General features: G+C 71.2%; 39 protein-coding genes. 18 read left to right on the top strand and 21 right to left on the bottom strand.

The annotated features are described in order from the left end of the window. Positions 1 to 90: 90 nt before the first annotated feature. From AAW14_RS32590 to AAW14_RS32570, 5 genes are read right to left on the bottom strand one after another with little or no spacing between them, the layout of a single operon-like run. A complete protein-coding gene (locus tag AAW14_RS32590; RefSeq protein WP_265568030.1) occupies positions 91 to 1,401 on the bottom strand; it encodes a DUF58 domain-containing protein in 1,311 nt (436 codons plus the stop codon). Further along, positions 1,401 to 2,390 (bottom strand): AAA family ATPase, encoded by a 990-nt coding sequence (locus AAW14_RS32585; protein WP_265568035.1) that lies wholly within the window; start codon positions 2,388 to 2,390, stop codon positions 1,401 to 1,403. Before AAW14_RS32585 ends, AAW14_RS32590 begins: the two co-directional genes overlap by 1 nt. Then, a complete protein-coding gene (locus tag AAW14_RS32580; protein WP_265568029.1) occupies positions 2,390 to 3,580 on the bottom strand; it encodes a DUF4350 domain-containing protein in 1,191 nt (396 codons plus the stop codon). Before AAW14_RS32580 ends, AAW14_RS32585 begins: the two co-directional genes overlap by 1 nt. Beyond that, entirely contained in the window at positions 3,577 to 4,293 is a 717-nt protein-coding gene (locus AAW14_RS32575) for a DUF4129 domain-containing protein (RefSeq protein ID WP_265568028.1), read from the bottom strand. Before AAW14_RS32575 ends, AAW14_RS32580 begins: the two co-directional genes overlap by 4 nt. 4 nt (positions 4,294 to 4,297) lie before the next feature. Further along, positions 4,298 to 5,626, bottom strand: a complete 1,329-nt coding sequence (locus AAW14_RS32570; RefSeq protein ID WP_265568027.1) for a glycerophosphoryl diester phosphodiesterase membrane domain-containing protein — start codon at positions 5,624 to 5,626, stop codon at positions 4,298 to 4,300. Positions 5,627 to 5,767: 141 nt separating this feature from the next. Between AAW14_RS32570 and mtnA the strand changes: the two genes are divergently transcribed. The 7 genes from mtnA to AAW14_RS32535 all read left to right on the top strand — a co-directional run bounded on the left by mtnA (position 5,768) and on the right by AAW14_RS32535 (position 14,491). Beyond that, a complete protein-coding gene (mtnA, locus tag AAW14_RS32565) occupies positions 5,768 to 6,913 on the top strand; it encodes an S-methyl-5-thioribose-1-phosphate isomerase (RefSeq protein ID WP_265568026.1) in 1,146 nt (381 codons plus the stop codon). Positions 6,914 to 6,921: 8 nt separating this feature from the next. After that, positions 6,922 to 7,611 (top strand): two-component system response regulator MtrA, encoded by a 690-nt coding sequence (gene mtrA / locus AAW14_RS32560; protein WP_322741142.1) that lies wholly within the window; start codon positions 6,922 to 6,924, stop codon positions 7,609 to 7,611. Position 7,612: 1 nt separating this feature from the next. Then, positions 7,613 to 9,667 (top strand): MtrAB system histidine kinase MtrB, encoded by a 2,055-nt coding sequence (mtrB, locus tag AAW14_RS32555; protein WP_265568024.1) that lies wholly within the window; start codon positions 7,613 to 7,615, stop codon positions 9,665 to 9,667. Further along, positions 9,657 to 11,495 carry an LpqB family beta-propeller domain-containing protein gene (locus tag AAW14_RS32550; protein ID WP_416223409.1) on the top strand — a complete coding sequence of 613 codons (1,839 nt, stop codon included), beginning with the start codon at positions 9,657 to 9,659 and terminating at the stop codon, positions 11,493 to 11,495. Before mtrB ends, AAW14_RS32550 begins: the two co-directional genes overlap by 11 nt. A gap of 174 nt (positions 11,496 to 11,669) precedes the next feature. Further along, positions 11,670 to 12,530, top strand: coding sequence for a ComF family protein (locus AAW14_RS32545; protein WP_265568023.1), 861 nt, complete (start codon positions 11,670 to 11,672; stop codon positions 12,528 to 12,530). Between the two features lie 314 nt (positions 12,531 to 12,844). Beyond that, the gene (gene hpf / locus AAW14_RS32540) at positions 12,845 to 13,537 is read left to right on the top strand and encodes a ribosome hibernation-promoting factor, HPF/YfiA family (protein WP_265568022.1); all 693 of its coding nucleotides are present in this window, start codon (positions 12,845 to 12,847) and stop codon (positions 13,535 to 13,537) included. A gap of 207 nt (positions 13,538 to 13,744) precedes the next feature. Beyond that, positions 13,745 to 14,491 carry a response regulator gene (locus AAW14_RS32535; protein WP_265568021.1) on the top strand — a complete coding sequence of 249 codons (747 nt, stop codon included), beginning with the start codon at positions 13,745 to 13,747 and terminating at the stop codon, positions 14,489 to 14,491. 33 nt (positions 14,492 to 14,524) lie between these two features. Here the strand turns inward: AAW14_RS32535 and AAW14_RS32530 are convergent, their stop codons facing one another. Both AAW14_RS32530 and AAW14_RS32525 read right to left on the bottom strand, forming a co-directional pair. Beyond that, entirely contained in the window at positions 14,525 to 15,730 is a 1,206-nt protein-coding gene (locus AAW14_RS32530) for a winged helix-turn-helix domain-containing protein (RefSeq protein ID WP_265568020.1), read from the bottom strand. A 162-nt stretch (positions 15,731 to 15,892) separates the two neighbouring features. Further along, the gene (locus AAW14_RS32525; protein ID WP_265568019.1) at positions 15,893 to 16,462 is read right to left on the bottom strand and encodes a GNAT family N-acetyltransferase; all 570 of its coding nucleotides are present in this window, start codon (positions 16,460 to 16,462) and stop codon (positions 15,893 to 15,895) included. Between the two features lie 288 nt (positions 16,463 to 16,750). Between AAW14_RS32525 and secA the strand changes: the two genes are divergently transcribed. Then, entirely contained in the window at positions 16,751 to 19,561 is a 2,811-nt protein-coding gene (gene secA / locus AAW14_RS32520; RefSeq protein ID WP_265568018.1) for a preprotein translocase subunit SecA, read from the top strand. 250 nt (positions 19,562 to 19,811) lie between these two features. Here the strand turns inward: secA and AAW14_RS32515 are convergent, their stop codons facing one another. Further along, complete coding sequence (locus AAW14_RS32515) at positions 19,812 to 20,333, bottom strand: Rv3235 family protein (protein ID WP_265568017.1); 522 nt, start codon at positions 20,331 to 20,333, stop codon at positions 19,812 to 19,814. Between the two features lie 366 nt (positions 20,334 to 20,699). On the opposite strand from AAW14_RS32515, the gene AAW14_RS32510 reads away from it, so the two are divergent. Both AAW14_RS32510 and AAW14_RS32505 read left to right on the top strand, forming a co-directional pair. Next, positions 20,700 to 21,215, top strand: coding sequence for a DUF6912 family protein (locus AAW14_RS32510; protein WP_265568016.1), 516 nt, complete (start codon positions 20,700 to 20,702; stop codon positions 21,213 to 21,215). 68 nt (positions 21,216 to 21,283) lie between these two features. Then, entirely contained in the window at positions 21,284 to 21,949 is a 666-nt protein-coding gene (locus AAW14_RS32505; protein WP_265568015.1) for an HAD family hydrolase, read from the top strand. A 74-nt stretch (positions 21,950 to 22,023) separates the two neighbouring features. On the opposite strand, the gene AAW14_RS32500 is transcribed toward AAW14_RS32505, so the two are convergent. Beyond that, a complete protein-coding gene (locus AAW14_RS32500) occupies positions 22,024 to 22,590 on the bottom strand; it encodes a DJ-1/PfpI family protein (RefSeq protein ID WP_265568014.1) in 567 nt (188 codons plus the stop codon). Positions 22,591 to 23,114: 524 nt separating this feature from the next. On the opposite strand from AAW14_RS32500, the gene AAW14_RS32495 reads away from it, so the two are divergent. The 3 genes from AAW14_RS32495 to AAW14_RS32485 all read left to right on the top strand — a co-directional run bounded on the left by AAW14_RS32495 (position 23,115) and on the right by AAW14_RS32485 (position 30,379). Then, entirely contained in the window at positions 23,115 to 28,055 is a 4,941-nt protein-coding gene (locus AAW14_RS32495) for an NAD-glutamate dehydrogenase (RefSeq protein WP_265568013.1), read from the top strand. 255 nt (positions 28,056 to 28,310) lie between these two features. Further along, a complete protein-coding gene (locus tag AAW14_RS32490; RefSeq protein WP_265568012.1) occupies positions 28,311 to 28,817 on the top strand; it encodes a GtrA family protein in 507 nt (168 codons plus the stop codon). Positions 28,818 to 28,966: 149 nt separating this feature from the next. Then, positions 28,967 to 30,379 carry a hypothetical protein gene (locus tag AAW14_RS32485; protein ID WP_265568033.1) on the top strand — a complete coding sequence of 471 codons (1,413 nt, stop codon included), beginning with the start codon at positions 28,967 to 28,969 and terminating at the stop codon, positions 30,377 to 30,379. 198 nt (positions 30,380 to 30,577) lie between these two features. Here the strand turns inward: AAW14_RS32485 and AAW14_RS32480 are convergent, their stop codons facing one another. Both AAW14_RS32480 and AAW14_RS32475 read right to left on the bottom strand, forming a co-directional pair. Then, positions 30,578 to 31,393 (bottom strand): ABC transporter ATP-binding protein, encoded by an 816-nt coding sequence (locus tag AAW14_RS32480; RefSeq protein ID WP_416223411.1) that lies wholly within the window; start codon positions 31,391 to 31,393, stop codon positions 30,578 to 30,580. 4 nt (positions 31,394 to 31,397) lie between these two features. Next, complete coding sequence (locus AAW14_RS32475; RefSeq protein WP_265568010.1) at positions 31,398 to 32,312, bottom strand: ABC transporter permease; 915 nt, start codon at positions 32,310 to 32,312, stop codon at positions 31,398 to 31,400. A 258-nt stretch (positions 32,313 to 32,570) separates the two neighbouring features. Between AAW14_RS32475 and AAW14_RS32470 the strand changes: the two genes are divergently transcribed. Then, positions 32,571 to 33,197, top strand: coding sequence for a TetR/AcrR family transcriptional regulator (locus AAW14_RS32470; RefSeq protein ID WP_265568009.1), 627 nt, complete (start codon positions 32,571 to 32,573; stop codon positions 33,195 to 33,197). A gap of 171 nt (positions 33,198 to 33,368) precedes the next feature. On the opposite strand, the gene AAW14_RS32465 is transcribed toward AAW14_RS32470, so the two are convergent. Next, positions 33,369 to 33,974, bottom strand: coding sequence for a TetR/AcrR family transcriptional regulator (locus tag AAW14_RS32465; RefSeq protein ID WP_265568008.1), 606 nt, complete (start codon positions 33,972 to 33,974; stop codon positions 33,369 to 33,371). A 99-nt stretch (positions 33,975 to 34,073) separates the two neighbouring features. On the opposite strand from AAW14_RS32465, the gene AAW14_RS32460 reads away from it, so the two are divergent. After that, on the top strand, positions 34,074 to 35,003 hold the full coding sequence (locus AAW14_RS32460) for an oxidoreductase (protein WP_265568007.1): 930 nt from the start codon (positions 34,074 to 34,076) through the stop codon (positions 35,001 to 35,003). A 60-nt stretch (positions 35,004 to 35,063) separates the two neighbouring features. Here AAW14_RS32460 and galE read toward each other — a convergent pair whose 3' ends face one another. The 4 genes from galE to AAW14_RS32435 all read right to left on the bottom strand — a co-directional run bounded on the left by galE (position 35,064) and on the right by AAW14_RS32435 (position 39,981). Next, positions 35,064 to 36,044: a UDP-glucose 4-epimerase GalE gene (gene galE / locus AAW14_RS32455; RefSeq protein WP_265568006.1), complete on the bottom strand. Its 981-nt coding sequence runs from the start codon at positions 36,042 to 36,044 to the stop codon at positions 35,064 to 35,066. Between the two features lie 57 nt (positions 36,045 to 36,101). Beyond that, positions 36,102 to 37,697, bottom strand: coding sequence for a glycosyltransferase family 2 protein (locus AAW14_RS32450; protein ID WP_265568005.1), 1,596 nt, complete (start codon positions 37,695 to 37,697; stop codon positions 36,102 to 36,104). A 55-nt stretch (positions 37,698 to 37,752) separates the two neighbouring features. Continuing rightward, entirely contained in the window at positions 37,753 to 38,949 is a 1,197-nt protein-coding gene (locus tag AAW14_RS32445; RefSeq protein WP_416223410.1) for a glycosyltransferase 87 family protein, read from the bottom strand. Between the two features lie 498 nt (positions 38,950 to 39,447). Beyond that, on the bottom strand, positions 39,448 to 39,981 hold the full coding sequence (locus tag AAW14_RS32435) for a MarR family winged helix-turn-helix transcriptional regulator (protein ID WP_265568004.1): 534 nt from the start codon (positions 39,979 to 39,981) through the stop codon (positions 39,448 to 39,450). Between the two features lie 132 nt (positions 39,982 to 40,113). Between AAW14_RS32435 and AAW14_RS32430 the strand changes: the two genes are divergently transcribed. Continuing rightward, the gene (locus AAW14_RS32430; RefSeq protein ID WP_265568003.1) at positions 40,114 to 40,527 is read left to right on the top strand and encodes an organic hydroperoxide resistance protein; all 414 of its coding nucleotides are present in this window, start codon (positions 40,114 to 40,116) and stop codon (positions 40,525 to 40,527) included. Positions 40,528 to 40,750: 223 nt separating this feature from the next. Here the strand turns inward: AAW14_RS32430 and AAW14_RS32425 are convergent, their stop codons facing one another. The 5 genes from AAW14_RS32425 to AAW14_RS32405 all read right to left on the bottom strand — a co-directional run bounded on the left by AAW14_RS32425 (position 40,751) and on the right by AAW14_RS32405 (position 50,738). Further along, complete coding sequence (locus AAW14_RS32425; protein ID WP_265568002.1) at positions 40,751 to 43,006, bottom strand: bifunctional glycosyltransferase/CDP-glycerol:glycerophosphate glycerophosphotransferase; 2,256 nt, start codon at positions 43,004 to 43,006, stop codon at positions 40,751 to 40,753. A gap of 214 nt (positions 43,007 to 43,220) precedes the next feature. Beyond that, the gene (locus AAW14_RS32420; RefSeq protein WP_265568001.1) at positions 43,221 to 44,129 is read right to left on the bottom strand and encodes a carbohydrate ABC transporter permease; all 909 of its coding nucleotides are present in this window, start codon (positions 44,127 to 44,129) and stop codon (positions 43,221 to 43,223) included. Further along, on the bottom strand, positions 44,126 to 45,466 hold the full coding sequence (locus tag AAW14_RS32415; protein ID WP_265568000.1) for a carbohydrate ABC transporter permease: 1,341 nt from the start codon (positions 45,464 to 45,466) through the stop codon (positions 44,126 to 44,128). Before AAW14_RS32415 ends, AAW14_RS32420 begins: the two co-directional genes overlap by 4 nt. 33 nt (positions 45,467 to 45,499) lie before the next feature. Further along, positions 45,500 to 46,915, bottom strand: coding sequence for an ABC transporter substrate-binding protein (locus AAW14_RS32410; RefSeq protein WP_265567999.1), 1,416 nt, complete (start codon positions 46,913 to 46,915; stop codon positions 45,500 to 45,502). A 190-nt stretch (positions 46,916 to 47,105) separates the two neighbouring features. Next, a complete protein-coding gene (locus AAW14_RS32405) occupies positions 47,106 to 50,738 on the bottom strand; it encodes an FHA domain-containing protein (RefSeq protein WP_265568031.1) in 3,633 nt (1,210 codons plus the stop codon). Between the two features lie 538 nt (positions 50,739 to 51,276). Here AAW14_RS32405 and AAW14_RS32400 point away from each other — a divergent pair. After that, entirely contained in the window at positions 51,277 to 52,899 is a 1,623-nt protein-coding gene (locus tag AAW14_RS32400; protein WP_265567998.1) for a serine/threonine-protein kinase, read from the top strand. Between the two features lie 204 nt (positions 52,900 to 53,103). Beyond that, positions 53,104 to 54,193 (top strand): serine/threonine-protein kinase (locus AAW14_RS32395; RefSeq protein WP_265567997.1); only part of this gene is annotated, 1,090 nt, incomplete at its 3' end.

Below are 54,193 nucleotides of genomic sequence, written 5' to 3'. Positions count from 1 at the left end.
TCTTGGGAAAACCCCGCACCTCACGGTGCGGGGTTTTCTGCGTTGTACAGGAATGAATTCTGAGTCCTGAGAAGACGGACCCCTCAGGACTCAGAGACGGCCCGCGGCCTTCAACACCAGGTAGGCGTCCGCCAACGCCGGCGCCAGATCCTCCGGTGTCGCATCCACGACTGTCACGCCATGGCGACGCAGCTGTTCGGCCGTCCGTGTGCGTTCCGCCTGGGCCTGTGCCGCCGCCGCGGCCTCGTACACCGCATCCGTGCTTCCCCGGGCCGTCGCCATACGGGCGATGTACGGGTCGGCCACCGATGCGAGCAGAACCGTGTGCCGCTGGGTGAGGCGGGACAGTACCGGAAGGAGCCCCTCCTCGATGGGGGCCGCTTCGAGTGCGGTCAGCAGGACGATCAGGGATCGGCGCGATGCCGTGCGCAGTGCGGTGGCCGTGAGGCCGCGGGCATCCGTCTCGACGAGCTCCGGCTCCAGCGGGGCCATGGCGTTCACCAGCGAGGGGAGAACCTCGCGGGCGGCCCGGCCCTGGACCAGGGCGCGTACCCGGCGGTCGTAGGCGAGCAGGTCCACGCGGTCGCCGGCCCGGGAGGCCAGGGCAGCCAGCAGAAGGGCCGCATCCATGGAGGAGTCCAGGCGGGGGGCGTCGCCGACCCGTCCGGCGGAGGTACGGCCGGTATCCAGGACAAGAAGGATGTGGCGGTCGCGTTCGGGGCGCCAGGTTCGTACTGCGACCGAGTTCTGGCGTGCAGTCGCGCGCCAGTCGATGGATCGGGTGTCGTCCCCGGGGACATAGTCGCGCAGGCTGTCGAACTCGGTGCCCTCGCCGCGCGTCAACACGCTGGTGCGACCGTCCAGTTCACGGAGACGGGCCAGCTTGGAAGGAAGGTGCTTGCGGCTGGTGAAGGGAGGCAGGACCCGTACCGTCCACGGGACCTTGTGCGTGCCCTGACGGTAGAGGAGACCGAGAGGCCCGTAGGAGCGGATCGTGACCCGGTCCGCGTGACGGTCGCCTCGCCGGGTGGGAAGCAGACGGGTTGTCAGTCGGCGGCGCTCTCCCGGAGGGACCGTCAGACGGTGGCGGGAGGCGGCCACTTCGGTGCCTGGCTGCCAGCTGCTGGGCGGCCAGGCGTCGCGCAGCTGTGCGCGAAGGGTACGGCCGGAGGGGTTGGTGACGGTGAGCGTCACATCGGCCGATTCGCCCAGGCGCACCGAAGCGTCGCCGGAACGGGTCAGGCCCAGTCTGCGTACGGGTGCGGCCAGCGCGAAGTCGCAGGCGCAGGCCAGGGCGAGGGGACCGTTGACGGCGAGGATGCCCGTCCAGCCGGGTTCCCAGATGCCGACCGGGAGGGTGCCGAGTGCCGCGAGGAGGGCGGCGCGTCCGGTGAGTGCCATCAGCGGGGGACGGGAACGTGGGCGAGGATCGCGTTGATGACCGAGTCGGCGGTCACCCCTTCCATCTCTGCCTCCGGGCGGAGTTGCACACGGTGACGGAGTGTCGGAAGAGCCAGTGCCTTCACGTCGTCGGGGATGACGTAGTCACGGCCCGTCAGCCAGGCCCAGGCGCGGGACGTGGCGAGGAGCGCCGTCGCGCCACGGGGCGACACACCCAGGGTGAGGGACGGGGATTCACGGGTGGCTCGGCAGATGTCCACCACATACGCGGCGATCTCCGGGGACACCGTGGTCTTGGCGACTGCGGCGCGGGCCGCCTCGAGGTCGGCCGCGTTCGCGACGGGGCGTACGCCGGCGGCGCGCAGGTCGCGCGGGTTGAAGCCCGCGGCATGGCGGGTGAGGACGTCGATCTCGTCCTGACGGCTGGGCAGAGGGATCGTCAGTTTGAGGAGGAATCGGTCGAGTTGGGCTTCGGGGAGGGGGTAGGTGCCCTCGTACTCGACGGGGTTCTGTGTCGCGGCCACCAGGAACGGGTCGGGGAGCCGGCGCGGGGTGCCGTCGACCGTCACCTGGCGTTCCTCCATGGCTTCGAGGAGGGACGACTGGGTCTTGGGCGGGGTGCGGTTGATCTCGTCCGCGAGGAGAAGGTTGGTGAAGACCGGGCCCGGCTGGAAGGAGAACTCGGCGGTCCGGGCGTCGTACACGAGTGAGCCCGTGACGTCGCTGGGCATCAGGTCGGGTGTGAACTGGACGCGCTTGGTGTCGAGTGCGAGTGCGGACGCGAGGGCGCGGACGAGCAGTGTCTTGGCGACCCCGGGTACTCCTTCGAGGAGTACGTGTCCACGGCACAGGAGGGCGACGACGAGGCCGGTCACTGCGGGGTCCTGGCCGACCACGGCTTTGGCGATCTCGGCGCGCAGGTCCTCCAGAGAGGCGCGGGCGGTGCCCGGGTCCCCGGTGTTCCCGGCGTTGTCAGTGGTCGGGTCCATCATGGACGGCGTACCTCTCTTTCGAGGGCGTCGAGTTGGTCGGCGAGGGCGATCAGGGCCGCGTCGTCGCCGGGCGGCGGGCCGAAGAGGAGGGAGTGCAGGGCTTGTCCGTCGCCGTGGAGGTGCGCGGACAGGGCGGGCAGCAGGGCCTCGGGCGCATGCGCCTGGCCGAGGGGGATGCCGACGAGGGGGGCGAGGCGGCTGCGGGTGGTGGAGCGCAGGGCGGAGGCGGCGCGGTCGCGGGCGCTCGCCTTGCGGTAGAGGCGGGCGCGGCCTTCCACGGTTTCGGAGGCGCGGATCGCGACGGGGAGTTTTTCGGGGACGAGCGGGCCGAGCCGGCGCGCTCGCCAGAGGGCGGCCAGGGCCGCGGCGATGAAGAGCTGCAGCGTGCCCCAGAGCCAGCTCGAGGGGAGCAGGTCCAAAAAGCTCCGCTTGCCCGAATCGGTGGTCGAGGTGTCGGACAGCGAGGGGAGGTACCAGACCAAGTGGGAACGGGAACCGAGCAGTTGGAGGGCGAGCGAGGCGTTGCCCTGTTTGTCGAGGCGGTTGTTGTAGAGGATGTCGGGCGCGCCGAGTACGACGGTGTCGCCGCCTTTGGAGGCGGCGGGAAGGCGCACCAGGGTGGGCAGGCCGTCACTGGGGTAGCACGTGTCGGCGTCGGAGTCCCTCGTGAGGTAGCGGATCCCTCCCGTCTCGGCGGTGCCCGCTCGCCGGGCGGCGGGCAGTTCGCAGCCGGCGTTCAGTGTCGGGTCGAGGGCGACGGCGGGGTCGGCCGAGACGCCGGGGGCGAGACCGGCGACGGATGTGTCGGGGGCGACCAGGATCGTGCGGCCGCCGGAGTCCGTCACCGCCTTGCGCACCAGGTCCTGTTGACGGTGCGTCAAAAGGTCGGGCACGGCGATCAGGAGCGTGGTGTCGGGACCGACGGAGGCTCGTGCCTCGTCGAGGGTGGTGACCACACGCGTGGAGACGCCCCGGTCGGCGAGGAGTGCGGCGACGGCGTGACTGCCGTAGGGGTCGGCGGAGCGCGGGTCGAGTCTGCCGTGGTGGGTGCCGGAGCGGATGACGGCGATCACGACGCCGCCGACGAGGAGCAGCGCGACGGCGAGCAGGACACCGCGTGCCCGGGTCCACACCTGTCGTGCGGTGGGGGAGGCCGAGGTGGACGGAAGCGTGGCCTCGGAGGTCATCCGGCGGCTCCCTGGCGGGCGTTGTGGGCCGTGCTGTGGTCGCTGGTGGCGAGCTGGGGTTTGGTGCGCTCCAGCTCGTCGTCGAGGGCGGCGAGCCTGCGGTACGTTTCTTCGCCCGCGGCCCGGCCGCCGTACGTGACGTCGTCGAAGTCGCGGGCGGCGGCGCGTAGGCGGTCCGCGTGTCCGGGGAGCGCGCGGCCGGCCTCGGAGGCGGCCTCGTCGGCCGTGCGGCCTGGGCGTTCGTCGAGGAGGGCGCGTTCCTCCAGGGAGCGGACGACGGCGCGCATGCGTTCCTGGACGGCATGGTTCCAGTGGCCCTGGGCGGCGTGTGCCTCGGCGGCCGCGCGGTGTTCGGCGGCGCTGCGCGGACGGTCGTCGAAGAGCGCCGCGGACGAGGTGGGGGTGCGGCGCGGAGTGCCCAGGCGCCACCACAGCGCCCCGATGAGCGCCAGGACCGCCAGCACGATGACGAGGAGGCCGACCGAGCCGCCGGGCGTCGCGGTCGAGGCGGCGTTGAAGAGCCCGTCCACCCAGTTCCAGAAGGCGTTCAGGGCGCGCTGGAGCAGGCTGGGGTCGTTCTCGTGGTACATCCGCCTGGACAGTTCGCGCCGGGCAGCCTCTCGCGCGGGGTCGCGCGAGATCGTCACCGGTGGTTCGTCGCCGGAGCGCCACAGCACCGGTACGACTCTCAGTACTCCCCCCGCCGGGCTCACCGCATCAGCTCCCCGGGGTGGTGCCGGGGACGGGGGAGCCGTAGCCCTGGATGCCGGCGGCGCGGGCCAGGTCGAGGTCGAGGGCCTCGCGGCGGATGCGCTGGTCGATGTAGAGGAGCACATTCACCCCGGCGGTGATCGGGAAGGTGAGCATGCGCCCGATCACCGAGCCGATGCCGCTGACGATGAGGAACGTCCAGCCGAAGCCGCCGGTACCGCTGCCGTTGACGAGGCCGGTGATGCCCCCGCCGCCGAGTGCCCCGGCGATGAAGGCGAAGGGGATCACGATGATCGACGACACGATGCCGGCGATGAGCTGCCCCAGCAGCTGGATCCCGAAGACCCGCCACCACGAGCCGCGCACCAGCTTCACGGAGCGGCTCAGCGACTTGCGGATGCTCTGCTTCTCCAGCATGAGCGCGGGCGAGGCGAGCGAGAAGCGGATCATGATCCAGGTGGCGACCACGGAGGCGGCGAGGCCACCGAGGACGGCCAGCCCGATACCCGCGACGGTCGAGCCGGTCACCGCGACGATGATGCCGGGCAGTGCGCCGACGGCGATGATCGCGAAGGCCATGAGCGGCAGCAGGAGCGTGAGGCCGAGCAGCCTCATCAGTTGTGGGCGGGCGTCGCTCCAGGCTTCCGCTGTGGTCACCGACCTGCCGAGCACCGCCCGGCTGGTGACCATGGTGAGCAGGGCCGTCGCGACGATGGTGCCGAGCAGGGCGACCAGGAAGACGGCGCCGGAGCTCAGCAGCGAGTCGGCCAGGGCGCGGCTCACCTCGCCCGGGGAGGCGCTCGGGTTGCTGAGGCTGTTCGTGGTCGTGCTGCTCTTCAGGGCAAAGCCCTGGATCAGGATGACGACGATCTCCGTGACGACCGAGACGGTGAGCGAGATGCCGAGGACCGTGCGCCAGTAGGTACGCATGGTGGAGACGGCGCCGTCGAGGATCTCACCGACGCCGAGCGGGCGCAGCGGGATCACGCCGGGCTTCGCTGCGGGCGGCGGACCCCAGGCGCCGCCCCAGCCGCTGTATCCGCCGGGGCCGCCGTATCCGCCGCCCGGGCCGCCGTAGCCCCCGGGGCCGGCGGGAGCTTGGGTGCCCCAGCCGGGGCCGGGAGGAGGAGGTGGCGGGGACTGGCCGGGACCCTGGGGGTGAGGAGCGGTCCATTGCCCGGGCGGGGGCTGCTCCTTGGACCACTTCGACGGCGACTGCGGCTGATCGGCGCCGCCCTGGTCCGAGGGCTGCTCCGGGGGCTGCGCACCGGAGGCGCCCGGGTGCCCGTCGGAGGGGGCAGATCCGGGCGAGGCCCAGCCCGGAGTGTCTTTCATCGTCGCTCCTTCTCAGTGCCGTTCCGCGGTTGCGGCGGCGAGTTGGCAGCCATCGTGCCACGCTGCGCGCGGGAAGGAACCGGGGGTGGTTGTTGGCTGCACGCCTTCAATTGTCGAGGCGGTAGGGGGCAGACTGACCGCATGGCTGATCAGTACGCGCAATCCGGCGAGGACAACCCGTCGGCGGCGATACCCGCGATCCGCTGGGACGAGCCGCCCGAAGGCCCGGTACTGGTGCTTCTCGACCAGAGAAGGCTGCCGGTCGAGGAGGTCGAGCTCGTGTGCACGGACGCGCCCGCGCTGGTGGAGGCGATCCGCACCCTCGCCGTGCGCGGGGCGCCGGTGCTCGGGCTGGCCGGGGCCTACGGTGTCGCGCTCGCAGCGGCGCGCGGGTTCGACGTGGATGAGGCCGCTGCCGCGCTGGCGGGGGCCCGGCCCACCGCGGTGAACCTCGCCGTGGGTGTGCGCAGGGCTTTGGCCGCCTACCGGGCGGCGCTGGCCGGCGGCGGTGACCAGGGACGGGCCGCCGAGGCCGCGCTTGCGGCCGCGCGGGCGCTGCATCGGGAGGACGCCGAGGCCAGCGCGCGGATGGCGCGGCACGGTCTGGCGCTGCTGGACGAGCTGCTGCCGGGCGGCGGGCACCGGGTGCTCACGCACTGCAACACCGGTGCGCTGGTGTCCGGCGGGGAGGGCACGGCCTTCGCGGTGGCGCTGGCGGCGCATCGGAGGGGGCGGCTGCGCAGGCTGTGGGTGGACGAGACGCGGCCGTTGCTGCAGGGTGCTCGCTTGACGGCGTACGAAGCGGCTCGCAACGGGATGGCGTACACCTTGCTCACGGACAATGCGGCGGGTTCGCTGTTCGCGGCAGGAGAGGTGGACGCCGTACTGGTCGGGGCGGACCGGATCGCGGCCGACGGTTCGGTGGCGAACAAGGTGGGGAGCTACCCCCTTGCCGTGCTGGCGAGGTACCACCATGTGCCGTTCATCGTGGTGGCGCCGGTGACGACGGTGGATCCGGACACGCCGGACGGGGCGTCCATCGAGGTGGAGCAGCGGGCCGGTCACGAGGTGACGGAAGTCACGGCGCCTCGGGTGCCGGTGGCAGGAACGGAAGCGGGAGGCGGGATACCGGTGGCACCCCTGGGGACTCAGGCGTACAACCCGGCGTTCGACGTGACGCCGCCCGAACTGGTGACGGCGATCGTCACCGAGGAGGGTGTCGTGTCCCCCGTGACGGGCGAGGCACTCGCTGTGCTGTGTGACAGGTCACGCCAGGTAACGATTTAGTTAATGGGATGATGTGGTCCATGAAGGGACGAGTCCTTGTCGTTGACGACGACACCGCACTGGCCGAGATGCTCGGCATTGTGTTGCGTGGTGAAGGTTTTGAGCCGTCTTTCGTAGCCGACGGCGACAAGGCGCTGGCCGCCTTCCGTGAGACCAAGCCTGACCTGGTGCTGCTCGACCTGATGCTGCCCGGGCGGGACGGCATCGAGGTGTGCCGCTTGATCAGGGCGGAGTCCGGCGTGCCGATCGTGATGCTCACGGCCAAGAGCGACACCGTGGACGTGGTGGTCGGTCTGGAGTCGGGAGCGGACGACTACATCGTGAAGCCGTTCAAGCCGAAGGAGCTGGTGGCCCGGATCCGGGCGCGGCTGCGGAGGTCGGAGGAGCCGGCGCCCGAGCAGCTGTCCATCGGTGACCTCGTCATCGATGTGGCCGGTCACTCCGTGAAGCGGGACGGGCAGTCGATCGCGCTGACACCGCTGGAGTTCGACCTGTTGGTGGCGCTGGCGCGCAAGCCGTGGCAGGTGTTCACCCGCGAGGTCCTGCTTGAGCAGGTCTGGGGCTACCGCCACGCGGCGGACACCCGTCTTGTCAACGTGCACGTCCAGCGGCTGCGCTCCAAGGTCGAGAAGGACCCGGAGCGGCCGGATATCGTGGTTACCGTCCGTGGTGTCGGGTACAAGGCCGGACCAAGCTGACATGTCCCGGGACAGCGCCGCTTCGGCGCCCGGCCGGCCCGGGGCCCGTCCGGAGCGGCCTGTCGGACGAACGACGGGCTCGCGGTGGGAACGGTTCTTCGAGGGCGGGCTGCTCCAGGGCGGAGTCCAGGGCAGCCCGGTCCTCCGGCTCGTCATGCGCTGGGTGCGCCGGCCGCTGCTGCCCGTGATGCGGCTGTGGCGGCGCAACATCCAGCTCAAGATCGTCGCCACGACCCTGCTGATGTCACTGGGTGTGGTGCTGCTGCTGGGCTTCGTCGTCATCGGGCAGGTGCGCAACGGCCTGCTGGACGCCAAGGTGAAGGCGTCGCAGAGCCAGGCCGTCGGCGGCTTCACGGTCGCCGGGCAGAAGGCCGACAGCGCGGCCAGCGCGAGCGGCGGGGACGACAACTCGGGCCCGGGGAACAACCCGGTGCAGAACGTCAGCGGGTGGATGAGCGACCTCGTGGAGTCGTTGTCGAGCGGTGGCCAGGGCGCCTTCGACGTGGTCACCCTGAGCACCACTGCCGCGGACAACGAGAACCGCGGTCTGGGACCTCGCGCCTCGGGCGGAGTGGACCCGAGCCAGAGCGTGCCGGAGGACCTGCGCAAGCGTGTCGACGCCGGCATGGGCGTCGCCCAGAGCTACACCCGCATCGTCTACACCGACAGCGGCCGGGATCCCCAGCCGGCGCTGATCATCGGTAAGCAGATCAATGACCCGAACGGGGACCCGTACCAGCTGTACTACCTCTTCCCGCTCACCCAGGAGGAGAAGTCGCTCAGCCTGGTCAAGGGGACGCTCGCGACCGCCGGGCTCTTCGTGGTCGTACTCCTCGGGGCCATCGCCTGGCTCGTGGTGCGCCAGGTCGTCACCCCGGTACGGATGGCCGCGGGCATCGCCGAGAGGCTGTCCGCCGGGCGTCTGCAGGAACGGATGAAGGTCACCGGTGAGGACGACATCGCGCGTCTGGGTGAGGCCTTCAACAAGATGGCGCAGAACCTCCAGCTGAAGATCCAGCAGCTGGAGGACCTGTCGCGGATGCAGCGGCGGTTCGTGTCGGACGTGTCGCACGAGCTGCGTACGCCCCTGACGACCGTGCGGATGGCGGCGGACGTCATCCACGAGGCGCGGGTCGACTTCGACCCGGTGACCGCGCGGTCGGCGGAGCTGCTCGCGGACCAGCTGGACCGGTTCGAGTCGCTGCTCGCGGATCTGCTGGAGATCAGCCGCTTCGACGCGGGCGCGGCGGCGTTGGAGGCCGAGCCGATCGACCTGCGGGAGGTCGTGCGGCGGGTGGTGAGCGGGGCCGAGCCACTCGCCGAGCGCAAGGGCACGCAGATACGCGTCGTCGGCGACCAGCAGCCCGTCGTGGCCGAGGCGGACGCCCGGCGCGTCGAGCGGGTGCTGCGCAACCTTGTCGTCAACGCGGTCGAGCACGGTGAGGGCAGGGACGTCATCGTCAAGCTCGCCTCGGCGGGCGGCGCGGTCGCGGTCGCGGTGCGCGACTACGGCGTGGGTCTCAAGCCGGGCGAGGCGACCCGCGTGTTCAGCCGTTTCTGGCGGGCGGATCCGGCACGCGCGCGTACCACCGGTGGGACGGGCCTGGGGCTGTCGATCGCTCTGGAGGACGCGCGGCTGCACGGCGGCTGGCTGCAGGCGTGGGGTGAGCCGGGCGGAGGTTCGCAGTTCCGGCTGACGCTGCCGCGGACGGCGGACGAGCCGCTGCGGGGCTCCCCGATACCCCTGGAGCCGTTGGACTCACGGCGCAATCGAGGACTCAGCGAGGCCGGTCTTGCGCAGGGCGGTGCCGGCAAGGCCGCCACAGTGCCCGCGCAGGCAACGGGCGAGGTGGTGCCGCCGCGGGACCCGATCGCCCCGCGGCTGGCCGCGGTGACGCCCACGGCGGACCCGACCGCGCTGCCCGGCAACGGCGCGCGCGTGGTGCCGCGGCCCACCGGTGGCGCGCGACGGCCGGACGACAGGACTCAGGAGCCGCCACAGGGCGGGGACGGGGCGGACGAGCGGGAGCAAGGGGAGGCGTTTCGTGGGCGCTGAGGGGGGCGGTCGGCGGCGTGTGCTGTCCGTGGGGGTGTCCGTCGGCTGTGGTGCCGTGGTGCTGGCCGGGTGCGCCTCGATGCCGGACAGCGGGGATCTGCGCGGGGTCGAATCGACGCCCCGGCAGGACGCGCAGGTCCGCGTGTTCGCGATGCCGCCGCGCGAGGATGCGGGGCCCGCGGAGATCGTGCAGGGCTTCCTGGAGGCGCTGACGAGCGACGACCCGCGGTACGAGACGGCTCGGAAGTATCTGACCGATGGCGCGTCGCGCGGGTGGAACCCGGACGCGTCCACCACGGTGCTGTCGGACGGGCCGAACACCGTGCCCGATCACACCAGGAGCCAGGAGGCGGGTGACGACTACACGTACACGCTGACCGGCAGCAAACTGGCGGTCGTGGACGCACAGCACGCGTACGCGCCGGACTCGGGGACGTACAGCCGGTCGGTGCACCTCACGCTGGAGAAGAAGACCAACCAGTGGCGCATCGACTCGCTGCCGCAGGGTGTGGTGATGGGCAGGTCCGACTTCCAGCGCAACTACGTGTCGGTCAACAAGTACTACTACGCGGCGAACATGCCCGCCGCTGCGGGCGGGCAGCTGAGCACCGTCGCCGACCCGGTGTACGTGCGCGGCAAGGTGGACCCGGTGACGTCGACGGTCCGTTCGTTGCTGAGCGGCCCCACGCGCTGGCTGGATCCTGTGGCGACGTCGAGCTTCCCCTCGGGCACGGCGCTCAGGAAGGACGTCACCACGCTGCAGCCCGACGACCAGAACAAGCTGACGGTGCCGCTCAACGACAGGGCGAACCGGGTCGGGCAGGCGCAGTGCGCCCGGATGGCGGCGCAGCTGCTGTTCACGCTCCAGGACCTGACGCCCACCGGAGTGAACAAGGTCGAGCTGCAGCGGTCGGACGGCCGGCAACTGTGCGAGCTGAACGAGGACCGGGCCGAGACCATCGCCCTGCACGGAACGGGCAGGCGGGCCGAGACCGAGTACGAGTACTTCATCGACGGCAAGCAGCGGCTCGTCCGTCTGCCCAGCGGCAGCGGCTCCCAGGTACCCACCCCGGTGCCGGGCGCGCTGGGCGAGGGGGACAAGAAGCTGCGCGCGGCCGCGGTATCGCGTGCCGAGGACTCCGCGGCCGGGGTCTCGGCCGACGGGCAGTATCTGTATGTCGGGTCGCTGGTGCCGGGCGCCTCGCTCGCGGGCCCGGTGGTCACCAGCCGGGGTGCCACGCAGGGCGACCGGCTGACGACGCCGAGCTGGGACGGTGCGGGTGATCTGTGGGTGGCCGACCGCGATCCGAAGCACGCGCGTCTGGTGATGCTGCAGAAGGGCGCGGGCCAGCCTGTGGACGTGCGCACGCCGGGCCTCGACGGGCGCATCGACGCGGTGCGGGTGGCGGCCGACGGGGTGCGGATCGCGCTGATCGTGGAGAAGGGCGGCAAGACGTCGCTGCAGATCGGGCGAGTCGAACGGGAGAACGGGGCCGACGGCCGGCTCGCCGTGTCGATCCTCGAGCTGCACTCGGTGACGCCGCAGCTGGAGGAGGTCACGGCCATGTCGTGGGCCGGTGACAGCCGGCTTGTGATGGTGGGACGCGAGGCCGGCGGGGTCCAGCAGATGCGCTTCGTGCAGGTCGACGGCTCCACACCGGCGGGCAATCCGCCGGCCTCGCTGACGGGCGTGAAGCAGATCGCGGCCTCGGAGGACGAGCGGCTGCCCCTGGTGGCCTACTCGGAGGACGGCATCGTGCGGCTGTCGGCCGGCGCCCAGTGGCAGAAGGTGGTCAAGGAGGGGACGGCTCCCGTCTATCCGGGGTGAGGCTCTCCCGACGGGTGTGAGGCTCCGCTGTCCGGGGGTGAGGCTCTCTCGGGCCGCCCCGGAGCCGCCCGGCACGGGCTGTGCGGGCTGCCTTGGACGTCTGCCGCACGGTTGTCCACAGGGAGTTTTCCACAGCCCTGGCAGGCCGCCGCGGGCGTTGGCACAGTGGTGGTCATGCGGGGGTGGTGGCAGGACCTCACCGACCTGGTGCTGCCAGCCGAGTGCGGAGGCTGTGGCAGGCCGCGCACGGTGCTCTGCCCGGAGTGCCGCGCCGCTCTGCAAGGCACCGCGCCACGCAGTGTGCGGCCGGTGCCGGAGCCGGCCGGGCTGCCCGTGGTGCACGCGGCGGCGGCGTACGAGGGCGCGGTGCGCGCCACGCTCCTGGCCCACAAGGAGCGCGGTGCCCTGATGCTTGCGGGACCGCTCGGCGCGGCTCTGGCCGGGGCCGTGCGGGCGGGGCCGGGCGGCCAGGTGCCCTCCGGTGCACGGGGTGGCCCCAGGCCGCTGCTGCTCGTGCCAGTGCCCTCCTCGCGCCGGGCCGTGCGGGCGAGGGGGCACGATCCCGCGCGGCGGATCGCACTCGCGGCCGCCGGAGAGCTGCGCCGGACCGGGACGGCGGCGCGCGTCGTGTCCGTGCTGCGGCAGCTTCGGCCCGTGGCCGACCAGGCGGGGCTCAATTCCGGGCAGCGGCTGGCCAACCTGACGGGCGCGCTGGGGGTGGCCGGAGGGGGCACCCGGCTGCTGGCCGGCGGGAGGGTCGTCCTCGTCGACGACCTGATGACGACGGGCGCCTCGCTGACGGAGGCGGCGCGCGCCGTACGGACGGCTCTGGGGCACGCGCAGATGGGGGACAGGGAGGTGTATGTGCCCGCGGCAGGGGAAGCAACGGGGGAACGAAGAAGAGCGGAGACGACGCCACCGGCGAACCGGACCTGGGCACCGCCGGGAATGGCCGCGGGGAGCGGCGTCGAGGACGGGATCTGTGCGGCGGTTGTCGCCGCCTCGCCGGATTCCTTCGAAAACAACCGGAACTGACTGAGAACTTGCATCGTTGCAGGTAATGAGCAGGTCAATTCACCTGAACGGAGGTACGCCGCAGTAGAGGGTGACGACATCCGTCCGGGCGAGATATGTTCGGTTGTGAGGGAAAGGCGCAGGCCATCCCCCGCTTATCCGAATGCCGTGCTGCGGGTTTTCTTAATCACCCGCAGTGGTGGGGTGGAGATCTCGCCCACGGGGGAGGAGGAGGTGGAAGTCACCGAGTCCGAGGTTCCGGTACTCACCGGAGCCTGGTGCACAAGGGAGATGCTCCGCCAGGTGTGCGGAGCGATCCGGGAACGGAGTTCTGCGTGGACATCGTCGTCAAGGGCCGCAAGACCGAGGTGCCCGAGCGGTTCCGGAAGCACGTGGCCGAGAAGCTGAAGCTGGACAAGATCCAGAAGCTCGATGGCAAGGTGATCAGCCTCGACGTCGAGGTGTCCAGGGAGCCCAACCCCCGACAGGCCGACCGCTGTGACCGAGTGGAGATCACGCTCTACTCCCGCGGTCCGGTGATCCGGGCGGAGGCAGCGGCCAGCGATCCGTACGCGGCACTCGACCTGGCGGCGGAGAAGCTTGAGGCCCGGCTGCGCAAGCAGCACGACAAGCGCCACAGCTACCGCGGGATCCGTCGGCTCACGGCAGCCGAGGTGCCCGATCACGTTCCGGGCGCCGCGACGCTCAACGGCAACGGCAGTGTCGTACCGGAAGAGGAGTCGGACGGCGTGCCGGCCAAGAGGATCGGATCGCTCGAGGTGAAGGGCGAGGGCCCCCTCGTCGTCCGGGAGAAGACCCACGTCGCGTCCCCGATGTCGCTCGACCAGGCGCTCTACGAAATGGAGTTGGTCGGGCACGACTTCTATCTGTTCGTCGACTCCGAGACCAAGCAGCCCAGCGTGGTCTACCGGCGGCATGCCTATGACTACGGCGTCATCCACCTCAGCACGGACCAGATGGTGACTCAGGCGCAGACGGCCGATGCGGGCGGAGCGCTCGGCGGCTGATCCCGGTCTGGTGATGGCCGTATCCGGTGCCCCTGGTGAGCCTTTGCGCCCCCAGGGGCACCGGTGTGCGACCACTTGGCCCCGCGCTCTGTCACCTGAGTGCCGCCCGGGCATGAAATCATGACGGTAACGGCTCAACCGGTGGGCCGTTGCCTTGGGTTGGCGATGGCACGGGACCACAGGCCACAGCCTTCAGGGGGAGGAACGATGGCGGACAGCTTCGGACCGATGCATGACGAGGATGCCGACGACGGCGTCGTCGGCATGGGCCCGGAGGCGGGCTCTGCAGGTAAGGAGCCCATCCGCGTCCTCGTCGTGGACGATCACGCCCTCTTCCGGCGCGGTCTTGAGATCGTGCTCGCGGCCGAGGAGGACATCCAGGTCGTCGGCGAGGCGGGGGACGGGGCGGAGGCGGTCGACAAGGCGGCCGATCTGCTGCCCGACATCGTGCTGATGGATGTACGGATGCCCAAGCGGGGCGGGATCGAGGCGTGCACCTCCATCAAGGAGGTGGCCCCCAGCGCCAAGATCATCATGCTGACCATCAGCGACGAAGAGGCCGACCTCTACGACGCGATCAAGGCGGGCGCGACCGGTTATCTCCTCAAGGAGATCTCCACGGACGAGGTGGCCACGGCCATTCGCGCGGTCGCCGACGGCCAGTCGCAGATCAGCCCCTCCATGGCGTCGAAACTCCTCACCGAGTTCAAGTCGATGATCCAGCGGACCGACGAGCGCCGACTCGTTCCGGCGCCGCGGCTCACCGACCGGGAACTCGAGGTCCTCAAGCTGGTCGCCACCGGGATGAACAACCGGGACATCGCCAAGGAGCTGTTCATCTCCGAGAACACCGTCAAGAACCACGTGCGCAACATCCTGGAGAAGCTGCAGCTGCACTCCAGGATGGAAGCCGTCGTCTATGCGATGCGGGAGAAGATCCTCGAGATCCGTTAGCGGGACGGGGTCCCCGGCGGTCCGGGACCCGTGTCAGTCCAGGTAACGGGCCAGCTCGCGGACGAGGGGCTCCCGCAGGGCCGGGGCGTCCATCCGCTCCACGCGGACGTTCGTGCAGTCCACCCACGACGCCGCTTCCAGCAGGGCCTGAGCCACTGCCGGGACCGCCCTCGCATCGTCCACAGTGACCTGCTTGGCGACCAGCGTGAGGCCTTCCCGCGCGGGGTCCACGCGGCCGACCAGCCGACCGCCGGCGAGGACCGGCATGGCGAAGTAGCCGTACACCCGCTTCGGCTTGGGAACGTACGCCTCCAGACGGTGGGTGAAGCCGAAGATCCGCTCCGTGCGCGCCCGCTCCCAGATCAGCGAGTCGAAGGGCGACAGAAGCGTCGTACGGTGGCGGCCGCGCGGCGGGGACTGAAGGGCTGCCGGGTCCGCCCATGCAGGCTTCCCCCAGCCCTCGACCGTCACCGGCACCAGGCCCGAGTCCGCGATCACCGCGTCGACCTGTTCGCCCTTGAGGCGGTGGTAGTCCGCTATGTCCGCGCGCGTGCCGACACCGAGGGACTGCCCGGCGAGGCGGACGAGACGGCGCAGGCACTCGGCGTCGTCCAGCTCGTCGTGGAGCAGCGCGTCGGGGACGGCGCGCTCGGCCAGGTCGTACACCCGCTTCCAGCCGCGACGCTCGACGCACACCACCTCGCCGTACATCAGCGCGCGCTCCACGGCGACCTTCGTGCCGGACCAGTCCCACCACTCGCTGGTCTTCTTCGCGCCGCCCAGGTCCGTGGCCGTGAGGGGGCCTTCGGCGCGCAGCTGCTTGATGACCTGGTCGTAGGCGCCGTCCGGGAGGGGGTGGTGCCAGTGCGGGCGGGAACGGTAGGCGCGGCGGCGGAAGGCGAAGTGGGGCCACTCCTCGATGGGGAGGATGCAGGCGGCGTGCGACCAGTACTCGAACGCGTGGGGCGGGGCCGTGGCCGTGCCGTCGGCCGACGACGGTGTCCAGTACGCCGCGTCGACCGTCCTGCGGCCTATCGCGCCGAGGCGGGCGTACGGAATGAGCTCGTGGGAGCGGGCGAGGACCGAGATGGTGTCGAGCTGGACGGCACCGAGGTGACGCAGGATGCCGCGGACACCGGCCCTGCGGTCGGCCGCGCCGAGGAACCCTTGCGCCCGCAGGGCGATGCGGCGGGCTTCGTCGGCGGTCAGTTCGGCGGCGGGGCGCGGGAGACTCGGCATGGTCACACCGTAGGCGGCGGCACTGACAGCGCGGCCTGAGCCGGGGTTTTCACCGGTCGTCGGAAGGGGCCCGAAGAAGGCGCCGCCAGACCCTGGGACGGCGCCGCAGACCCGGAACAAGATCGTGCCGCGGACCCCGGAACAAGAACGCGCCGCAGGCCCTTAGGAACGTGTCGGCAGATACGGTGCCGTCGAGGGCAGCCCCAGGTCCGACGGCAGGAGAGAGCCCACCCAGCAGTCCCGGCGCACCCCCTTGTTGTTGATCGCGGAGCGGAGGATGCCCTCGATGGTGAAGCCCGCGCGTTCCGCGACCGCGCGGGAGGCCCCGTTGCCCACCTCCGCGCGCCACTCCACGCGGTCGATCGACAGGTGCGTGAAGGCCCAGCGCGACGCGCCGAGCGTGGCTTCCGGCATGTAGCCGTTGCCCCGGTGCTCCTTCGCCGTCCAGAAGCCCACCTCGGCGACGCCCGGCGAGCGCATCGTCAGGCCGAGCATGCCCACCAGCTCCCCGGAGCGCAGGAAGACGCCGAACGTGAACATCGAGGCGTCCGCCCAGCCCTCCGGTACCGTCTGCGCCAGGAACGCGTCCGCGTGCTCGCGCAGATACGGCGACGGGATCGTGGTCCAGCGCTGGATCTCGGGGTCCTGGGCGGCTCGGTACACCGCGTCCGTCTCCTGCGGGCCCACGGTGCGCAGCAGGAGGCGGTCGGTGGTCAGGGTGACGGGGTCCATCGCCCGATTCTGCTCGCGCCCCCGCCCCTCCGCCACGACTTTTGCCGCCGGGCCGGCGCCTTGCCCGGCCTCGCCACGCCGTCGTCCCGCATCACTCCGCACCGAGTGAGGGCACCGCTACTTTTCGTGGCGAGGACGCGGCACCTTCCGCGACGCCCGTCCGTTGTCCTAGTGGCTGTCAACGGCAGACCTCCCGGTGCGGTGCGGTCCTCGCTTACGATGGCCGTTGCTCAAGCTGTCATACGTAACCGACCGTCCCAGGCCCGACCGGCAAGGAGACAAACCCCCGTGTCCGTCCTCTCGAAGATCATGCGTGCAGGCGAAGGTAAGATCCTGCGCAAGCTGCACCGCATCGCGGACCAGGTCAACTCCATCGAAGAGGACTTCATCAGCCTCTCCGACGCCGAGCTGCGGGCCCTCACCGACGAATACAAGCAGCGGTACGCCGACGGAGAGAGCCTGGACGACCTGCTGCCCGAGGCCTTCGCCACCGTGCGCGAGGCCGCCAAGCGCGTCCTGGGCCAGCGGCACTACGACGTGCAGATGATGGGCGGCGCCGCGCTGCACCGCGGCTATGTCGCCGAGATGAAGACCGGCGAGGGCAAGACCCTGGTCGGCACGCTGCCCGCGTATCTGAACGCTCTGTCCGGAGACGGCGTCCACATCGTCACGGTCAACGACTACCTGGCCGAGCGCGACTCCGAGATGATGGGCCGCGTCCACAAGTTCCTCGGCCTGAGCGTCGGCTGCATCCTCGCCAACATGACGCCGGCCCAGCGCCGCGAGCAGTACGCCTGCGACATCACGTACGGCACGAACAACGAGTTCGGCTTCGACTACCTGCGCGACAACATGGCGTGGTCGAAGGACGAGCTCGTCCAGCGCGGTCACAACTTCGCGATCGTCGACGAGGTCGACTCCATCCTGGTCGACGAGGCCCGTACGCCGCTGATCATCTCCGGCCCGGCCGATCAGGCCACCAAGTGGTACGGCGACTTCGCCAAGCTGGTCACGCGCCTGAAGAAGGGCGAGGCGGGCAACCCGCTGAAGGGCCTCGAGGAGACCGGCGACTACGACGTCGACGAGAAGAAGCGCACCGTCGCCATCCACGAGTCCGGCGTCAGCAAGGTCGAGGACTGGCTGGGCATCGACAACCTCTACGAGTCGGTGAACACCCCGCTGGTGGGCTACCTGAACAACGCCATCAAGGCCAAGGAGCTCTTCAAGCGCGACAAGGACTACGTCGTCATCGACGGCGAGGTCATGATCGTCGACGAGCACACTGGCCGAATCCTCGCGGGCCGCCGCTACAACGAGGGCATGCACCAGGCGATCGAGGCGAAGGAAGGGGTGGACATCAAGGACGAGAACCAGACGCTCGCCACGATCACCCTCCAGAACTTCTTCCGCCTCTACAACAAGCTCTCCGGCATGACCGGTACGGCGATGACCGAGGCCGCCGAGTTCCACCAGATCTACAAGCTCGGCGTCGTCCCCATCCCGACCAACAGGCCGATGATCCGCAAGGACCAGTCGGACCTGATCTACCGCACCGAGGTCGCCAAGTTCGAGGCGGTCGTCGACGACATCGCCGAGAAGCACGAGAAGGGCCAGCCGATCCTGGTCGGCACCACATCGGTCGAGAAGTCCGAGTACCTCTCGCAGCAGCTCGCCAAGCGCGGCATCCAGCACGAGGTGCTCAACGCCAAGCAGCACGACCGCGAGGCCGTGATCGTCGCGCAGGCCGGCCGCAAGGGCTCCGTGACCGTGGCCACCAACATGGCCGGCCGTGGTACTGACATCAAGCTCGGCGGAAACCCCGAGGACCTTGCCGAGGCAGAGCTGCGCCAGCGCGGGATCGACCCCGAGGAGCACATCGAGGAGTGGGCCGCGGCTCTGCCCGCCGCCCTGGAGAAGGCCGAGCAGGCGGTCAAGGCCGAGAAGGAGGAGGTCGAGGCGCTGGGCGGCCTCTACGTCCTCGGCACCGAGCGCCACGAGTCGCGACGCATCGACAACCAGCTGCGCGGCCGTTCCGGCCGTCAGGGCGACCCCGGCGAGTCCCGCTTCTACCTCTCCCTGGGCGACGACCTGATGCGTCTGTTCAAGGCGCAGATGGTCGAGCGCGTCATGTCGATGGCGAACGTCCCGGACGACGTGCCGATCGAGAACAAGATGGTCACGCGTGCGATCGCGTCCGCCCAGTCGCAGGTCGAGCAGCAGAACTTCGAGACCCGGAAGAACGTCCTCAAGTACGACGAGGTCCTCAACCGGCAGCGCGAGGTCATCTACGGCGAGCGGCGGCGCGTACTGGAGGGCGAGGACCTGCACGAGCAGATCCAGCACTTCATGGCCGACACGATCGACGCCTATGTCGCCGCCGAGACCGCCGAGGGCTTCGCCGAGGAGTGGGACCTGGACCGGCTGTGGGGCGCCTTCAAGCAGCTCTACCCGGTGAAGGTCACCATCGAGGAGCTGGAGGAGGCGGCCGGGGACCGGGCCGGGCTGACCGCCGAGTTCATCTCCGAGTCCATCAAGGACGACATCCACGAGCAGTACGAACAGCGTGAGGCGCAGCTCGGCTCCGAGATCATGCGTGAGCTGGAGCGCCGGGTCGTGCTGTCGGTCCTGGACCGCAAGTGGCGCGAGCACCTCTACGAGATGGACTACCTCCAGGAGGGCATCGGCCTGCGCGCGATGGCGCAGAAGGACCCGCTGGTCGAGTACCAGCGCGAGGGCTTCGACATGTTCACCGCGATGATGGAGGGCATCAAGGAGGAGTCCGTCGGCTATCTGTTCAACCTGGAGGTCCAGGTGGAGCAGCAGGTCGAGGAGGTCCCCGTCGAGGACGCCAAGCCGTCCCTGGAGAAGGAGGAGGCGGTGGCCGCGCAGGCCGCCCGCCCGGAGATCCGAGCCAAGGGTCTCGACGCCCCGCAGCGCCGAGAGCGGCTGCACTTCTCCGCGCCCACCGTGGACGGTGAGGGCGGCATCGTCGAGGGCGACTTCGCCGGCGACGAGGAGCCGGTGCGCTCGGAGGCGGACGGCCTCACGCGCGCGGAGCGCCGCAAGCAGGCGAAGGGCGGACGCCGCCGCAAGAAGTGACGGTGGAGGCGGCGAGACAGCCGTGACGAGGGGCCGGGCACCCAAGGCTGCCCGGCCCCTCATGTCATCCGGTGATCGGTCGTTTGCTGTCTGTCATCCGTCCGTCCGTTCGTCCGTCGTCCTTCCGTCTGTCGTCCGTCCGTCGCCCGGCTGCCCTTTTTCGTCCGCTGTCGCCGGTCGCCGGTCGCCGGTCGCCGGTCGCCGGTCGTGGACGGCGTGCCGGTGGGTTCGGAACGGCGTGCCGGTGGGTTCAGTCGTCGTCAGTCCGTGGCGTCCGTGGCCCGCCCAGCTCCACCGCCGTGCACCGCCAGCGGTGGTCCGGGCCGCACTCCAGCCGGAAGGCCATGGCCCGGAGCTGGTCGCCCGCGCCGATGCGGGCGAAGGCCTCGATGGCGCCGGGACGCGGCACGTAGTAGCCGATGTCACGGACGACCGGGCGGGTGCCTCGGGTGCGCAGGGTGCCGCGTTCGGCAAGCCGGGCCAGTTCGTCGTAGGCGCGGCCGACGGTGTGGCGGAGCATGCTGTGCACCGGGCGCTGACCGCTCAGCACGGAGAGCAGACGGTCGGCGAAGATGTCCGTCGGGCGGGGCTGGGCGGCCGGTGCCGCCCGGCGCGGGGCACTCGGCGTCCTCGCCGGGGACGTGCGCTGCCCTGGTGCCGTACGCCGGGGGACGGCGCCGGGACGGCGGGTGTCGTGGCGTACCGGCGGGCGGCCTCCGGGCCGCCGTGCGGCGCTGGCCATCGCCTGGTTCCTGGTCATCACCTTGTTCATGGGGACCCCACTCTCGCGGGACCGGTGAGTACCGGTCGGTAACTTCTCGGTGGGGATCTTGTACGAGGCGGGGGATCGGGTCCGCAAGGCGGCTGCTAAGGCCCTCGGAGGGCCTGCGGGGTTCACCTATCAGGGTGAGGAGAGAGGTGGCGGTCCTTTGCACGACGGGGGCGTGCCGGGTGATTCGTGAGCGCCTCGGTTGACGCCGCGCAAGGGCGCTGCCGGGGCTCGAAGGGGGACGCCCGCACGTATCCTGGGATGACTCGCCGGAGGCTCGTGGGAACCTTGCCGGAGGCTCGGGAACGATCTCCGCGGGGCCCTTCCCGGCCGTCCGGCCGCCCTCACCGACTACGAAAGCGGCTCGCCATGCGCGTCTACGTCCCTCTGACCCTCCCCGGTCTCGCCGAGGCGTACAAGACGGGCGAGCTGGGCGCCGGACCGTTCGTCGCATACGCCGTCACACCCGCGCTGCGCGAGTGGTACCTCTCCGACGACATCGAGGAACTCGAGTACGCCGCGCTGAGCCGGGCCGCGCTGGCCTCGCTGCGTCTCCTCGCGGCTGATCCGGGGGCGCCGCGACGGCGGGTCGTGGTCGCGGTCGACGTACCCGATGGGGCGGCGGTGGCAGACCCCGACCGTGGCCTCGATCCGGCGGCGCTGGGCGAGGTGCGGGTCATCGGGGCCGTACCGCTGGCCAAGGCCGCCGCCGTGCACGTCGACGCGGCCGACGCCGAGACGGACGTGACCGCGGCGGCCGAGGCGCTTCAGGCGGCCGACGGCGGGGATGACGACGCGCAGTTCGTCGTGGACGGCGCCGAGGACCACGAACTGCTCTGGTATGCGACGCAGGAAATTCCGAACCTGGTGGGGCTGGGCGACTGACCTGGCGTTTTCCACCGCACGTGCCCTGGCACAGTTGAGTGTCAGTGCGGCCGGGTACGTTTTCCGGCATGGGGACGTACGGAAACGCGCACATTGTCTGGGACTGGAACGGCACGCTGTTCCACGACAATGACGCGATCATCGGGGCGACGAACGCGGCGTTCGCCGAACTGGGCCTGGAGCCGATCACGCTGGAGCGGTATCGGGCGCTGTACTGCGTGCCGGTGCCGAAGTTCTACGAACGGCTGATGGGACGGCTGCCGACGGACGCCGAGTGGGAGCTCATGGACGAGACCTTCCACCGGCACTACGCGCGGCACCGGCTCGCCTGCCGACTGACCGAGGGCGCCGCGCAACTGCTCGCCGGGTGGCGCTCGGCGGGCCGCAGCCAGTCGCTCCTCAGCATGTACGGGCACGACGAACTCGTCCCGCTGGTCCGGGGGTTCGGGATCGAGGCGCACTTCATACGGGTGGAGGGGCGGACCGGCCCGTCCGGCGGCAGCAAGGCCGAGCACATGGTCCGGCACATACGGGCGCTCAACGGTGTCGACCCCGCGCGCACGGTGGTGATCGGGGACGCGGCGGACGACGCGGTCGCCGCCCGGCACGTCGGAGCGAGGGCCGTTCTGTACACCGGCGGCTCCCACAGCCGCGCCAGCCTGGAGGGGGTCGGCGCGCCGGTGGTCGACACACTGGCGGAGGCAGTCGAGGAGGCCGAGCGACTGGCGGCGTGAACGCAAGCGGCGCTCCCCCGGGAGAGCCGGGGGAGCGCCGCACCCTGGTCGACCTGGAGTCAGGCGACGGGCGCCTAGGTCAGGGGCGCCTTCGTCTGCAGGACCTTGAGGAATTCGCGCATCCAAGCGGGATGGTCCGGCCAGGCCCGGGACGACACGAGGGTGCCGTCGACGACCGCCTCGGCGTCCTGGAAGGTGGCACCGGCCGCCTGCATGTCCAGTTCCAGGGCGGGGTAGGCCGTGACGCGCCGACCACGGAGCGCGTCCGCTCCGGCGGTGAGCAGGGGGCCGTGGCAGATCTGCGCGACCGGCTTGTCGGTGTCGAAGAACGACTTGAGGATCTTGCGGAGTTCGGGATCGTTGCGGAGGTACTCCGGGGCACGCCCGCCGGGGATGACGAGGGCGACGTACTCACCGGGGTCGACCTCCGAGAAGGCGAGGTCGGCGGGCCAGGTGTAGCCGGGTTTCTCGGTGTACGTGTCGAAGCCGGGTTCGAAGTCATGGACGACGAAGCGGAGTTTCTTGGCGGTGGGGGCGGCGATGTGGACCTCGTAGCCCTCCTCGCGCAAGCGCTGGTAGGGGTACAGGACCTCCAGTGATTCCGCCGCGTCGCCGGTGACGATCAGGATCTTCTGCGTCATGCTCGCTGTTCTCCCCTCGGTCAAGACCGGTACGGCCATGCTCGCACCGCGGGCACTGCACGGCACCGCTCTGTTCGCCCCTGTGCAGAACGTCAAAGTTCGCCCCCCTCTTTTGTACACATACGGCTCATGACGTGCCCCCCACGGGGAGCGATAGCCTGGTGGCGTGATCAGCGCGATAGTTCGCGGGGACGTCGTCGTCCCTGCCCTGCGCCCGGTGAGCACGGACGACATCCGTGACCGGGCGGCGGTCGCTGGTCTTCGCAGGCGGGGCCGGTCGCACAGGGCGCCGCAGGCGCCCTCGGGGACAGCCGGGGCGCCCATGACGCGGAAGGCGCACAGAGCGCCGAGAGCAGCGTCACAGTCACCCAAGGGGCCGGAAATGGCCGATACCCCTTCGCCCATCTCTCCATGCGGCATAGCGTCGAATCAGACCGGACACCCCGCGTCTCGGCGTTACGTCGGAGAAGAGACCGTACTTCCTTCAACGTCACGCAACGGCGCGCGACAGGAGCCAGAGGACAATGCAGACCAAGCTGGACGAAGCCAAGGCCGAGCTGCTCGAGAGGGCCGCCCGGGTAGCTGAGAACAGCCCGGTCGGGGGGCACCTACCGACTGGGATCACGGGCGAGGGCACCCCGGACCGGGACACCGTGCTCGCGTTCCTCCAGCGCTACTACCTGCACACCGCACCGGAAGACCTGGCCGACCGTGACCCGGTCGACGTCTTCGGTGCCGCTTTCTCGCACTACAGACTGGCCGAGACGCGTCCCCAGGGCACGGCCAACGTGCGGGTGCACACCCCGACCGTCGAGGAGAACGGCTGGACGTGCAGCCACTCCGTGGTCGAGGTCGTCACCGACGACATGCCGTTCCTCGTCGACTCCGTGACGAACGAGCTGTCGCGGAAGGGACGCGGGATCCACGTCGTCGTCCACCCCCAGTTCGTCGTCCGCCGCGACCTGACCGGCAAGCTGCTCGAGGTGCTGCCGGACGCGCCTGCCGGCGCGCTGCCGCACGACGCGCACGTCGAGTCCTGGATCCACGTCGAGATCGACCGCGAGACCGACCGCTCCGACCTGAAGCAGATCACCGCCGATCTGCTGCGCGTCCTGTCCGACGTCCGCGAGGCCGTCGAGGACTGGGAGAAGATGCGGGAGGCCGCGCTGCGCGTCGCCGAGATCCTGCCGAAGGAGTCCCTGCCCGGGGACCTGCCCGAGGCGGAACTCGAGGAGGCCGGTGAGCTGCTGCGCTGGCTGGCCGACGACCACTTCACCTTCCTCGGCTACCGCGAGTACGAGCTGCGCAACGACGACTCGCTGGCCGCCGTCCCCGGCACCGGGCTCGGCATACTGCGATCGGACCCGCACCACGCCGGCGACGACCACCACCCGGTCAGCCCGTCCTTCGAGCGGCTGCCCGCCGACGCCCGCGCCAAGGCCCGCGAGCACAGGCTGCTGATCCTCACCAAGGCCAACAGCCGCGCCACCGTGCACCGCCCGTCATACCTCGACTACGTCGGTGTGAAGAAGTTCGACGAGGCCGGCAACGTCATCGGCGAGCGCCGCTTCCTGGGCCTGTTCTCGTCCGCCGCCTACACGGAGTCCGTGCGCCGCGTGCCCGTCATCCGGCGCAAGGTCGAGGAGGTCCTCAGGGGCGCCGGGTTCTCGCCCAACAGCCACGACGGCCGTGACCTGCTACAGATCCTCGAGACGTACCCGCGCGACGAGCTGTTCCAGACCCCGGCCGACGAGCTGCGCTCCATCGTCACCTCCGTCCTCTACCTCCAGGAGCGCCGCCGTCTGCGGCTCTACCTGCGCCAGGACGAATACGGGCGCTACTACTCGGCCCTCGTCTACCTGCCCCGCGACCGGTACACCACCGGCGTCCGGCTGCGGATCATCGACATCCTGAAGGAGGAGCTCGGCGGCACCAGCGTCGACTTCACCGCTTGGAACACGGAGTCGATCCTCTCCCGGCTGCACTTCGTGGTCCGCGTCCCGCAGGGCACCGAGCTGCCCCAGCTGTCCGACGCCGACAAGGACCGCATCGAGGCCCGGCTCGTCGAGGCCGCCCGCTCCTGGGCCGACGCCTTCACCGAGGCCCTGAACGCCGAGCTCGGCGAGGAGCGCGCCGCAGAGCTGCAGCGCCGCTACGGCCACGCCTTCCCCGAGGGCTACAAGGCCGACCACACCCCGCGCGCCGCGGTCGCCGACCTCGTCCACCTGGAGCAGCTCACGACCGAGGAGGGAGGCAAGGACTTCGCCCTCAGCCTGTACGAGCCCGTGGGCGTCGGCCCGGGCGAGCGCCGCTTCAAGATCTACCGCAGGGGCGAGTCCGTCTCCCTGTCCGCCGTCCTGCCCGTGCTCCAGCGACTCGGCGTCGAGGTCATCGACGAGCGCCCGTACGAGCTGCGCTGCGCGGACCGGACGACCGCGTGGATCTACGACTTCGGTCTGCGTCTGCCCAAGTCGGTCATCGGCAACGGCGACTACCTCGGCGACGACGCCCGTGAGCGGTTCCAGGACGCCTTCGCGGCCTCCTGGACCGGACAGGCCGAGAACGACGGCTTCAACGCCCTCGTGCTGGGCGCCGGGCTCACCTGGCGGCAGGCGATGGTGCTGCGCGCGTACGCCAAGTACCTGCGCCAGGCCGGTTCGACCTTCAGCCAGGACTACATGGAGGACACCCTCCGCAACAACGTCCACACGACCCGGCTGCTGGTCTCCCTCTTCGAGGCGCGGATGTCACCGGAGCGGCAGCGGGCCGGTCTGGAGCTGACCGACGCCCTGCTGGAGGAGCTGGACGCCGCCCTCGACCAGGTCGCCTCGCTCGACGAGGACCGCATCCTGCGCTCGTTCCTCACCCTCATCAAGGCGACCCTGCGCACCAACTTCTTCCAGGAGGCGCGGGGCGGCAAGCCGCACGACTACGTCTCGATGAAGTTCGACCCGCAGGCCATCCCGGACCTGCCGGCGCCGCGTCCGGCGTACGAGATCTGGGTGTACTCGCCGCGGGTCGAGGGCGTGCACCTGCGCTTCGGAAAGGTCGCGCGAGGCGGCCTGCGCTGGTCCGACCGGCGCGAGGACTTCCGCACCGAGATCCTCGGCCTGGTCAAGGCGCAGATGGTGAAGAACACCGTCATCGTGCCGGTGGGCGCCAAGGGCGGGTTCGTCGCCAAGCAGCTGCCGGACCCGGCCGTGGACCGGGACGCATGGCTCGCCGAGGGCATCCGCAGCTACCGCACGTTCATCTCGGCGCTGCTCGACATCACCGACAACATGGTGGCCGGCGAGGTCGTACCGCCGGCGGATGTGGTCCGGCACGACTCGGACGACACCTACCTGGTGGTCGCGGCCGACAAGGGCACGGCGACGTTCTCGGACATCGCCAACGAGGTCGCCGAGAAGTACAACTTCTGGCTCGGCGACGCCTTCGCCTCCGGCGGCTCCGCGGGCTACGACCACAAGAAGATGGGCATCACCGCGCGCGGCGCCTGGGAGTCCGTGAAGCGGCACTTCCGGGAGCTGGGCGTGGACACCCAGGCCGAGGACTTCACCGTCGTCGGCATCGGTGACATGTCCGGTGACGTGTTCGGCAACGGCATGCTGCTGTCCGAGCACATCCGCCTTGTCGCGGCCTTCGACCACCGGCACATCTTCATCGACCCCAGCCCGGACGCGGCGACCTCGTACGCCGAGCGCCGCCGGCTGTTCGAGCTGCCGCGCTCCTCGTGGGCCGACTACAACACCGAGCTGCTGTCGGCCGGCGGCGGTGTCTTCCCCCGTTCGGCCAAGGCGATCCAGATCAACGCGCACATCCGCGAAGCGCTCGGCATCGAGGGCAACGTCACCAAGATGACCCCGGCCGACCTGATGCGGGCCATCCTCAAGGCGCCGGTCGACCTGCTGTGGAACGGCGGCATCGGCACGTACGTGAAGGCCTCGACGGAGTCGAACGCGGACGTCGGCGACAAGGCCAACGACGCCATCCGCGTGGACGGCAGCGACCTGCGCGTGAACGTCGTCGGCGAGGGCGGCAACCTCGGTCTGACCCAGCTCGGCCGGATCGAGTTCGCGCAGCACGGCGGGAAGATCAACACCGACGCCATCGACAACAGCGCCGGTGTGGACACCTCCGACCACGAGGTGAACATCAAGATTCTGCTCAATGCGGTCGTGGCCAACGGCGATCTGACGGTCAAGCAGCGCAACCAGCTCCTCGCCGAGATGACCGACGAGGTCGGTGCCCTGGTGCTGCGCAACAACTACGCGCAGAACGTGGCCATCGCCAACGCCCTGTTCCAGTCGAAGGACATGCTGCACGCCCAGCAGCGGTTCCTGCGCCACCTGGTGCGTGAGGGCCACCTCGACCGGGCGCTGGAGTTCCTGCCCACCGACCGGCAGATCCGCGAGCGGCTGAGTGCCGGACAGGGCCTGACCGGTCCGGAGACGGCCGTCCTGCTGGCCTACACCAAGATCACGGTCGCGAAGGAGATGCTGGAGACTCCGCTGCCCGACGACCCGTACCTGCGCAACCTGCTGCACGAGTACTTCCCGACGGCGCTGCGCGAGAGGTTCCCCGAGCAGATCGACGGCCACGCCCTGCGCCGCGAGATCGTGACGACCCTCCTGGTCAACGACACGGTCAACACGGGCGGTACGAGCTTCCTGCACCGCCTCCGTGAGGAGACGGGCGCCTCGCTCGAGGAGATCGTGAGGGCGCAGACCGCGTCCCGTGCGATCTTCCACTCCGGCGAGGTGTGGGACGCGGTCGAGGCGCTCGACAACAAGGTCGAGGCCGCCGTCCAGACCCGTATCCGGCTGCACTCGCGGCGGCTGGTCGAGCGCGGCACGCGCTGGCTGCTCAACAACCGGCCGCAGCCGCTGGAGCTCACCGGGACCGTCGAGTTCTTCCAGGACCGCGTCGAGCAGGTCTGGAGCGAGCTGCCGAAGCTGCTGCGCGGCGCGGACCTGGATTGGTGGCAGAAGATCTACGACGAGCTGACGGGCGCCGGCGTCCCGGACGAACTCGCCACGCGGGTGGCCGGGTTCTCCTCCGTCTTCCCGGCTCTCGACACCGTCTCGGTGGCCGACCGCACGGGCAAGGACCCGATGGCCGTCGCCGAGGTCTACTACGACCTCGCCGACCGGCTGAAGATCACCCATCTCATGGACCGCATCATCGAGTTGCCGCGCACCGACCGGTGGCAGTCGATGGCACGTGCGGCGATCCGCGAGGACCTGTACGCGGCCCACGCGGGCCTGACGGCCGAGATCCTTTCGGTGGGCAACGGCAGTTCCACTCCTGAGCAGCGCTTCAAGGCCTGGGAGGAGAAGAACGCGGCGATCCTGACGCGGGCACGCACGACCCTCGACGAGATCTCGAGCTCGGACTCCTTCGATCTGGCGAACCTTTCGGTGGCGATGCGCACCATGCGTACGCTGCTGCGTACGCACGGCTAGTCCGCTCCTGCGGGAGCGGCCGGTCCGGTAAGCCCGGTCCCGCACTGCCGGTACGACGGCGGGGGCACCCCTGATGAGGGGGTGCCCCCGTTCGCGCATTCGGAAATACTGCCCGCGCCCGATACCATGTACTCCTTTCTTGCCAGGAGCTTGGGGAATTCAGGCAATCGCTTTACCCGTCCTCGCTAAACAGGACCGGGGGACCAGCGTTTGGCGTGACCGTCGGATGACAGTGGAGGACCCGTACCCGTGACTGTGAACCTCACCGAGCAGCGGCCGCAGGTCGCTCGCCCGGTCGCCGAGGCTGTCTTTACCGCCCCCGCCCCGGCGCCGTCCCGGGTCCGGCGGCTCGTGGTCGAGGTGGCCAAGTTCGGGGTCGTCGGCGGTAGCGGCGTCGCGGTCAACTTTCTCGTCTTCAATGCCCTGTTGCACGGTCTGAAGTGGGCGCCGATGACGGCGACCGTGCTCGCCAGCATCATCGCCATGGGTACCAACTACCTCGGCTTCCGCTTCTTCGCCTACCGCGACCGTGCCTCGCGCACCCGCCAGCAGATCGTGCTGTTCTTCGTCTTCAGTGGGCTCGGTGTGGTGATGGAGAGCGTGCTGTTCTACGCCGGCTACCAAGGTCTCGACATGAGCGGGCCGATCGGCTCGAACATGGCGAAGGCGCTGTCGATCGTGCTGGCCTCGGCGTTCCGCTTCCTGGTCTACCGGACGTGGGTCTTCCAGCACGAGGCGAAGCAGGGTGCCGGCGCACGATGAGCGTCGCTGCGGAAGGGACCAGCGCTCGGGGCGCTGGGACAACAGAAAGACGGTTCGGAAGACCCTGGGGCCCGCGCGTGGCCGCCGGGAGGCCGCGGGGCGCGGCCGGCATCACGCTGTGGGCCGCGGTCGCACTGGTCGTGGTGTTCATGCTGCTCGTGATCGTCCGGCTGCCGTGGGACGGTGACCTCGGGATTCACGCGGCGACCGTGGAACGGCTGCGGCACCGGCTGTTCGACCCCGGCAACCCACTGGTCCAGGAGGACACACCCAGCCCGTACTACTCGCCGTGGACCGTCTTCCTCGGCGCCGTCGCCCGTCTCACCGGGCTGTCCGTCTGGGTGGTGCTGCGCATCGCCGCGGTGATGAGCCTGACGCTGCTGGTGACGGGCGTGCGGCGGTATGTGCGCACGCTGAGCGCACACCGCCTGGCGCCGCCGCTCGCCCTGCTGTGCCTGATGTTCCTGTGGGGCACGCAGGTGTTCAACTGGAGCGGCTTCCTCGGGCTCAACTCGCTGGCGCTGACGGTGGCCTATCCGAGCGTGTTCGCGCTGGGCATGGCCTTCCACCTGTGGGCGCTGCTGACGCGGTCGCTCAAGGACGAGCCCGCGGGATGGGTGGTGTTCCTGGGGCTCGGTGCGATGTGGGCGGTGATCCTGCTCAGCCACCAGTTCACCGGGGTGGTGACGACGCTGGGCGCGCTGGCGACGGTGATCGCGGCGCGCGCCGGGCGCCGGGCCCTGCTGCGGCTGGGGGCCGGGATTCTGCTCGGGGTGACGGTCATCACGCTGTGGCCGTACTACGACTTCTTCGCGCTGCTGCACGCGGGCGGGCTCGAGGCGATACACCAGCCGCTGTACCAGCATCTGCTCGTACGGTTCGGGCTCGTGCTGCTGGGCGTCGTGGCGCTGGCGGTGCGGGCGCGGCGTGACCTGCGGGATCCGCTTGTGGTGTTCTTCCTGCTCGGCGTGCTGGTGTTCGCGGCCGGCGGGCTGAGCGGGCACTACTCGTGGGGGCGTGCGCTGCCGGTGGCACTGGTCCCGGCGCAGCTGGCGGCGGCAGTGGAGGTGGCCGGTGCGGCGCGCGGGACGCTGCGAAAGGTGGCGGCCGGGGTGCTGGCGGCCGCGCTGGGCATCGGTGTGTGGACGCAGGTGCAGACCGTCGGGTACGTGGTGGGGCGCAGCGCCCTGCCCGGGGCGGTCGCCGCGAAGTACCGGCTGCCGTGGGTGGGGTACCACTGGATCACGCCGTGGGTGCGGTACGGGGATGTCGTGATGGCCAACACGTGGGCCGCGCGGCAGGTGCCGGCGTACGGGGCGTACACCGTGGCGCCGGGGTATCCGGACTTCTTCCTGCCGGACGAGGCGAAGCGGGAGGCCGCGGTGCGGACGTACTTCGACGCGGGGGTGTCCCGGGCGGCGCGCCTCGGGGTGCTGCGGTCGTACGGGGTGCGGTGGATTGTCCAGCGGCCCGCGGAAGGGGGCCTGCCGCCGGGCGACCCGGCACTGCGGCGGGTGGCTTCGGGGCCGGGGGGCCAGGTGCTGTACGAGGTGGTGCGCTGAGGGCGTCGGTGTCGGGGCGACGGCGCGCGGTCCCGCCGTTGCCGTCTGCGCCCGCGCCACCCCGCTGCGCGAACGTCGGAGGGGCTGACTGTGTCAGCCCCTCCGACGTTTTTGAGGACCATTCCAGGCGCTGCGGCGCCCTGAGCGCTGCCGTGGCCTGAGCGCTGCCGTGCCCTGAGCGCTGCCGTGCCCTGAGCGCTACTGCGCCTTGGGCCCGCTCTCCGCCTTGGGCTTGTCCCTGCCGCCCGTGAACTCCTCGTACGCGGCGATTACCTCCTCGGTCGGACCGTCCATGCGCAGCACGCCGCGCTCCAGCCACAGCACCCGCTCGCAGGTGTCACGGATCGAGTTGTTGTTGTGGCTGACGAGGAAGACCGTACCCGCGCGCTCGCGCAGTTCGCGGATGCGCTCCTCGGACCGCTTCTGGAAGGCGCGGTCTCCTGTGGCGAGCGCCTCGTCGATCAGCAGGACGTCGTGGTCCTTGGCCGCGGCGATCGAGAAACGCAGGCGGGCACCCATACCGGAGGAGTACGTCCGCATCGGGAGCGTGATGAAGTCGCCCTTCTCGTTGATGCCGGAGAAGTCGACGATGTCCTGGTAGCGCTCCTTGATCTGCTCCCGGGACATGCCCATGGCAAGGCCGCCGAGGTAGACGTTGCGCTCGCCCGTCAGGTCGTTCATCAGGGCCGCGTTCACCCCGAGGAGGGAAGGCTGGCCGTTGGTGTAGATCTTGCCGTTCTCGACGGGCAGCAGCCCGGCGATGGCCTTGAGCAGCGTCGACTTGCCGGACCCGTTCGTACCGATCAGGCCGACGGCCTCGCCCTTGTACGCGGTGAACGACACGTTCTTGACGGCGTGCACCCGACGCACGCCCGCCGCCTTCTCCGCCTGCTCGCGGCGCAGGATGCGGTTGAGCGCGGCGGTGGCCGAGCCACGGCCGGAGCCGGTGCCGTTGACGCGGTAGACGATGTCGACGCCGTCGCAGATGACGGTGGGGGTGGGTTCGTCCTTCATGAGCTCAGCCACGGCCGTACTTCTCCTCAGCCTTCCAGAAGTAGATGAAGCCGCCGACGCCGGCGAGCAGCGCCCAGCCCACCGCGTACGCCCACACGTGGTGCGGGAGCTGCTTGGCGTGGAAGCTGTCGATCAGCGAGAAGCGCATCAGGTCGATGTAGATGGCGGCGGGGTTCGCCTCCAGCAGTCGCTTCACGATGTAAGGCAGGTGGGTGGCCTTGAGCGTCTTGTCGATGCTGAACATGACGCCCGAGACGTACATCCAGGTGCGCAGGATGAACGGCATCAGCTGCGCGATGTCAGGCGTCTTGGCGCCCATGCGGGCCATGATCAGCGACATGCCGGCGTTGAACACGAACTGCAGCACCAGCACCGGGATCGTCAGCAGCCAGGAGGCGCTGAGCGGGATGCCGAAGCAGAACAGGATCACCACGAGAGCGGCCATGGAGAACAGCAGCTGCTGGAGCTGCTGCAGCGCGAAGGAGACGGGCAGCGCGGCCCGGGGGAAGTGCAGGGCCCGCACCAGGCCGAGGTTGCCGGAGACGGCCCGGGTGCCCGCCATGATCGAGTTCTGCGTGAACGTCCAGACGAACACGCCCGTCACCAGGAACGGGACGTAGTCCGCGACGCCGTGCTTGGTGCCCAGCAGCACACCGAAGATGAAGTAGTAGACCGCCGCGTTCAGCAACGGCGTCATGACCTGCCAGATCTGGCCGAGCTTCGCCTCGCTGTACTGGGCGGTGAGCTTGGCGGTGGCGAAGGCCGAGATGAAGTGGCGGCGCGCCCACAGCTGGCGGACGTATTCCGGCAGGGAGGGGCGCGCGCCGCTGACCGAGAGGCCGTACCGGGCGGCGATCTGCGCCGGGGTCTCGGCCTGGTCGGTGGCCGCGGTGGGCGGTGTGTGGAGAACCTGGCTCACATCCGCTGCTTTCACTCGGGGGTCGGTTGCGCGAACCGGTCCGCAGTCTTCCGTCGTAATGACCTCTTTGGCACCTTCTCCCGGCATTTCTCACAATTCTTGCCGGGGTCTTGCTTTGCTCTTGGGTCTTGTACTGCTCTTGGGGGTTTGAACGACCGCCCTTTGCGTCGGGACGGGACCGTATCGTCGCAACGCGAGCGTAAGCCGATCTGACGTCGGAACGCAACCGTTCCGACGTCACGCCCTATGCTGGTCCGCATGACGACGAACGCCGACGCTCCCCAGGTGAAACGGCGCCGCAGGACGCCCGCGGGTGCGGCCGTGCTCCGCGAGGAAGTGACGGAGGCCATTCGCGTGGCCGTCTTCGAGGAGCTCGCCTCCGTCGGCTACGCACGGATGTCCATCGAGGGCATCGCGCGCCGGGCGGGCGTCGGCAAGACGGCGGTGTACCGCCGGTGGCGCTCCAAGCTGCACCTGGTCCTGGACCTGGTCTCGGCGGTCGCGGTGCAGGGCCTGCCGGCCCCGGACACGGGATCGCTGGAGGGAGACCTGCGCCTTCTGTACGAGGTGACGTCCCGGGCCCTGCGTCACCCGGTGGCGGCCCAGATCATCCCGGACCTCCAGGCGGAGGCGGCCCGCAACCCGGAGATCGCGGACGCCATGCAGAAGGCACTGCGCGAGGGCCAGCAGAGCGTGGCGAGCGGCATCGTCGCCGCGGCTGCCGCCCGCGGTGAGATCAGCGAGGCCATCGACATGGACCTGGCCCTGGACCTGATCTCCGGCCCCCTGTACTGGCGCGCACTGGTGGTACGGGGCCAGAAGCTGCCAACGGGCTACCTGGCGGGACTGGCGCGGGCTACTGCGGGGGCGCTCAAGGCGTTGTGAGGGGGGCGTATTCGCGGGGAGTCGCGAAGGGGCCGTGGGAGCCCGTGGGGCCGCAATCGCGGCGGCCCGTGAGGACTTCGCTGCGAGGACTTCGCCAACAGGATCGTTCGCCGGTCCGCTCGATGTCCAAGGCCGACCCCGGGCCCTGCAGGGCTGGGGGGTGCGAATGCGTCAGCCCGTCTTCTCCGGGGCGCATCCCCGCACGATGTACGCCACCAGTTCGTCCAGACCCCGGTCGTTAGCCTCCGGGGGAAGCGCGCCGCTCGCCATCAGGTCCGCGTAACCGTGCAGGGTGGCGAAGGCCGGGATGCCCACGCGCTCCACGGGACCCTCGCGGACCTCGCCGCGGCGCTGGCCCTCCGCGATCAGTTCCGTCGTCCGGCCCGTCCAGCGCTGGGACGCGGCGACCAGATCCTCGGACGCCTCCGGGTTGTGCTTGATCGAATACATGACGTCGAGCAGCTCGGCGTTGGCGGTGGCGAAGCCCACGTAGGCGCGTGCCACGGCGGCGAACCGCTCGGCGAACGACTCGCCCACCCCCTCCTGGGAGGCCGTGATGATCTCGGCGAGCCGGTCGAAGCCGGTCAGCGCCAGGGCGTCGAGCAGCGCCTGCTTGTCCTTGAAGTGGCGGCTCGGTGCGGCGTGGCTGACGCCCAGGTCGCGGGCGAGTTCCCGGAGGGACAGGGCGGCCGGCCCCTTCTCCCGGAGCGTCTCCTGCGCGCGGGCCAGCAGCGCGGCCCGCAGGTCTCCGTGGTGATAACGACGACGAGTGTGCATGTGGGTCAGTGTATCGAGCATGTGAACGTCGCCTACATTGTTGGCGGCGTCACTATTGTTGGCATTGACAGCATTGTTGGCATCGCCTACTTTGAGGTCATGTCCAAGACTCAGCGCAAGTCGAACGCCACCGACATCACCGACCAGAGCGGCCGCACCGCCGTCGTCACCGGAGCCAACAGCGGGATCGGCCTCGCCGCCGTGGACGCTCTCGCCCGCGCGGGTGCCCATGTGGTGCTTGCCGTACGGGACCTGCGGCGCGGCGAGGCGGCAGCCGCGAGCGTGCGCGGTGCGAAGGGAACCGTCGAGGTGCGCCGCCTCGACCTGGCCGACCTGGCCTCCATACGGGAGTTCGCCGCGGGCTGGCAGGGCGGCCTGGACGTCCTCGTCAACAACGCCGGTGTCATGAACATCCCCGAGGCTGCCACCAAGGACGGCTTCGAGATGCAGTTCGGCACCAATCACCTGGGGCACTTCGCCCTGACGAACCTGCTGTTGCCAAATGTCAGGGACCGTGTGGTCACCGTCGCCTCGGGCGCGCACCGCTTCCCGGGCGCGCGCATCCACTTCGACAACCTGAATCTGGCCGACGAGTACGCGCCGATGGCGGCGTACAACCAGTCGAAGCTCGCCAATCTGCTGTTCACGCTGGAGCTCCAGCGCCGTCTGACCGAGGCGGGATCTCGGGTGCGGGCCCTCGCCGCGCACCCGGGCTGGGCCGCGACCAATCTGCAGGGCCGCGACGCCAGCGCCGTGCGCCGGGTGGCGATGCGGATCGGCAATCGCGTGTTCGCCCAGGACGACAGGGCGGGCGCCCTGCCGACGCTGTACGCCGCGACCCAGGACCTGCCCGGCGCGAGCTATGTGGGACCCGACGGTCTCGGCGAGATGCGGGGTGCCCCGACCCTGGTCGGTCGCTCCCGCGCGGCCAGCGACCCGGTCTCGGCCCGCCGTCTGTGGACGGCCTCCGAGGAACTGACCGGTGTCACGTTCCCGGAACTCGCGGACCTGCCCACCGCAGGGGCCTGAGGGCTGCCGCCCACGCCGGTCCCGGCGCCGGGCGCGAGCGGCCGCCCCGTGCTGCGCCGCTCAGCTGCGCGCCGCCTCCGGATGAAGCCGTACCCAGCCTTCCCACGCCGACGCGATCATGTCCTCCACGTCGTGCTTCGCCGTCCAGCCCAGCTCCTTGGCGATGCGGTCGGCCGAGGCGACGACGCGCGCCGGGTCGCCGGGGCGGCGGGGGGTGACCGTCGGCGGGGTGTTGTAGCCCGTGGTCGCGTTGATGCGGTCGATCATCTCGCGGACCGACACGCCTTCGCCGCGGCCGATGTTGAGGGTCAGGTCCGTGCCGGGTGAGGCCTTCAGCGCGCGGGCCGCGGCCACATGGGCCTCCGCCAGGTCGACCACGTGGATGAAGTCGCGCACACAGGTGCCGTCCGGCGTCGGGTAGTCGTCGCCGAAGATGCGCGGAGGCGCGTTCTCCGTCAGCTTCTCGAAGACCATGGGGATCAGGTTGAAGACGCCGACGTCGGCCAGTTCGGGCGCCGCGGCCCCCGCCACGTTGAAGTAGCGCAGGGACGCCGTGGACAGGCCCGTGGCCCGGCCCGCAGCGCGCACCAGCCACTCGCCGACGAGCTTCGTCTCACCGTACGGCGACATCGGCGCGCACGGCGTCTCCTCCGTCACCAGGTCAACGTCCGGCATGCCGTACACCGCGGCGGAGGAGGAGAACACGAAGGAGGGAACTCCGATGTCCGTCACCGCCTCCAGCAGGACGCGCAGGCCCTCCACGTTCTCCCGGTAGTAGTGCAGCGGCAGTTCCACCGACTCGCCGACCTGCTTCTTGGCCGCCAGGTGCACGACACCCGTCACCGAGTGCTCCGTCAGCGTGCGGCGCAGCAGCTCGCCGTCCAGCGTGGAGCCCACCACCAGCGGCACGTTGGAGGGCACGCGCTCGGCGATGCCCGTGGACAGGTCGTCGTACACCACGGCCCGCTCGCCCGCCTCGGTCATCGCGCGGACGACGTGCGCCCCGATGTATCCGGCGCCGCCGGTGATCAGCCAGGTCATGTGCGGCCGTCTCCTCGTACCCATTGTGTTCTTGCAGTTACCTCAGTGAACCAGCCGTCAGTGAACCAGCCGCCGAAGCCTCCGGCTCATGACGGATGTCACTCCTCGAAGACCCGGCGCCACCCGCAGGGCCAGCGCCCCCGAGTGGGTCGCGTACGGCTGCACCAGCAGTACCCCGTGCCTGAGGCTGGGTACCGCGTGGCGGCCCAGCAGACCGGGGCCCGTGACGGCGTGGGCCGTGGTGACGCGGTTCGTGCCGTCGTCGAAGCGGAGCGTCAGCCGCAGGTCCCAGGTGCCGGACCCGAGCGCCGCGAGGTCCACGGGCGCCTCTGCCGTCCAGCCGCCCGCGGCCGTGTCCGGCCTGAGCGCGGCCGAGTGCGCAAAACCCACCCGCTCGCCGTCCTCCCGGAGCACGAATTCCACGTCCACCCTGGCCGGGCGCGCGTTCTCCACCCGACCGTACATCTCGTGCAGGCGCAGCCTCAGCCGGGTCGCGCGCACGTGGAGGTGCAGCTCCGCGTCGACGGCGACCGGCAGGTGCTGCATGGGGCGGTGCAGCAGGTGCTCCAGCTGGACCTGCGGCAGGTCCGCCGACCAGACGGGCGTGCCGTCCGCCGTGCTCGCGTAGGGCGGGAGCAGCCGCGCCGGACGGGCGGCCAGCTCCTTGAGCCGGTTCAGGTCGCGCGGCTGCTCGGAGGCGAGCAGTACCTGTGCGATCACCCGCCCCGAAACGGACGCCTGGGCGAAATCGGCCGCCTCGTAGCCGGAGAGGTACGCCCGCGTGAGCTTCCACCACTCGTCGCGGTACCCGGCGTCGCGCAGCGGCAGCTCCCGCGCGTACATGCGCAGCCCGCGGTCCAGGAAGGTGGTGCGCGCCGCTCGGGCGAGCTGCTTCTCGCCGGCGCCCAGCAGGGTCTCGTAGGCCTGCCGGGTGGCCTCGATGCGCGCCTTCCAGTTGTCGACGGCGGCGCGGTCGAGGGAGATGGACAGACGCTGGGCGGAGCGGCGGACGTGCCAGACGTAGACCGTGTCGGGGACCAGGGCGATGCCCGGTCCGGCGGCCAGCACACGCGCGGTGAACACGAAGTCCTCGTACGGGAAGCGGCCGTCGGGGAAGCGGATGCCGTGCTCGCGCAGGAAGTCGGTGCGGTACAGCTTGTTGACGCACAGCGTGTCGTAGGCCAGACGGGGACGCCGGGAAGGGTGGGAGACCACCGCGGGCCGCTCGTACAGCTCCGGCTGCCAGGGGACCTCGCGGCCCGACGGCAGCTCGCGGCGCACGCACAGACCCGCGGCGAGCGGGGTCCCATGGGCGACGGCCGCCATGAGCAGCGCGTCCACCGCGCCGGGCGGCAGCACGTCGTCGCTGTCCAGGAACATCAGGTAGGGGGCGGTCGCCGCGTCGATCCCGTCGTTGCGCGGGGAGCCGCAGCCGCCGCTGTTGACGGTTCTGCGCACCACCTTCACACGGGAATCCTCGGCTGCGAGGGCGTCCAGCAGCTCGGGGCTGCCGTCCGTCGAGCAGTCGTCGACCGCGATCACCTCACGGACGACTCCGCCCTGTGCGAGGGCCGAACGCACCGCGTGCGTCACATGAGTGGCGTCGTCGTAGCCAATGACGACGACGCTGACCTGTGCATCGTGAGGGTGCATCGAATTCACGGGCTCGCAGCGTAGGGGTACCTGGTGGTCAAGCGTTAAGAGGCTCTTAACCTCCTGTGCGGGAGAGAACAGGAATCCTATCCGGGTTCCTCGAAGGCGTGTCCAGCTGTGGCCGGTCCACAAGGGGCCGTCCCGAGCGCCACAGGCGCACGAAGGATACGACGGCCGCGGCGGCCAGCAGCCCGTTGCGCACGAGCATCAGCAGACACCCCACCCACGCACCGTTGATGACTTCCCCGTAGACGGCTGGGTACTCCACCGTGCTCACCGCGGTCGCCGCCAGGACGAGCAGGGCCACCGGACGCTGCGTGGTGTGCCGTGACGTCAGACACACCGCGGCCAGTCCGACCAGCCACACCATGTACTGGGGGCTGATCACCCGGCTCGTCACCGTGAACAGCAGGACGGCCGCGAGCGCCGCGTCGTACGGGGTCGCCGCCGTCCAGCGGCGGGCCCGCAGCCGCCACAGCAGCAGCAGGCCGAAGGCGACCCCGGTCAGCAGGAGCGAACAGGCGGCGACGGCACGCACATGCGGGCCCACGAACTCCACGGCGCCGTACTGGTAGCGGGTGTGCCCGGGCCACCCCGCCCGGCGCGCGAACATGAGCACCGTGCCGCCCAGCGACTCGATCTGCACGCCCCGGCCGCCCTGTTGACGCAGGAAGTCGAACGGGTTGCGGAACAGGGCGGCGATCAGGGCGAGAAGAGTGACCGATGTCACCGCGGCCGCCGTCCACGCCTCGCGGGTCGTACGGCCGCGCGGCGTGCCGATGAGTGCCAGCGCGGGCCATACCTTCACCAGGGCGCCGAGCGCCGCGAACGCACCGCACACACGTGTGGAGCGTGACAGCGCCAACAGGGAAATGACCGCGAACGCGGTGACCTGTACGTCGTACCGGGCGAGCGGGATGTGCAGCAGCAGCGGCAGGCCCGCGATCCACAGTCCCGCTCCACGCAGCGAGCGGCCCGGGCGGGTGCCCGCGCGAGCGAGGACGAACGCGATCACGGCGTCCGTCAGCAGCGTGAGGACCACGAACGCCTGGAAGTACGTCAGGTTCGGCAGCAGTGCGGGGGAGAGCAGCACCACGCCCGCGCCGGGCGGGTACTGCCACAGGTGGTCGCCGGAGGGGAACGCGCCCTGGGCGAGGAGGCCGTACCAATGGAAGTACAGGTTCCACACCTCGCTCGCGACGCCGCCGCTGCCGAGGAGTCTGTCCTGGTCGTGGGCGAGCAGCCACAGCATCAGGGCGCGGGTGGCGAGCCAGCCGCCGACGAGAAGGAGCAACCGATGTGTCCTGCGGACCCTCCTCAAAAGGGGTGGCGAAAAGTGTGCGGATCTGGTGGCTCGGGGCTCCATGGCAGTCTTCAAGGCACTCATCAAGCCCGGATGGTAGGCCGCATGGGGGCCGCATGTGTGCAGATTCCCCGTCGATACCCGGCAAAAAGGGTAGTTAATCGCACGAAAACGGCGCATGTTGAATGCGTGCATGAGTCGGTCACCGGTGAGGCGCGGGAAGCGCGTGGCCGTCCTCGTGCCCGCGGTCGTCATGGCCGCGCTCGGGCTGTGGGGACCGGACCGCGACGGCATGTGGCGTGACGAGGCCGCCACGTTCCAGATCGCGCGCCGCTCGGTACCGCAGATCCGGCATCTGCTGCACAGCGTGGACGCACGGCCTGGACTACCTGCTGATGCACTCGTGTGGCCGTCCAGCCCGGCGAGGTGCCGCTGCGGCCGCCCTCGTCAGGAGGGCGCGGCCGTCCCCGGCGGGCCTGGGGTCCAGGCGCAGCCCGGCGTCTCCTCCAGCGCCGCCGCGTCCAGGGCCCGGGTCAGCCGGTCGAGGCGGGCCCGCAGTTCCATGATCTCCGTCAGGTCGAAGCCCGTCGCCGCGGCGATCCGGCGTGGTACCCGCAGGGCGCGCTCCTTCAGTGACGTGCCCTCGTCCGTGAGACGGACCTGCACGGACCGCTCGTCCTGCGTGCTGCGCTCCCGGCGCACCAGGCCCGCCGCCTCCAGCCGCTTCAGCAGCGGCGAGAGCGTCCCGGAGTCCAGCCGCAGATGCTCGCCGAGCTTCTTCACCGGCAGCTCTCCGTGCTCCCACAGCACCAGCATCACGAGGTACTGCGGATAGGTGAGCCCGAGTTCCTTCAGCACGACGCGGTAGACGCCGTTGAAGGCGCGGGAGGCTGCGCTGAGCGAGAAGCAGATCTGGCGGTCGAGCCGCAGGTACTCCTCGTCCGCGGAGGCCTCGGCGCTGGGGATCGGCGTGGTCGTCATGCCCCCAGGGTAGCTCCTGCGGGCCATTTAGTTGTGCACAATTGAGTTGTGTGCTCTACTCATCTCGTGAGGCGGCCCGGACGCACGGAAGGGGCCGGCCGCCGGACACGACTTCGAGAGGGATGGTTTTCCATGGACGCGCTCTACACCGCTGTCGCCACCGCCACCCACGGCCGCGACGGGCGCGCCGTCAGCTCCGACGGCAAGCTCGACCTCCAGCTGGCCATTCCGGTGGAGATGGGCGGCAGCGGCCAGGGCACCAACCCCGAGCAGCTCTTCGCCGCCGGATACGCCGCCTGCTTCGCCAGCGCCCTCGGCCTGGTGGGCCGGCAGGCGAAGGTCGACGTCAGCGACGCCGCGGTGACCGGCGAGGTCGGCATCGGCAAGCAGGGTGAGGGCTTCGGCCTCTCCGTCGTCCTGCGCGTGGAGCTGCCGGACTCGGTGGACGAGGCGACCGGCCGCAAGCTGGTCGAGCAGGCCCACCAGGTCTGCCCCTACTCCAACGCGACCCGCGGCAACATCCCGGTCGAGCTCGTCATCGAGTAATCGAGTACCTCGCGGCCCCGTACGCCTTCCGCGGTGTACGGGGCCGTCCGCATGTCCGCGCACGCCCCGCCCCGGGGCCCCTGCTCATGTCCGGGTCAGCACATCGCAGTCGCCCGCCGCCGGGATCGAGGCCGGGACGTCGGGCTCGCCCTGCATGAGCGTCCGCACCACCCGCGGGGCCGCACGCCTGCGCGGCATGGCGGCTCTCCGGGGCTTGGAGCGGTCAGAGGCGCTCGGCAACCGGCACACGGCGGCCGGGCGCCGGGATGGTCGCGAGCGGAACGGTCGGCAGCCCCGCCGCGGCGGAGGGGACCGGGTGCCGGCCGGTCAGGGGCACGACCGGCGGCAGCCAGGCGCTCTCCCCGAGGACGACCCGGCGCACGATCCGCTCGGCGGCGCGCCCGTCGTCGTGCGGGCAGAACCGCTCGCGGAACGCGGCCCGCAACTGCGCCGAGCGCGAGCCGCACCAGTGGCCCGTGGCGAAGATGTCGATCAGCTCGTCCTCGTCGCGCGCGACGGCGCCCGGCGCGCAGGCGCGCAGATCGAAGTAGGTGCCGCGGGCCGCCTCGTACGCCTCCCAGTCGTCCGCGTACACGACGATCGGGCGGTCGAGGTTGGCGTAGTCGAACATCAGCGACGAGTAGTCGGTGACCAGCGCGTCCGAGGCCAGGCAGACCGACTCGACACTCGGATGGCCACTGACGTCGATCACCCGGCCGCCGGTGTCGCGCGCCAGCGGCTCGCCGTGCGAGGGGTGTGCGCGGGTCAGCAGCACATAGCGTGGACCGAGCCGGCGCAGGACGCGCTCCGGATCGAGGGCGAGGTGCGGGCCGCGACGGTAGTCGCGGTACGTCGGCGCGTACAGGATCGCCACCGACTCCTCGGGGATGCCGAACGTCTGGCGCAGCCGGGTCACGTCCGCCGAGGTGGCCCGGGCGAACACGTCGTTGCGCGGGAGCCCGTACTCCAGCGTCGTGAACGCCGACGGGTACACGCGCTCCCAGACGAGGGTGGAGTGGCGGTTGCCGGACACCACGTAGTTCCAGGTGTCGGAGGCGTGCAGCATCCGGCCGAGGTCCGTGCCGTCGGCGGCGGCAGGACGGTCCCGGAGGTCCAGGCCCATGCGCTTGAGCGGGGTGCCCTGCCGGGTCTGGACCATGACCTGGCCGGGGCGCTTGACGAGCCGGCGGTCGAAGTCGGCGTTGTGGACGAGGTACTTGGAACGTGCGAGCGCCGTCCAGTACGCGGCCGAGCCGGGCCGCAGGCGGCGCGTGGCCGCCGGGATCGTGTGGTGGTGCTCGGGGCGCGCGATCCACGCGGTGCGGATGTGCGGGACCAGACCGCGGAACGCCGACTCCAGGGCGCCCGGATTGCAGCCGTACGCGCCCCCCGCGTCGCGGGTGAAGACGGCCCGGTCGGCGCGCAGCGGGAGGCGGAGCTGGAGGCGGTAGTGGGCCCAGAGCGCGGCGGCGGCCAGACGCCGGACCCCCTTGGCGGCCGGGCGGCGCACCCCGCGCGCACCGCGCGTGGCCAGGGACAGCAGCCGGTAGGTGCGATGGCTGCCGAAGCGGATCAGCAGATGGCGTGGGCGCAGGGGCGCGCCCGGCACGTGGTGACGGTGGTAGTGGGCGCGGGCCAGGCGCAGGAACTCGGACCGGCTGCCCCGGGGGAGCCGGCCGCGCCGGACGTAGACCGTGGCCAGATGGTCGACCATGTGACGGAAGAGCACCGGTCGCCAGCGGGCGAGCCCGGGGCGCGCGTCGAGATGCGCGAAGACCCGGTCGTACTGCTCGAAGATGTCGAAGTGCCGGCGGCTGGTCGAGTCGAGGATGCTGCCCTGGCGGCGCTGGCGGTAGTGGACACAGACCCGGTCGAGGGTGGCGATCGTCCCGGCGGTCAGCAGCACCGGGAACGTCCAGGGCGCGTCCTCGTAGTAACCGGCCGGGAAGGCGAATTCCTCCCGCTGGATGAAGTCCCGGCGGTACGCCTTGTTCCAGACCACCATCAGCAGCGACAGCAGGCCGGGGCGGTCGTCGAGGCGGAAGGGGGCCGGGCCCTGCTCGGTCAGCAGGCCGGCGAGCCGGTTGCGGACCGTCCTGCCGGTCCAGTACGTGCGGGCGTAGTCGAAGACCAGGACGTCCGGGTCGGAGGTGTCCTTCAGCCGGTCGGCGATGTCCCGGAGCGCGCCCGGGGTCATGCTGTCGTCGCCGTCCAGGAAGAGCAGATAGTCGCCCCTCGCCCGCTCGATCCCCGCGTTGCGGGCCCGCCCGAACCCCGCGTTCTCCGTCAGGTGCAGTGGCCGGACCCGGGGGTCACGGGCGGCGAACTCGTCGATGATCGCACCGCACCCGTCGGGTGAGCAGTCGTCGACGGCGATCACCTCGAGGTCTGTGTACGACTGTTCCAGCACGGATGTGAGGCAGTCCTGGAGGTACGCCTGAACCTTGTACGCGGGGACGATGACACTGAACCGGGGCAAGGGGCATCCAAGGGATCGGCGCGGGCATACTGCCCGGAAACGGCCGATGGGGTGGTTTGGTTACGCCGGATGCGGCATGTGGGGGAACGCGGACGGAAACCCCGGGTGAACGGCGAGGGGTGGACCGGTCGTGAACGGCGAGGGGTGGACCGGTCGTGAACCGCGAGGGGTGGACCGGCCGTCGGTCCACCCCTGAACCTCCGTGCGGCAGGGACTACTTGACCGCCCCCGCCATGACGCCCGACACGAACTGCCGCTGGAACGCGAAGAACACGGCCAGCGGGATCACCATGGAGATGAACGCGCCCGGCGCCAGGACGTCGATGTTGTTGCCGAACTGTCGTACCTGCGTCTGGAGCGCCACCGTGATCGGCTGGGTGCCCGACTTGGTGAACACCAGCGCGACCAGCATGTCGTTCCACACCCACAGGAACTGGAAGATGCCCAGGCTCGCGATCGCGGGACCGCCGAGCGGCATCACGACCCGGGCGAACAGCCGCAGTTCGCCCGCGCCGTCGAGGCGGGCGGCCTCCAGCAGCTCCCGGGGGATCTCCGCGAAGAAGTTCCGCAGCAGGAACACCGCGAAGGGCAGCCCGAAACCCGTGTGGAAGAGGACCACGCCGAAGACCGTGCCGAACAGGCCGATCCTCCCGAACAGCTCGGCGATGGGGATCAGCGCCACCTGCACGGGGACGACCAGCAGGCCGACCACGCCCAGGAACCACCAGTCGCGGCCCGGGAACTCCATCCAGGCGAAGGCGTAGCCCGCGAGGGAACCGATCACCACGACCAGGATCGTGGCCGGCAGGGTGATCAGGACCGTGTTCACCAGGGAGTTGGTGATGTCGCTGTTCTCCAGGAGCTTCTGGTAGCTCTCGAAGGTCAGTTGCGACGGTTGGCTGAAGACCTTCCACCACCCGGACGCGCTCATGTCGGCCGGCTTGCGCAGCGAGGCCAGCAGCAGACCGACCGTCGGCACCAGCCAGAACAGGCCGACCAGGATGAGGAAGACGCGCACCAGACCGCCGCCGACACCCTCCGCGAGCCGCGCCCCGAGGGAGCGTTTCGCCGTGACGACGGTGAGGGGCGCCATGTGTGCCGGACTGCCGGCCCGCGTCGTCATCGCCGCACCTCCCGCCTGAGCCTGCGGATGTTGAACAGCATCACCGGGACGACGAGCAGCAGGAGGAACACCGCAATCGCGCTCGCGATGCCCGGCTGGTCCTCCGAGAAGCCCTTGCGGTACAGCTCCAGGGCCAGGACGTTCGCGTCGCCCTGGGACGAGCCCGGCGGGATGATGAACACCAGGTCGAAGACCTTCAGCACGTTGATCATCAGCGTGACGGTGACGACCGCGAGTACGGGTGCCAGCAGCGGCACGGTGACCCGGCGGAAGACCTGCCACTCGTTCGCGCCGTCCACGCGCGCCGCCTCCAGCAGCTCCCGCGGCACGCCCGCGAGACCCGCGGCGATCAGGACCATCGCGAAACCCGCCCACATCCATACGTACGCGCTGATGACGGCGGGGGTGACGAGCGCCGGGCCGAGCCAGTCGACGCCGTTGTACGGCTCCCTGAAGTTGCTCGCCGGAAGCCGCAGCCGGGCCCCGTCGGCGGCGGCCGGGAGCGTGAACGTGCCGTCGTCCGCGGCCTGGGCGGAGGCGACGACCTTGCCGTCCTTGACCGCCTCGATCCGCATGCCCGCATAGCCCTGTTCGGACGGGTCGACGGCGCCGAGCCGCCCGACGCCCTTGCCGCGGGTGAAGTCCTGCCAGGTCACGCCGGTGATCTTCCCCGGCTCCGGCTTCGCCCGGACCGCCCTCTTCGCGTTCTTCGGCATCTGGTCGGGGGCGACGCCCACCAGGGGGAGCGCGACCGACTGGCCCGTGTGCACGGTCGCGGCGGTGATGAACCCGCCCAGGTCGGGCTCCAGGGGCGACTGACGGCCCGCATGGGCCTTCGGGAAGGCGGAGGACCGGACGAAGGTGTCGTGGACGCCCACCCACACCGCGTTGGCCACGCCCTTGCCGGGGTCCTGGTCGTACACCAGCCGGAAGATGATCCCCGCGGCGAGCATCGAGATCGCCATCGGCATGAAGACGACCAGCTTGAACGCCGTGCCCCAGCGCACCCGTTCGGTCAGTACCGCGAAGATCAGACCGAGCGCGGTCGAGACGGCCGGTGCGAACACCACCCAGATGATGTTGTTCTTCAGGGCGGTACGGATGCCGTCGTCCGTGAACAGGGCCTTGTAGTTGTCGAATCCGGCGAAGGAGTCGCCGGGCCGGTTGAGGAAGCTGCGGATCAGCGAGTACCCGATCGGGTAGACCACGAGCGCGCCGAGCAGCACCAGGGCGGGCAGCAGGAACAGGGCTGCCACGGTCCTGCGGGTGCCGGTCACGCTCCTGCGCGTACGGGCCTCGGGCGCCGGTGCGGCGCCCGAAGCCGTGACCGACGTCATCGTCGGCTCACTCCTCGCACGGACATGCCCGGCTCAGCTCCCGTACGCCTTCGCCGCGTCCGCCTCCAGCTTTGCCTGGGTGCCCGCGACGTCGATCGGGTTCTTCAGGAAGTCCTGGAGGTCCTTCCACTCGCCCTTGCCGGGTGTCCCGCCGAAAGCCTGCGGGGCCTGGTCGGACATGTCGAAGCGGAAGCTGTCGCCGGCCGCGATCAGCGCCCTGGCCATCTTCTGCTGCACCTCGTTCGGGTACGAGGACAGCGCCACCGACTTGTTCGGTGAGAGGTAGCCGCCGAGCTTCGCCTGGATCGTGGCCGCGTCCGGCGAGGCCAGGAAGGTGGCCAGGGCCTGGGCCGCCCTGGAGTCCTTCAGGATGACGGCCGCGTCGCCGCCGGTGACCACGGGTGCCTGGCCGCCTACGGCGGGGAACGGGAACACCTTGGCGTCCGTGCCGATCTTCGCCTTCGTCTCCCCGATGTTGACCTCGGCGAAGTCCCCCTCGAAGACCATGCCGGCCTTCGGCTGGTCACCGCCGGTGAACGTCTGGGTGACGGAGGCCGGGAACTCGGTCTGCAGCGCGCCGTTCGCGCCGCCCGCGATGTAGTCCTTCTTGCCCCAGATCTGGGCCAGCGTGGTGAGCGCGTCCTTCACGGACGGGTCCGTCCACTTGATCTTGTGCTGAGCGAGTTGGTCGTACTTGTCCGGGCCCGCCTGGGAGAGGTAGACGTTCTCGAACCAGTCGGTGAGGGTCCATCCGTCGGCGCCGCCGACGGAGAAGGGGGTGACCCCGGAGTCGTAGACGGCCCGGGCCGCCGCCAGCAGATCCTGCCAGGTCTTGGGTTCCTTGGCGCCCGCGCCCTCGAACGCCTTCGCGTTGTACCAGATCAGCGACTTGTTCGCGGCCTTGTAGTAGACGCCGTACTGCTTGCCGTCCACCTTGCCGATGTCCTGCCAGCCCTGTGAGTAGTTCTTGGCGAGCTCCGCCTCTGCCTCGGGGCCGAGGGGCTTGGCCCACTTCTTCTCGACGGCCTGCTTGATGGCGCCGGGCTGGGGGAGCAGCGCGACGTCCGGCGGCTGACCGCCGGCGATCTTCGAACCGAGGAAGTTGATGATCGGGTCCTGGGCGGCCACGAAGGTGACCTTGGCGCCGGTGCGCTTCTCGAACTCGGCGAGCACCTTCTTGAAGTTGGCCTGCTCGGCACCGGTCCAGACGGCGGAGACCTCCAGGCTCTGGCCGTTCAGCCGGGGGAGCACGACCGTGGCGCCGGTGTCCCGGCCGCCGTCGCTCGCCTTGTCGCTGCCGCTCTTGTTGTTGTCGCTGCTGCAACCGGTGAGTGCGAGGGCCCCGGCGGCGACGACGGCGGCGGCCACGGCCCCTGTGGCTCGGCGGGTCCGGTGGGTGGGGTGCGTGGGGTGCTTCGGCGACTTGCGTGTACGAAGAGTGCTGTGCATCACTGCCCCGTTCTTCGTTCCTCGTCGAACGTGCGGACGCTGTCCCGTGCGCTCCGGTCTACGCGGGGTCGTTCGGGGCGGCAAGAGCGCCTGCGGTGTCAACCGGTCGATCGTGACCGCGTCGTGACGTTCGGTGAGGGTGGCGGACCGAAGCGCCGCGTGGCACGGGCCTGGGGCCGGGATCCCGGCGTTACAGCAGCGAAGGCACCTCCGTCGCCGACACCGAACGGGCCGCCCTCTCCAGCGCGCTCGCCAGCAGGGCCAAGTCCGTGGGCCCGTTTCCGAGTTCGCGGACGGGGCGACGGGCCGGGGGATCGCCCATGCGGTGCCACTCCAGGGGCACGACCGTGGGGCGGAGCGTGGCCGTGCGGGGGATGCGACCGGTGATCCGCCCGCCCTGGAACGGTGCCACCCTGCCGTCCGGCCGGGTCAACCGCCCACGCCCGGGGGCCGGTTCGTCGGGACCCGACGCCGCCGCCTCCAGGGCGATGCGGAGCGTGGCCGTGCGGGTCGGCTCCCACTGTGCGGTCCGGCCGCCCGGGTCCGAGGCGGCGACGAGGTGCACCCCGAGCCGTTGCCCGTCCCTGGCCACCGCCTCCAGCGCCCGTACGACCGAGCCGGCCGCCGGGCGGCCCGGCGAGCCCAACGCCGGGGACAGCAGCGCGTCCAGGTCGTCGACCAGCACCACCAGCCGTGCCAGCGGCGGCCCCGCCTCCGCTCGTTGCCGAGCCGCCGGGGGCCGCAGCCGCAGCGTGGCGCTCGGCGGGGTGTCGAGGTCGCCCGAGGCCGTACTCCCCGACCGCTGCGGCACCATCCGGCCGGACACCTCCCGCTGGGTGTGCCATTCCGCGAAGCCGAGCCGCCCCAGCAACTCGGCCCTCCGCTTCAGCTCGGCACTCAGCGACTGCGCGAACTCCCGCATGCGCACGGGGTCGTTGGCCGCGAGATGCGTGGTGACGTGCGGCAGGTCCGTACAGACCCGCAGACCGTCCCCCGCGGTGCCGCCCTGCGCCCCGCAGTCACGGCCGTCGACGAGCACGATTGCGAGCCGGTCCGGGCGGTCGGCCGCCGCGAGCGACGCCGCGATGGAGCGCAGCAGCTCCGTACGACCGCTGCCGGGCGGTCCCTCGAGGAGCAGGTGCGGCCCCTCGGCGGTGAGGTCCAGGGACACCGGACCGCGCGGACCGGCGCCGAGCACCGCCGAGGCACGTCCGCCCGGCGACTCCGTGTCGTCCGCCGCGTCCGCCCACCGGGCCATCAGTGAGGCCGGGGTGGCCCGCGCCAGGCCCAACTCGTCCAGCAGCCGTGCCGCCTGGGGCAACGGCGCCGACACGCGCGCGTGCCGGTCCCCGCCACCATCCGGCCGCAGCGGAGCGAGCGCCCTCGCGAACCGCTCCGCCCACGCCGGGGAGACCGCGTCCACGGCGGCGACCGTGCCGTTGCCCACCGGAGCCCGGAGCCCCCGCGCGGCGTCCCCGCCCTCGCCCGGCGCGACCCGCAGTAGCCGCAGCGCCGTCGCCACATCGCCGCACAGCAGCGCGACGGCCCCGCACTCCCGGAACACCGGTGAGGCCGCGCACGCCGCGTCGTATGTCTCCGTCACCGGGCAGGCGGGAGAGGCGGTGGGGGCCTCGGCCAGGCAGACGACATGGATCCCGGCCCGCGCTCCCTCCTGCGCCAGCCGCACGACGGACTCGCGCACATCGGCGCCGCCGGGGTCCCCGTCCACGACCACCACGGTGTACGGACCCGGGAAGGCGCCGTCGGCCGGGTGCTCGTCCCGCGCCCAGGAGGGGCGGCGGGCGGCACCTCGTGCGGGAGACCCGGAGGACCCGGCGAGCCCGGAGGGCCCGGCAGGCCCTGCAGGACCCGGAGGTCCGGAAACCTCGGTGGTACGGGAAATGCCGGACGGCGCGGAGGGGACGCTCGGCGGCGTGCCCGCGGTCGCGCTCGGCGGGCGTATGTCCGTCGGACGGCCCGTGGCGGTGCCGGGGCCCTCGCCGGTCATGCCGGTCATGCCGGTCATGCCGGTCACGGCAGTCGTGCCCGTCACATCGCTTGCGCCGGTCACATCGGTCCCACCCGTTACGCCGGTCACGCCCGTCGTGCCCGTGCGGCCGTCGGGGTCCGTCAGCCGGTCCTCGAGGCGGCGCAGAAGCTCCTCCGTGCGGGCCGTCGCCTGTTCGCGGTCGTACGCCAGCAGGAGCCGGCAGTCCTGGCCGTGGGCCGGGCGCAGATGCGGGAGCCAGCCCAGCCAGGCCCAGTCGGCGGTGCGCTGCTCCAGCGGGCGCGAGCGGTCGGCGCTGATCAGGACCAGCTCCAGCGTGTCGGGGGAGTGCAGCGCGGCCAGCTGCGCCACCACCGCGCGCGCCAGCCCGGCCAGCCGCGCGCGGGGCCCCGCCAGGCCGAGCGCACCGGCTTCGCGCAGTCCGGCGGTCACCGGCACGGCAGGCAGCAGCGACCCGTCCGGGCCGGGCCGGTCCGCCGTGCCCAGCCGCACGGTGAGCGCCTCGGGGTGTCCGGGGCCCCGCTCCCACAGCCGCGGCCCGGGGCCCAGCGCGGCCAGCAGCAGCGATGCGGGGTCCGGCCATTTCTCCGGGGCCCGGGCGACGGGGGGCCCGGGCGTCCGCGTAGCCAGGTCGTCGTGGGCGTCCAGGCCGGGACCGGCCTGCTCGCCGCGGGCCCCGGTCAGCCGCCGTGCCCAGGCCGTGAAGCCGCCGCGCCTGCGCACTCCCGGCGGAACGTCCGTCCCGCGCGGCGGGGTGCCCTTGCGCGTGCCCGCGTCGGCCGTGCCCCCGTACGCCGGGGTCCGGTCCTCGGTCCGCGGGGTGCCGCCCTGCCCCGGCGGGACCGGCATGGGGAAGGGCGGCTCGACGGGCCCGTGCTCCTGTGCTCCGGGGACCACTCCGCCGGAGGCGCCCCAGCCGGTGACGCCGAAGCCGTGATGGGTGTCGCCGGAGGCGTGTCCCCGGGCGCCGCCCTCCGCCGCGGGACGCCCGTCCCGGGGGCCGGGCTGGGAGCCGTGTCCCTCCCGGGGCGTGCCCCGGGAGGGGGGCCCGGCCTCGGTGCCGTCGTCCGTGCCAGGGGTCCCGGCCGCGCCCGGTCCCGGGACGCTGCCCGCGCGTGCGTCCGGCACGGTCGCCGCCCGCGTCGCAACCGCCGGACCTTCCCGAACCTCCGCGTCGAGGACCCGTACATGTCCCTCTCCGTCCGGCGCCGTCCCCACGGATCCGGCCGCGCCGGGCGGGGACAGCCGCAGGGCCGATTCGCCGAGGCGCAGCAGGGCGCCCCGGGGGAAGCGCACCGGGTGGCCGGTCACCCGCCTGCCGTCGAGCACGGTGCCGTTCGTGGAGCCGAGGTCGGCGACCGAGACGCGGCCGTCCGCGGCGACCGTGATCTCGCAGTGCAGCCGGGAGACGTCCGGGTCGTCCAGCGGGACGTCCGCGTCGGCGGAGCGGCCTATGCGGATCGCACCGCCGTGCAGCAGATGGACGCCGCCCGCGTCCGGGCCCGCGACCACATGCAGCTGGGCCGCGTCCTCGTCCGGCTCGGGGCCCGGCTCCGCCGGGGCGCCCAGCGTCAGCACCGCGCCGTCGAGCAGCGGTGGCTCGCCGAGCGTGCACCTCTGGGTGTCCAGTCGCTCCACGCCCGCGTACAGCACCACGGGACCGTCGCCCGCCCCGACCGCCGAGGCCAGGCCCGAGGCCACCGCCGCCAGCGCCGTCCCGGCGGGCGCGGTGACCAGCACGTCGCAGCTCGCGGCGCGCGCCCGTGACTCCGGGGGCGGGCCCAGGGGGTCTACGACGGTCAGCCGGATCTGCATCGCCGTCAGCGGTCCCTTCTGCGCGGCACCCGCGGACGGGGCCGGGGCCGCGCCGCGGTCCCCCACCGCGACTTCCCCCACCGCACACGAGCACATCGGCCAGTACGGGATGCATCCTCGCACCTGCCACCGACAGCGTGCCTGCCGCCCGGCGCCAAGTGATCTTGATTGGTCGGCTCTGCCCGTAAAAGTGCCTGACCAGTGGCCGACCGGTGTCCGCTTGGGACCGGTCTTGAGATCGGTCACGCCCGGGTCGGGCAACCAAGTGCACCGAAGGGAGCGTCTTCTCATCGAACACGTACGGGGACCGCGTACGTAACCTCACATGCGAAGCACGGCGAATGACGTACGGACCCACGGGAACGGCGTACCGGACGGGCAACGGCGAGGCGCCCACCGACGTCCACCCCCGTGAACAGGCGCAGCGGACGCACAGGCTGTCGACAGCCCGGTGCCAGGTTCCGCGGCACTACAGTGGGTCGGAACACCTGTACCACGGTGGACCGACCAGGCAAGCAAGCAGCAGGGAGCGCATGACGTGCGGCCGGTAGGCAGCAAGTACCTGCTCGAGGAGCCGCTCGGACGCGGCGCCACGGGCACCGTCTGGCGAGCCCGCCAGCGTGAGGCCGCGGGCGCCGAGGCTGCCGTCGCGGGACAGCCCGGCGAGACCGTCGCGATCAAGGTCCTCAAGGAGGAGCTGGCGAACGACGCGGACGTCGTGATGCGGTTCCTGCGGGAGCGGTCCGTCCTGCTCCGGCTGACCCACCCGAACGTCGTGCGGGTACGGGACCTGGTGGTCGAGGGCGATCTGCTGGCGCTGGTCATGGACCTGGTCGACGGCCCCGACCTGCACCGCTACCTCCGTGCCAACGGCCCCTTCTCGCCCGTCGCCGCGGCCCTGCTCACCGCGCAGATCGCCGACGCGCTGTCCGCGAGCCACGCCGACGGCGTCGTGCACCGCGATCTGAAGCCCGCGAACGTGCTGCTCGAGCAGCATGACGGCCAGATGCACCCGATGCTGACCGACTTCGGCATCGCCCGGCTGGCCGATTCCCCGGGCCTCACGCGCACACACGAGTTCGTGGGTACGCCCGCGTACGTGGCCCCCGAGTCGGCCGAGGGCCGCCCGCAGACCTCCGCCGTCGACATCTACGGCGCAGGCATCCTGCTGTACGAGCTGGTCACCGGGCATCCCCCGTTCTCCGGCGGTTCCGCCCTCGAGGTGCTCCACCAGCACCTGAGCGCCGAGCCGCGCCGCCCCTCCACCGTCCCCGACCCGCTGTGGACGGTCATCGAGCGCTGTCTGCGCAAGAGCCCCGAGCAGCGGCCCAGCGCCGAGAACCTGGCCCGGGGCCTGCGGGTCGTCGCCGAGGGCGTCGGCGTGCACGCGAGCGCCGCGCAGATCGCCGCCGCCGAGGGCGTGGGTGCGCTGCTCGCGCCGGACCCGGCCCCGGCCGCCGTCCCCGGCTCCGCCGACCCCACGCAGGTCCTGCCGCACGGCGCGGGCGCGTACGACCCGAACGCGGCGACCAGCGTCCTGCCGCACACCTCGGCCGGCCCCGCGGGCGCGGCGGACCCCACCTCCGTCCTGCCCAGGAACGGAGCGGCCGAGCCGACGACCGTGATGCCGCCGGTACCTCAGCACCAGCCCGGTGGACAGCCGGGGCCGGAGGAGCCGCACCCCTGGCAGAACCAGTTGCGCGCCGCCCGCGACCGCAACGAACAGACGCAGGTCCAGACCTACCTCGACCCCGGCGAGGACCCGCTGCGCCGCCGCCCGCAGCGGCAGGTCGCGCGCCCGCAGCCGCGGCAGCAGCAGCCCGCGTCCGGGTACGGCCATCCGCGGCAGCAGCCCCAGCAGTACGCGCCCCAGCGGCAGCAGTACGCGCCTCCGCAGCCGTATGCGCCCGCGCCGGCCCCGCGTCCGGCGCGCGAGCCGCGTCCACCGCGGCAGCGCAGCGCCAACCCGATGAAGATCCCGGGACTCGGCTGCCTGAAGGGCTGCCTGTTCACGATCCTCATCCTGTTCGTCGCCGGGTGGCTGGTCTGGGAGTTCAGCCCGCTGCAGCACTGGATCGGTACGACCAAGTCGTACTGGACGATGCTGAGCGACTGGTTCGACAAGGTGAGCGGGTGGATCGGGAAGCTCAACGGGAAGTGACAGGGGGCCCGGCGGCCCAAGAACACTCCGAGCCTGGGGATTTGTCGACATCTGACGGGTGATTTCCGTCTCGGCGGTGAAGGTTGACCCTTCGGACGCGTAGTTTTGTCGACCGGGGTTCCTGCAGCCCGCGGCGTCAGCCGCCGGCATCGCGGCCCCGGAACGGCGCAGCGTCGGCAACACGCGTCCCCAGTAGGAGCAGCCTTGGCACGGAAGATCGGCAGCCGGTACACCGCGAACCAGATCCTGGGACGGGGAAGCGCCGGCACGGTGTGGCTGGGCGAAGGGCCGGAGGGGCCCGTCGCCATCAAGCTGCTGAGGGAGGACCTCGCGTCCGACCAGGAGCTCGTGGGCCGCTTCGTCCAGGAGCGCACGGCGCTGCTGGGGCTCGACCATCCGAACGTGGTGTCCGTACGCGACCTGGTGGTCGACGGCAACGACCTGGCGCTGGTGATGGACCTCGTCCGGGGCACCGATCTGCGCACCCGTCTGGACCGCGAGCGCCGCCTGGCGCCCGAAGCGGCGGTGGCGATCGTGGCGGACGTGGCCGAGGGGCTCGCGGCGGCGCACGCGGCCGGGGTCGTGCACCGGGACGTGAAGCCCGAGAACGTCCTGCTGGACATGCAGGGGCCGCTGGGCCCGGGCGGCGCGCACCCGGCGCTGCTGACGGACTTCGGAGTGGCGAAGCTGATCGATTCGCCGCGCCGCACCCGCGCGACGAAGATCATCGGGACCCCCGACTACCTGGCCCCGGAGATAGTGGAGGGCCTGCCGCCGAGGGCGGCGGTGGACATCTACGCGCTGGCGACCGTGCTGTACGAGCTGCTGGCCGGCTTCACGCCGTTCGGCGGCGGCCACCCGGGCGCGGTGCTGCGCCGCCATGTCACGGAGACGGTGGTGCCCCTGCCCGGCATCCCGGAGGAGCTGTGGCAGCTGATCGTGCAGTGTCTGGCGAAGGCGCCGGCATCGCGGCTGAGGGCGTCGGAGCTGGCGGCGCGACTGCGGGAGCAGCTGCCGCTGCTGCACGGGATGCCGCCGCTGGACGTGGACGAGCCGGACGCGGAGGCTGCCGAGGAGGCGCCCGAGGCGGCGGTGCCGGGAGAGCCGACGGAGGCACGGGTGCGCCGGGGGGCGGTGCCGCTGGTGCCGGGGGCGAAGCCGGACTCCAACCGCGACACGCACACCTCGATGCGGGTGCCGGGGCCGGACGAGCTGGCGGGCGGCGCCCGGGGCACCGCCCGTGCGCCCCGGGCGACGGGAGCCCCCCGCCCCGGCTCCGCCCGCCACCGGGCCC

Origin of the sequence: Streptomyces hygroscopicus (assembly GCF_026168105.1) — a bacterium.
Taxonomy (GTDB): Bacteria; Actinomycetota; Actinomycetes; order Streptomycetales; family Streptomycetaceae; genus Streptomyces; species Streptomyces hygroscopicus_D.
The sequence above is the reverse complement of the archived record's forward strand: the minus strand, read 5'-3'. Positions and strand labels throughout refer to the sequence as shown.

Excerpts from the sequence above, each read along its gene's own strand:
- AAW14_RS32535 (WP_265568021.1), top strand. The coding sequence starts at position 13,745 with ATGGCGGACAGCTTCGGACCGATGCATGACGAGGATGCCGACGACGGC.
- AAW14_RS32580 (WP_265568029.1), bottom strand. The coding sequence starts at position 3,580 with ATGACCTCCGAGGCCACGCTTCCGTCCACCTCGGCCTCCCCCACCGCA.
- mtnA (WP_265568026.1), top strand. The coding sequence starts at position 5,768 with ATGGCTGATCAGTACGCGCAATCCGGCGAGGACAACCCGTCGGCGGCG.
- AAW14_RS32525 (WP_265568019.1), bottom strand. The coding sequence starts at position 16,462 with ATGGACCCCGTCACCCTGACCACCGACCGCCTCCTGCTGCGCACCGTG.
- AAW14_RS32465 (WP_265568008.1), bottom strand. The coding sequence starts at position 33,974 with ATGCACACTCGTCGTCGTTATCACCACGGAGACCTGCGGGCCGCGCTG.
- AAW14_RS32530 (WP_265568020.1), bottom strand. The coding sequence starts at position 15,730 with ATGCCGAGTCTCCCGCGCCCCGCCGCCGAACTGACCGCCGACGAAGCC.
- AAW14_RS32500 (WP_265568014.1), bottom strand. The coding sequence starts at position 22,590 with ATGACGCAGAAGATCCTGATCGTCACCGGCGACGCGGCGGAATCACTG.
- AAW14_RS32495 (WP_265568013.1), top strand. The coding sequence starts at position 23,115 with ATGCAGACCAAGCTGGACGAAGCCAAGGCCGAGCTGCTCGAGAGGGCC.
- AAW14_RS32585 (WP_265568035.1), bottom strand. The coding sequence starts at position 2,390 with ATGGACCCGACCACTGACAACGCCGGGAACACCGGGGACCCGGGCACC.
- AAW14_RS32415 (WP_265568000.1), bottom strand. The coding sequence starts at position 45,466 with ATGACGTCGGTCACGGCTTCGGGCGCCGCACCGGCGCCCGAGGCCCGT.
- AAW14_RS32460 (WP_265568007.1), top strand. The coding sequence starts at position 34,074 with ATGTCCAAGACTCAGCGCAAGTCGAACGCCACCGACATCACCGACCAG.
- AAW14_RS32450 (WP_265568005.1), bottom strand. The coding sequence starts at position 37,697 with ATGCACCCTCACGATGCACAGGTCAGCGTCGTCGTCATTGGCTACGAC.
- AAW14_RS32515 (WP_265568017.1), bottom strand. The coding sequence starts at position 20,333 with ATGAACAAGGTGATGACCAGGAACCAGGCGATGGCCAGCGCCGCACGG.
- AAW14_RS32480 (WP_416223411.1), bottom strand. The coding sequence starts at position 31,393 with ATGAAGGACGAACCCACCCCCACCGTCATCTGCGACGGCGTCGACATC.
- AAW14_RS32590 (WP_265568030.1), bottom strand. The coding sequence starts at position 1,401 with ATGGCACTCACCGGACGCGCCGCCCTCCTCGCGGCACTCGGCACCCTC.
- mtrB (WP_265568024.1), top strand. The coding sequence starts at position 7,613 with ATGTCCCGGGACAGCGCCGCTTCGGCGCCCGGCCGGCCCGGGGCCCGT.
- AAW14_RS32510 (WP_265568016.1), top strand. The coding sequence starts at position 20,700 with ATGCGCGTCTACGTCCCTCTGACCCTCCCCGGTCTCGCCGAGGCGTAC.
- AAW14_RS32505 (WP_265568015.1), top strand. The coding sequence starts at position 21,284 with ATGGGGACGTACGGAAACGCGCACATTGTCTGGGACTGGAACGGCACG.
- AAW14_RS32420 (WP_265568001.1), bottom strand. The coding sequence starts at position 44,129 with ATGACGACGCGGGCCGGCAGTCCGGCACACATGGCGCCCCTCACCGTC.
- AAW14_RS32445 (WP_416223410.1), bottom strand. The coding sequence starts at position 38,949 with ATGCTGTGGCTGCTCGCCCACGACCAGGACAGACTCCTCGGCAGCGGC.
- AAW14_RS32545 (WP_265568023.1), top strand. The coding sequence starts at position 11,670 with ATGCGGGGGTGGTGGCAGGACCTCACCGACCTGGTGCTGCCAGCCGAG.
- mtrA (WP_322741142.1), top strand. The coding sequence starts at position 6,922 with ATGATGTGGTCCATGAAGGGACGAGTCCTTGTCGTTGACGACGACACC.
- AAW14_RS32410 (WP_265567999.1), bottom strand. The coding sequence starts at position 46,915 with ATGCACAGCACTCTTCGTACACGCAAGTCGCCGAAGCACCCCACGCAC.
- AAW14_RS32405 (WP_265568031.1), bottom strand. The coding sequence starts at position 50,738 with ATGCAGATCCGGCTGACCGTCGTAGACCCCCTGGGCCCGCCCCCGGAG.
- AAW14_RS32485 (WP_265568033.1), top strand. The coding sequence starts at position 28,967 with ATGCTGCTCGTGATCGTCCGGCTGCCGTGGGACGGTGACCTCGGGATT.
- AAW14_RS32470 (WP_265568009.1), top strand. The coding sequence starts at position 32,571 with ATGACGACGAACGCCGACGCTCCCCAGGTGAAACGGCGCCGCAGGACG.
- AAW14_RS32430 (WP_265568003.1), top strand. The coding sequence starts at position 40,114 with ATGGACGCGCTCTACACCGCTGTCGCCACCGCCACCCACGGCCGCGAC.
- AAW14_RS32435 (WP_265568004.1), bottom strand. The coding sequence starts at position 39,981 with ATGACGACCACGCCGATCCCCAGCGCCGAGGCCTCCGCGGACGAGGAG.
- AAW14_RS32570 (WP_265568027.1), bottom strand. The coding sequence starts at position 5,626 with ATGAAAGACACTCCGGGCTGGGCCTCGCCCGGATCTGCCCCCTCCGAC.
- galE (WP_265568006.1), bottom strand. The coding sequence starts at position 36,044 with ATGACCTGGCTGATCACCGGCGGCGCCGGATACATCGGGGCGCACGTC.